The organism is Mangrovicoccus algicola (assembly GCF_014903745.1).
GTDB classification, from domain to species: Bacteria; Pseudomonadota; Alphaproteobacteria; order Rhodobacterales; family Rhodobacteraceae; genus Mangrovicoccus; species Mangrovicoccus algicola.
The window spans coordinates 1-57029 of sequence record NZ_JACVXA010000005.1 but is presented as its reverse complement, the minus strand read 5'-3'; the positions used below and the strand labels follow the sequence as shown (position 1 = coordinate 57029).

The window sequence follows — 57029 nt, the reverse complement described above, 5'->3', positions numbered from 1 at the left end:
GTTCCAGCCGGAGGTGCGCTTTGCCGATCTGCGTCTGGCAGTGATCGATGAACAGCATCGCTTCGGCGTGGCCCAGAGGCAGGAACTGGCGCGCAAGGGCCCGGCCACCGACGTGCTGGTGATGACCGCCACGCCGATCCCGCGCTCGCTGGCGCTGGCGCAATACGGCGATCTGGACCTGTCGGTGCTGGACGAGAAGCCGCCCGGCCGGCTGCCCGTGCGCACCGCCGTGATGCCGATGGACCGGCTGGACGAGGTGGTCGCCCACCTGGCGCGGGCCATCGGCGAGGGACGCCAGGCCTATTGGGTCTGCCCGCTGGTGGAGGAAACCGAGACCGTCGATCTGACCGCGGCGGAGGCGCGCGCGCGGCACCTGCAGGCGGCGCTGGGGGCGCAGATGGTGGGGCTGGTCCATGGGCAGATGCCGGGCGCCGCCAAGGACGCGGTGATGGCGCGCTTCGCTGCCGGCGACCTGCTGGTGCTGGTGGCGACCACGGTGATCGAGGTCGGCGTCGATGTGCCCAATGCCTCGATCATGGTGATCGAGCGGGCCGACAGTTTCGGGCTGGCCCAGCTGCATCAGCTGCGCGGACGGGTCGGGCGCGGGGCGGCGGCCTCCACCTGCCTGCTGCTCTACCAGCCGCCGCTCTCGCCTTCGGCGGAACGGCGGCTGACCCTGATGCGCGAAACCGAGGACGGGTTCCGGCTGGCGGAAGAGGACATGGCGATGCGCGGCGTGGGGGATGTCATCGGGCGCGCGCAGTCCGGGCTCCCGCGGTTCCGCATTGCCGATCTGGAACACCAGGCCGGGCTGATGATGCTGGCGCAGCGCGAGGCGCGTGCGGCGCTCGATACCGAATTCGCGCCGCTGACCGATCGCGGCCGGGCGTTGCGTCATCTGCTATGGCTGATGCAGCGGGACGAGGCGCTGCGTCTTCTCGATGTGGGATGACCCCCAGGGCAGAATCTAGCCGGGTCTATCGCGATTTTCGAAACAATCACCGGTCAATCCGGGGCAGTGCTGTCGATAAGTGCCGATACGGCACCAATCGCCAGTTTTATACCCCACTGTCGCATGTTCTCATTATTGGTTCCTTAAAGGTTCTTAAAAAGTTCTTTACACACGGCGAGAATCGGAACAAAGATACAACATCCGATCAGCCAAGGAGGCCTGCCAATGCCGACCGTGATTGAAAAGCTCAAGACCCGCGCCACCGCAGCATTCTATGCGGACCTCGCTGGAATGGCCGCGCTGTCCGTCATCCTTCTCGGCTGCCTGCATCTGCCGAATTTCCTGTGATCCGGGCGCTTCAGCCTGACTGACCGACTGTTTACCTCTGCCTGCGAAATATCCTGACCGGTTCCTGCCTGTTCCGGTGATCCGTCCGATCGTCCCCCAACGGTCCGGCGCAAGGGTTTCGCCTGCCTGCCGCCATGTCCCGAGGGGCATGGCGGCTTTTTTCAGAAATTCACGCCCATCCGGAACCCGCCCCAAGGGGCGCCATCGACGGTGATCGGCGCCGAGATGTCCTTCATCATGCGGTATTCCCCGCCGCCCATGTCCCGCCGATAGACCTGAAGCAGGAACGGATCGCGATTCTGGCCCGCCTTGAGCCCGACCCGGTCGTCGAAAATGCGCCGGTTTCGGCAGTTGGCGGCATTCCAGGCCGGATCTCCCGGACGCTGGGGGTTGGAGAACTTGCGGTTATGCGTCGGCAGATAGCCATGGCGCGTGACGGCGGCGCAGAACACGATCTTGGGATCGGCTTTCAGCACCTCCTCCAGGATAGGCGGCAGAAGCGCATCGGTCAGTTCCAGGAAGGGAGCGGTGAATTGCGGAGGATCGCTGCCCGGGACGGGCCGGTAGGTGAAATCGAACAAGGCGCCGCGGCTGATCCGCCCGGTGGCGACGGCCTCCGCGAAAATCCGCGATATCTCCGCCGCGCGGGACTGGGCCAGCGCAATCAGCGCGCCATCCGTCGACCCGCCGCCCATCGCGACGCTTTGCTGGACCATCGTCTCGCTCTTGTCGATCAGACCGTGCACCCGGTCGCGCGCCTGCTCGATCCCGCCGCGCATGTCCTCCATTGCCGCCTCCACGCGGGAGAAGCAGTCGCCGAAGGCGCTGCCGGCCCGGGTGACGTCACGGGCGCGGGCTTCCACTCCGGCCGCATCGTCGCGGGTGGCGCGCACGTTTCCGGCAATGGCCGCCAGCGCCTCGTCGGTGCGCCGCGCCCCCTCCAGCACGCCGCCGGCCTCCTTGCCGATGCTGGCGGCCTCGCCGCGCAGCGCCTCGATCCAGCCGGTCAGCGCCGTCAGGCTGGTCAGGATGGCCTCCGCCGCATCGGCGGTGCGGCGGGAGAGTTCGTTGACCGCCTCCGCGACCACGGCAAAGCCGCGCCCCGCATCCCCGGCGCGGGCGGCCTCGATCTTGGCGTTGATCGCCAGGATATTGACCTGTCCCGCGATCGAGGTGACGGCGCCGTTGTTCTTGCGCACTTCCTTCAGCGTGTCGCTGACCTCGCCCATGCGGGTATCCAGCGCCTGGACCCATTCCGCGACCGCCTGGCTCCGGCTGCCGCTTTCGCGCAGCGCGGCGACGGAGTCCTCCACGCTGGACAGGCCGCGTTCGGCCGCCGCGCGGATCGCCCCCAGCGCCTCGGTCGCGGCGCTGTTGGCCTCGAGGATGCGATCGGCGGCGGCACGTCCCTCCGCCAGGACCGGGCCCTGGGCGGCGGCGCGGGCATGGATCAGGTCGATGAAGCCGGAGACCTCCACGACCTCGTAGCCCAGGGCAGTCGCGCAGCGCGACAGCCGGTCCAGCACCGCGTGATCCGGCGGACCCCGTTCCGTCCCGTCCTGTTCCGTCATGTCGCGCATCCTGACCCTCCGGCATCAGGGCTAGCGCCAACAGGTTGAGGATGGCTTAAGTCAGGTCGCCGCGGCGCTGGCGCGGCCTTCCATGGCGGCCAGCGTGGCATCCAGGCATAGCAGGATCGAGGCGTGGCGGTTGCGGAATTCCGCGGCCGGGCGCAGGGTTTCCAGCTCCTCGAAGGGGGCGGCGGGGGGCGGGCCGTCCTCGGTCAGCATCGCCTTGAGCTCGGCGCGGGCCCGCAGGATCTCGGCATGGTCGCGCCCGATCGCATGCGCCCCCACGACCGAGGCGGCCGCCTGACCCAGCGCGCAGGCCTTCACGTCCTGGGCAAAGCCGGTGATGCGTCCGGTCCCGTCCAGATGCAGGTCCACCGTCACGGTGGAGCCGCAGAGCGGCGCGCGCACCGCGGCGCTGGCCGTGGGCGCCTCCAGGCGTCCGGCATGGGGGATGCTGGCCGCCAGCCGCAGGATGCGCTGGGAATACAGCTTGACCAGATCGGTGTCGGACATGGCTTTTCCTTTGCTCTGCCAGAGGGTAGATAGCGGTCCGACCCGTGGATGCAAAGGAAAACTGATGCGTTTCGACCCGGACAGCCTGACCTATGACGCGCATGGACTGATCCCGGTGATCGCCCAGGAAGAGGCCACCGGAGAGGTCCTGATGATGGCCTGGATGACTGCCGAGGCCGTGCGGAAGACACTTGAAGATCGCCGCGTAACCTATTGGTCCAGGTCGCGTCAGTCCTTCTGGGTCAAGGGCGAGACCTCGGGCCACGTGCAGGAGCTGGTCGATCTGCGGGTCGATTGCGACCGCGATTGCCTGCTGGCGGTGGTGCGTCAGACCGGCCCGGCCTGCCATACCAACCGCAAAAGCTGTTTCTACACGTCCGTCGCCACCGGCGAAGAGGTGGAGATCATGAAACCGATGGCGTGAAGCCGATCATCCGGCGCAGGTCCGCCGGAGCGAGCCCCTCGGCGCGATAGGCGGCGAGGGCGCGGGCGTCATCACGCTTGGCCAGCCGCTTGCCCGCCGGGTCCCGGATCAGGCGATGGTGATGGTAGGAGGGTGAGGAAAGCCCCAAAAGGCCTTGAAGAACAACATGAATGCTTGTCGCATCGGCGAGGTCGGCCCCCCGTGTCACCAGCGTGATGCCCTGGTCATGGTCGTCGACCACCACCGACAGGTGATAGGACGTGCCCATCTCGCGGCGGCTCAGCACCACGTCGCCCACACCCTGCAGGAGTTCCGCGCGGGTCCAATCGGTCCGGATGTCCTTTTGCAAGGGCCCGGTTTCGTTGAATCTAATCAGCTGCGCACCCAACCGCTCCAGCGCCAGGCCCATGTCCAGCCGCAACGCCGCGTCGCGTGGCATCGGCCCGGTCCGGTCATGGCGGTGACGGCAGGTGCCGGGATAGACCAGCCCGTCGGGCCCGAGCATCGGCGCGCCTTCCTGCGGTGCGGAGGCGGCGGACTGGATGTCGCGACGATTGCAGGTGCAGGGATAGAGAAGCCCATCCTTCCAGAGGGTTGCAAGGCGTTCTTCATACACCCCCAGCCGCTCGGACTGGCGCATCGCGGGGTCGGGCCAGTCGAGGCCCAGCCAGTGCAGGTCGTCCTTCAGCTGCGCTTCCCAATGCGGTCGGGCCCGGCTCCGGTCGATATCCTCGATCCTCAGCAGGAACTGACCGCCCGCCGCCCGCGCCAGATCGGCCGCGACCAGCGCGGCATAGCCATGGCCCAGATGCAGCGGCCCCGTGGGCGACGGCGCGAACCGCGTCCTAGTCGTCACGCGTGAAGCGGCCCATGCGTTTTTCCGCGCCCGCCTGGTAGATCAGGATCCAGGCCAGCGCGATGAACATCGGATGGGTCAGCCCGCCCGAGAAGATGATCGCCGGGATCCAGATCACGAAGACGACGATCGACAGGAAGATGCGCCCGATCAGCAGGATCGAGAGCGGCGGCAGGAAGAGGGCGAGAACGTAGTTCATGGCTCACATATCTGGGGCGCGGGGCGGCGAGTGCAAGGCCCCGCCGCCCATGCGTCATGCCGGTGCCGTCGCGGCGTCCAGCCAGTCCGACCAGGCCGCCTTGGCGCGGTCGGTATAGGCCTTGTAGCGGTCCTTGCGTCCGCGGCGCCCGCCTTTCGCGTCGATCGGCGGGAACAGCCCGAAATTGACGTTCATCGGCTGGAAGGTCTTCGCATCCGCGCCGCCGGTGATATGCGTCACGAGCGCGCCGGTAGCGGTGACATCGGGCGGCGCGGGCAGGGTGCGGCCCCGCATCTCGCAGGCGGCCAGCCGCCCCGCCAGAAGGCCCATCCCGGCGCTTTCGACATAGCCCTCGACCCCGGTGATCTGCCCGGCAAAGCGGATATTGGGCCGCGAGCGCAGCCGCATCTGGTCGTCCAGCAGCGTCGGCGAATTGAGGAAGGTGTTGCGGTGGATGCCGCCCAGCCGGGCGAAGCGCGCGTCCTCCAGCCCGGGGATCAGGCGGAACACCTCGGTCTGGGCGCCGTATTTCATCTTGGTCTGGAAACCGACGATGTTGAACAGCGTGCCCAGCTTGTTGTCGCGGCGCAGCTGCACCACGGCATGGGCCTTGATCTCGGGCTGGTGCGGATTGGTCAGGCCCACGGGCTTCATCGGGCCGTGGCGCAGCGTCTCGCGGCCGCGTTCGGCCATCACCTCTATCGGCAGGCAGCCGTCGAAATACTTGGCCGTCTCGCCCTCGCGGAACTCGGTCTTGTCGGCGGCCAGGATCGCGTCGATGAAGGCGTCGTACTGGGCCTTGTCCATCGGGCAGTTGAGATAGGCGGTGCGTTCCTCCTCGGTCTCGCCCTTGTCATAGCGGCTCTGGAACCAGGCCTTGGACAGGTCGATGGAGTCGAAATGCACGATCGGCGCGATGGCGTCGAAGAAGGCCAGCGCCTCGGCCCCGGTCTCGGCGCGGATCGACTCGGCCAGCGCGCCGGAGGTCAGCGGGCCGGTGGCGATGATCCACTGGCCGTCGCGCGGCAGTTCGGTGATCTCGCCTTCGGCGATCTCGACCAGGGGGTGGCTGCGCAGCCGCTGGGTCACGGCGGCCGCGAAGGCCTCGCGATCCACGGCCAGCGCGCCGCCCGCGGGCAGGCGGTGCCGGTCGGCCATTTCCATGATCAGCCCGCCCGCCTGGCGCATTTCCCAATGCAGCAGCCCGACGGCGTTCTGTTCGCTGTCATCCGAGCGGAAGGAGTTGGAGCAGACCATCTCGGCCAGGTCGCCGGTCTGATGCGCGAAAGTGCCCACATGCGGGCGCATCTCGTGGATGGTGACGGGCACGCCCATCGAGACCGCCTGCCAGGCCGCCTCGGATCCGGCCATGCCGCCGCCGATGATGTTCAACCGTTCTGTCATGGCGCGGCTGATAGCGCCTTTCGCGGCCGGTTTGAAGCGGTCTCGGCAGCAGCCTGCCGCCGGGTCCGAATGCCGCAAGCCCCGGCGCTGGACCCGGGGGGCGGGCGGGGCCAAGACTGGGGCAGGCGATCCGGAAGGAGCGATCATGGTACAGGTGTGTTTTCACGGCCCTCTCGCGGCGCCGGGCGTTCTGGCGGCGCTGGCGGGCGGGGCGCGGCTGGCGGCGGGGCATATCCGGGGCGCGGTGCTGAGCGGCGGCGAGATCATGGTGCCGGGGATCGCGCCCGGGCCGGGCGAGCTGCCGGTGGTGACGGGCGATCTGGACGGGGCGGATCTGGCGGCGCTGCGCTACGTGGCGACGGTCCTGGGGCTGGTCGAGACGGAGCGGCAGGTGGAGGGCCCCGCCGGGGTGTCGGCGACGCTCTGCCTGGAGCCGGAGGCGCCGGGCGCCGCGCCCTGGCAGGATGCGGAGCACCTGGGCTGGGGCGCGATCCTGGGCTTCGTCGTGGCGGAAATCCTCGGCTATCGCGGCAGCCTTTCTGCGGCGGAGGCGGCAGGGCGGCTGCCGGTGATGCTGATGCGGGCGGCCTCGCGCGCCGAGGCGGCGGCGGCGGCGCCGAAGCCGCTGCTCTCCGGGCTGGGCCTGCCGGATGTGACGATGCACGAGCGGCGGCGCGCCTATTCCAGCTATTTCGCGGTGGACGAGATGGTCTATTCCCATGCCCGTTTCGATGGCGGGCACAGCGAGCCGGTGCTGCGGGCGGTCTTCATTGCCTCGGATGCGGTGACGGTTCTGCCCTATGACCCGGTGCGCGACCGGGTGCTGCTGGTCGAACAGGTGCGCGCCGCGCCGATCGCCCGCGGCGATGCCACCGCCTGGATCCTGGAGCCGGTGGCCGGGCGGATCGAGCCGGGCGACAGCCCCGAGACCACCGCGCGCAAGGAGGCGCGCGAGGAGGCCGGGCTGGATCTGGGGGCGCTGCATTTCATCGGCGATTACTACCCGTCCACGGGGTGTTTCTCGGAATACCTGTATTCCTATATCGGCATCGCCGATCTGCCCGACGCGGCGGCGACCCTGGCGGGGGTGGCGGCGGAGGGCGAGGATATCCGCGGCCATGTCATGCCCCGCGCCGAGCTGATGCGGCGGCTGATGGCCAACGAGATCCCCGATGCGCCGCTTCTGGTCTCGGCCTTCTGGCTGGAACTCAATCTGGAGCGGCTGCGCGGCTCCGGTTGAACCTCTGCCCGGCGGGGCGTACATAGGCCGGGCTTCGACGAAAGGGTGCATCATGGCGATCTACAAGGACCTCGCGTCTGCCATCGGCAACACGCCGCTGATCCGGCTCAACAAGGTCAGCGAGGAAACCGGCTGCGAGATCCTCGGCAAGGCGGAATTCCTCAATCCCGGCCAGTCGGTGAAGGACCGCGCCGCGCTGTGGATCATCCGCGACGCGATCGCCCGCGGCGCGCTGAAGCCCGGCGGCACCATCGTCGAGGGGACCGCGGGCAATACCGGGATCGGCCTGGCGCTGGTGGGCAGTTCCATGGGGTTCAAGACGGTCATCGTCATCCCCGAGACCCAGAGCCAGGAGAAGAAGGACATGATCCGCCTGGCCGGGGCGGAGCTGGTGCAGGTGCCTGCCGCGCCCTATCGCAACCCCAACAACTACATCCGCTATTCGCAGCGCCTGGCGGCGGCTCTGGCGCAGAGCGAACCCAATGGCGCGATCTGGGCGAACCAGTTCGACAATACCGCCAACCGCCAGGCGCATGTCGAGTCCACCGGCCCCGAGATCTGGGACCAGACCGGCGGCAAGGTGGACGGGTTCATCTGCGCGGTGGGCTCGGGCGGGACGCTGGCCGGGGTGGCCGCGGCGCTTCAGCCCAAGGGGGTCAAGATCGGCCTGGCCGATCCCGATGGCGCGGCGCTGCACAGTTTCTACACCACGGGCGAGCTGAAATCCGGCGGCGATTCCATCACCGAGGGGATCGGCCAGGGCCGCATCACCGCCAACCTCGAGGGCTTCACGCCCGACATGAGCTTCAACATCCCCGACGCCGAGGCCTTCCCCTACGTGTTCGACCTGGCGGCCGAGGAGGGGCTGGTGATGGGCGGCTCCACCGCGATCAACATCGCGGGCGCCGTGCGCATGGCGCGCGAGATGGGCCCGGGCCACCGGATCGTGACGATCCTGTGCGACTACGGTTCGCGCTATCAGTCGAAGCTGTTCAATCCCGGCTTCCTGCGGGCCAAGGGCCTGCCGGTTCCGGGCTGGCTGGAAGGGTCGGGCCGGGTGCTTCCCGAAGTCTTCGCCGACGCATGAGCGGGGCGGGGCTCCGCCGCATCCTGCCCGCAGCCGGTCGCGCGGGCATGGCGGCGGCGGCCGCCCTGCTCGTGGCATGCCTGCTGCTGGCCGCGCCGCTGCGCGCCCAGAGCAGCGAGGATTACGACGCGTGGGAACGGCTGGCGGCGCGGGTCGAACAGACCCTGGCCGTCGATGCCGCCCCCGACAGCGCGCTGACCGCGCTGCGCGACCAGGTGGTCAGCTGGCGCGACAAGTTCCTTGCCGACAACACGCTGAACAGCCGCCGCCTGGAAACCATCGACCGGCGCCTGTCGATGCTGCCCGAACCGCCCGCGGAGGGCGAGACGGAGCCCGAGGCCGTCACCGCCGAGCGCGCCTCGCTGACCGAGCAGCGCAGCGTGGTGGAGGAACCCTCGGTCAAGGCGCAGCTGGCCTTCGCCCATGCCGACGGGCTGGTGCGCGAGATCGACGAGGAGCTGCGCCAGCGCCAGGCCTCGGAGCTGATGCAGCGCCGGCCGACCCCGCTGAACCCGCTGAACTGGACGGATACGCTGCGCGAGGTCGGCGCGAGCCTCGCCTCCGTCCCGCGCGAGATGCTGGGGCTCTACAGTTCGGCCGAGGCGCGCCGCGAGCGGCTGGAGGGTCTGCCCTCGGCGCTGGCCCTCGCGGCGGCGGGGCTGGTGCTGATGTGGCGGTCGGGGCGCTGGACGCGGGGCATCCTGCATTTCGGCCAGTTCCTCGGCAACCGCTTCGCCCGGCTCGGCGCGCAGCTGACGGGCGTCACGCTGCAATTGCTGCTGCCGGTGGCCGGGCTGGTGCTGGTGCTGACCGCGATCAGCCGCTCGGGGCTTCTGGGCGATACCGGCTCGGGCCTGCTGGAGGGCGTCTCGACCTTCGCGATGACGCTGATCCTGGGGACCTGGCTGGTGCTGCGCATCTATCCGCGCAGCCCCCAGGAGGGCCTGCAGGATGGCGCGGATCTCCTGCCCGAACGGCTCTCGGCCACGGCGCGGCGGGTCTCCACCGGCCTGGTCCTGGTCCTGGCGCTCTTTGCGGGGATCACCCGCGCGGCCGAGAACCTGGGCTATTCCGAGGCGGCGCAGGACTATCTCGGCTTCATCTTCGTGGTCATGGCCTCGGCCGCGCTGTTCAATATCGGCAGGCTCTACCGGGCGCGCAACGTGCTGTCGCACGGCGCGCGCACCGACCCCGCCGCAGCCGATCCCGGGGAGGACGGGCATTTCGGCCGCAGGGTGATCGCGGCGCTGGCCGGGCTGGCGCGGGTCATCGCGATCGCCGGACCGCTGGCCGGGGCGGCGGGCTATCTGCGCGCTGCCGATGCACTGGTTTTCCCGGCCTGTTCCACCTTCTTCCTGCTGGCCGGCCTGGGCCGGGCGCAGCGGCTGGTCGCGCAGGTCTTCGTCGTGCTCAACCACGGCGATACGCGGGCCGCCAACGGGCTGGGCGCGACCCTGGCGGGGGGCGTGCTCTATGTGCTGGCCGTGCCGCTCATGGCGCTGCTATGGGGCGCGCGCGCCGCCGATCTGGGCGAAGTCTGGACCTCGCTGCGCACCGGCATGACGCTGGGCGGGGTGCAGATTTCCCCCGACCTGGTCCTGGTGGTGGTGCTGGTCTTCGCGGCGGGCTTCGTGCTGACGCGGTTCACCCAGGGGGTCCTGTCCCAGGCGATCCTGCCCAAGACGCGGCTGGATCTGGGCGCGCAGCGGGCGATCACCTCGGGGGCGGGCTATGTCGGGTTCTTCCTGGCGGGGCTGGCCGCCTTCACCTCGGCGGGGCTGGACCTGTCCAGCATCGCCATCGTGGCCGGGGCGCTGTCGGTGGGCATCGGCTTCGGCCTGCAGACCATCGTGTCGAATTTCGTCTCGGGGATCATCCTGCTGATCGAGCGCCCCGTCTCGGAGGGCGACTGGATCGAGGTCGGCGGGCAGATGGGCTATGTCAAGGCGATCGCGGTGCGCGCCACCCGCATCGAGACCTTCGACCGGACCGACGTGATCGTGCCCAATTCCGATCTCGTCTCGGGGGTGGTCACCAACTGGACCCGCGGCAACCTGATCGGCCGGGCCATCGTGCCGGTGGGCGTCGCCTATGGCAGCGACACGCGCCAGGTGGAACGCATCCTGCAGGAGATCGCCGAGGCGCATCCGCTGGTGGCGATGTCGCCGCCGCCGCAGGTTCTGTTCATGGGGCTGGGCGGCTCGTCGCTGGATTTCGAGATCCGGGTGATCCTGCGCGACATCAATTTCCTGCTGAACGTGAAATCCGACATCAATCACGAGATTGTCCGGCGGTTCCTGGAGGAGGGGATCCAGATCCCCTTCCCGCAGCAGGATGTCTGGCTGCACGAGGCCTCGGGCCCGCGCAGCCACCCTGTCATGCGTCCCGAGACCGGCACCGCCTCCGAGGCGCCCGGCGCCGCGCGGCCGGGTCCGGGGCGGGGGGGCGCGATGCTCTCCAGTGCCGACATGGACGGCGCCGGAGAGGCCGACGGGCGCTGAGCGCGCCCGCGGCCGGGACCGTCAGGCGCCCATCTCGCCCAGGATCCGCGCCCAGCTGCGCGCCCCGCGGCGGAAGCTTTCGAGATCGTATTTCTCGTTGGGGGAATGGATCTGGTCGTCATCGCGGCCGAAGCCGATCAGCGCGGTATCCATCCCCAGATGGGTCTTGAAATAGCCCGCGACCGGGATCGAGCCGCCGGATCCGACAAAGGCCGCCTCGACGCCCCATTCCTCGGTCAGGGCCTGGCGGCTCTTCTCGAAGGCGGGATGCGAGGTCTGCATGACGCTGGCGGGCGAATTGCCGTGGCCCTTGAAGGCGATGCTGCAATCGGCGGGGACCATGGCGGAGACGTAGTCGCGGAAGCTCTCGCGCAGCTTGTGCGGATCCTGCGTGCCCACCAGGCGGAAGCTGATCTTGGCATGGGCCTGCGCGGGCAGGACGGTCTTGAACCCCGCCCCGGTATAGCCCGCCCAGATGCCGTTGACCTCGCAGGTCGGGCGGCTCCACAGCATTTCCAGCCCCGAGCGCCCGGTCTCGCCCGCGGGATCGGCAAGGCCCACGCCGCCGAGGAAGCCCGCGGCGTCGAAGCCGAGCCCGTCCCATTGCGCCCGGAGCTCCGGCGAGATCTCGGGCACGCCGTCATAGAAACCGGGAACCGTCACGCGGCCCTCGTCGTCATGCAGCGCGGCGACGATCCGGGCCAGCACCCGCGCGGGGTTCATCGCCAGGCCGCCGAACATGCCCGAATGCAGGTCCTTCGAGGGGCCGGTGACGGTGATCTCCTCGCCCAGGAGCCCGCGCAGCTGGGTGGTGATCGCGGGCACGCGGCTGTCATACAGCGTCGTGTCGCAGATCAGCGCGATATCGGCGGTCAGTTCGGCGGCGTTTTCCTTCATATAGGGCACCAGCGAGGGCGAGCCGCTTTCCTCCTCGCCCTCGAGGAAGATCGTGACCTTGCAGGGCAGGCTGCCGGTTTCGGCGATCCAGGCGCGGCAGGCCTCGATGAAGGTCATCAGCTGGCCCTTGTCGTCGGAGGTGCCGCGGCCGCGGATCACCTTCCCGGCCGGGCTGTCCTCGATCTGCGGATCGAACGGGTCGCGATCCCACAGCTCCAGCGGATCGACCGGCTGAACGTCGTAATGGCCGTAGAACAGCACATGCGGCCCCGGCCCGTCATGATGCGCCACCACCATCGGATGGCCCGGGGTCGGGCGGGTCGAGGCGTCGAAGCCCATCGCCGCCAGATCCGCCACCAGCCAGTCCGCCGCGCGGGCGCAATCGGCCCGATAGGCCGGGTCGGTGGAGATCGAGGGAATGCGCAGCAGATCGAAGAGCCGCGCGAGCGCGGCATCCAGATCGGTGTCGATGCGGGCGAGAACGGGGGCAACTGACATCATGCGACTCCTGTCTTGTCGTCGCCCCGGACCCTAGCGTCCCTGCGCCCGGGCGCAAGCCGGGCGCAGGGGCAGGGATCAGACCCCGTCGAGCTGGTTGCGCAGCTGCGAGGGGAAGAGCTGCAGCAGCAGCGTCTCGGTCCGCGCATCGCCGTCATGCGTGACATAGAGCCGGACATCCACCGGCGTCTCGTCCTCGGGCGGCAGGGACGAGAAGTCGAGGTCGAACATCGCCCGCCAGTAATCGGTGGAGACCACGGGGAAGACGTCGGCATTGCCGGTTTCCCCGCGCGAGACCGAGACCTCCAGCGTCACGCCGTCGCCGCGGCCCAGCCCCTCGAGCCCCATGCCGTCGAAATCGCAGACGATCTTGGCCACGCCCTCGGGGCGCGGCTGGCCGGGCACGCCGCCCTTGCCGATGCGGATGGCACCGAAGCGGCCGGTCGATTGCGGCACCGGGCTGTCCTCCAGCCAGGAGAGGGTATAGCCGAAATTGTATTCGGTCCCGGCCGTGGCATCGCCGCCCGGGGTCCACATGGCGACGATATTGTCGTGGATCTCGTCATTGGTGGGGATCTCCACCAGCGTCACCGCGCCGTCCCCCCAGTCGTCGGTCGGCGCGACCCAGACCGAGGCGCGTTTCTCGTAGAACACGCCGTCATCCTGGTAGCGCTCGAAATCGCGCTCGCGCTGCATCAGGCCGAAGCCCTGCACCGAGGGCGAGGAGAAGGCATTGGCCATGGTGCGCGGCGGGTTGTTCAGCGGCCGCCACAGGCGTTCGCCGGTGCCCGAGAGGATCTCCAGCCCGTCGCTGTCATGGATCTCGGGGCGCCAGTCGGTGGCGAGCCTTTCGTTCATCTTGCCGTACCAGAACATCGAGGTCAGCGGCGCCAGCCCCATGCGCCCGACATCGCCGCGCAGGAAGACGGCGGCCTCCACGTCCTGGATGATCCCGTCCTCCTGGCGGCTGGCGATGCGGTAGGCGCCGGTGGCGCGCGGGCTTTCCATCAGCGCATAGGCGGTCAGCGCGCCCGCCTCGCCGGGTTCCAGCCAGAACCGGGTGAAGCGGGGGAATTCCTCGGGCCCGTCGGGCATGGCGGTGTCCATCGCGAGGCCGCGCACCGAGAGGCCGAACTGTCCCGAATAGCCCGAGGTCCGCCAATAGGCGGCGCCGAGGAAGGCCATCCAGTCGGATTTCATGTCCGGGTTCATCACGCGGAACCCGGCGAAGCCGTCGGTGCGGGTCAGCTCGCGCGCCGGATTGCCCTGGGGGATGTCGAAGAGATCGAGGGAGAAGGGCACCTCGCGCGCCATCCCGTCCTCGACCGCGTAGATATGCACGGGCTGCGGGAAGTAGCGGCCGGGAAAGAAGAACTGCACCGGCGAGCGGTCGCCCTGGTCCTTCCACAGCGTGTCCTCGCGGCGATAGCTGATCTGGTTATGGGCGTCGTAGTCGATCCTGTCGACGATGTCGGGATCGGCCACGGCCATCGGCTGGAACGGGTGCCCGGCCAGGTCGCGCGCCATCTCGCGCAGGCGCTCGAAGGAGAAGGGTTCGGCTTCTCCGGTGGCCTGGGCCGGCGTCTGGGCGCTGGCAAGGCGCGGCAGCAGGAAGAAGGCGCCGGCGCCGAGCGCCTTGAGGATGTCGCGTCTGGTCTGGTCTTGGTCCATCGTCGTCTCGACTCGCTAGGTGGCCCGCAGAAAAGGCCCGGTCATTCAGACCGGGCCGGGGCGTGATGTCAAAGACCTAGTAAGGGCTTGATCAGGATCAAAGCGGCAGGCGGATCTTTGCCGCTAGGCGGGGCTGGACCGGCGAAGGTCTGCGCATACATCCTGTGGCGATCAGCGATCATGACAGAGCCGATCAGGGAAAATGTCGGGACGGGCGGATTGCATTCGTGCCGCTTTTCCGGGCAAGTAGAGAACGGGACTGACCCAGGACCGCAACCAGGCGCCCGACCGCGGGAGCCCAGACACGAAAAGGGCAAGACCGCCTTGGATTACTCCGCCAGCCTCGACGCGGCGCTTTCGCGTCTTCACCAGGAAGGCCGCTACCGCACCTTCATCGACATCGCCCGCGAGAAGGGGAACTTCCCCCACGCCGTCTGGCACCGCCCCGACGGCACGTCCAAGCCGGTGACGGTCTGGTGCGGCAACGACTATCTGGGGATGGGGCAGCATCCGGAGGTCCTGGCGGCCATGCACGAGGCGCTGGACGCGACCGGTGCGGGATCGGGCGGCACGCGCAACATCTCGGGCACCACGGTCTGGCACAAGAAGCTGGAGGCGGAACTGGCCGACCTTCATGCCAAGGAGGCGGCGCTGGTCTTCACCTCGGCCTATATCGCCAATGACGCGACGCTCTCGACGCTGCCGAAGCTGTTCCCGGGGCTGCATATCGTCTCGGACGAGCTGAACCACGCCTCGATGATCGAGGGCATCCGCCACGGCAACTGCCCCAAGCACATCTTCCGCCATAACGACCTGGCCCATCTGCGCGAGATCCTCGAGGCGATCCCGGCGGAGGCGCCCAAGCTGATCGCCTTCGAATCCGTCTATTCGATGGATGGCGATTTCGGTCCGATCGACGCGATCTGCGACCTGGCCGAGGAATTCGGCGCGCTGACCTATATCGACGAGGTCCATGCGGTCGGCATGTACGGGCCGCGCGGCGGCGGCGTCACCGAGGCGCAGGGCAATATCGGCCGCATCGACATCGTCAACGGCACGCTGGGCAAGGCCTTCGGCGTGCATGGCGGCTATATCGCGGCCTCGGCGAAGATGTGCGACGCGATCCGCTCCTATGCGCCGGGCTTCATCTTCACCACCTCGCTGCCGCCGGTCGTGGCGGCAGGGGCGGCGGCCTCCATCGCGGTGCTGAAATCCGACCCCTCCATCCGCGACCGCCACCAGGCGGTGGCGCGGGTGCTGAAGGCGCGGCTGAAGGGCATGGGCCTGCCGGTGATCGACAATGGCAGCCATATCGTGCCGCTGATCGTCGGCGATCCCGTGAAATGCAAGATGATCTCGGACAGGCTGCTGGAGGATCACGGCATCTATGTCCAGCCGATCAACTTCCCGACCGTGCCGCGCGGCACCGAGCGGCTGCGCTTCACCCCGTCGCCCGTGCACGGGCCGCGCGAGCTGGACGCGCTGATCCGGGCGCTGGACGACCTGTGGTCGCAATGCGCCCTGTCGCGCGGGCAGCTTTCCGCCTGAAGCCGCCGGAGCTGCCTGCATCGCACAGCTGCCGTTGCGGGCAGGTCCGTAAAAGGCTTCGTTTTTCGTCCCGCCCGGGTGCCAGATGCGTTGAATTGTGCTAACTCTCCCTTATAACGCACCCGCTATACGAATCGTGGGGCATCTGGGGACACGAGCGGCAACATGGGCTGGATCCTATGACAAGGCGCGAACCCGCGCCGGCTGACGGAACATATCTGGAGACGCCGAAAGGCTTCGACGATTACGAGCTGGTGCTCGGCGACATCCTCCGGGGCGAACGCGCCACCATGGGAAAGTCGCTTCTGGACGTGCAGCGCGACATCAAGGTCAAGGCCGGGTATATCGCGGCGATCGAGGAGGGCGACCTGAGCGCCTTCGAGACGCCGGGATTCATCGGCGGCTATGTCCGATCCTATGGGCGCTATCTGGGGCTGGACCCGGAACTGGTCTACCAGGCGTTCTGCGAACAGACCGGCTATTCCCATGTCGAGGGGCTGGATGCGCGGGTCTATGCCACGGCCCGCTCTGCCCAGCCGAACGGGCGCCCGCGTCCGCGGCCGGTCGTGCACAAGGGCGGCGATGCCGTGCTGGCGCGCAACCCGCTCTACCGGGCGCCGCGCGCCGCCGTTTTCGCCGAGATCCGGCCCGGGGCCGTCGCCTCCACCGCGGCGCTGCTGGTGCTGCTGGGCGGGCTGGGCTACGGCGCCTGGTCGGTGCTGCAATCGATCCAGCGGGTGACGCTGGCGCCGGTGGAAACCCCGGTCGTCGCGCTTGATATCGGGCCTGCCGCCGCCGGGACGGAAAGCACCGATCCCGGCGCCGTCAGCCGCGCCACGGGCGAGGCGCTGATGAACCTCTACCGGCCGCAGGCGCTGGATGCGCCGGTGATGGTCGCCCGCGACGGGCCGATCGCCACGCTGGATCCGCGCGGGCAGGGCGCCTATGCCGGCATCTCCGGCGCGGCGCATCCCGCCCGCCAGCTGGCCGCTGCGGGGATCGCCCCGCCGGGCGGTCCGGGCGCGCTGGATGCCGTGCAGGGGCTTCCCGGCAGCCAGCTTGCCGAGGTGCAGGGACCGCCCGCGGCGGCCGCGCCCGCGGCGGCGGATGTCGCCGTGCTGGCCCCGCAGGCGCCGGGGATCGTGCTTTTCGCCAATGATCCCGTCTGGGTCCGGGTCAGCGCCGCCGACGGCACCAAGCTGCTGGAGAAGACGCTGGCGGCGGGGGAACGCTATGTCCTGCCGCAGACCGAGACCGCGCCCAGCCTGCGCGCAGGCAATTCCGGCGCGCTGTTCTTCGCGGTCAACGGCGCCACGCTGGGCCCGGCCGGCCCGGCGGGATCCGTCACCAAGAATGTCGAACTGTCCGCCGCTGCCCTGTCCGACCGCTATCAGGCGGTGGACATGACCGCCGCGGATCCCGAACTGCGCCGACTTGCCGAACTCGTGATGCGCCCGGAGACCCCCCAGCCCGAGTGAGCCGCATTGCGGAGCCGCGGTGCCCGGCGTATGGTCCGGCCAAGTCGAGTACCACGCGGAGCACCCTTCCCCCATGTCGCTCAACCATGTCCGTCCCTGGAAGAACATCTACCGCCGGACCTCCCGCCAGATCATGGTGGGCAATGTCCCGGTCGGCGGGGATGCGCCCATCGCGGTCCAGACCATGACCAATACCGACACGGCCGACGTGGCCGCGACGGTGGCGCAGGTCCAGGCCGCGGCCGAGGCCGGGGCGGATATCGTCCGGGTCTCCGCCCCCGATGCGGCGGCCACGACCGCGCTGCGCGAGATCGTGCGCGAAAGCCCAGTGCCGATCGTCGCCGACATCCATTTCCACTACAAGCGCGCCATCGAGGCGGCCGAGGCGGGGGCTGCCTGCCTGCGGATCAACCCCGGCAATATCGGCGACGAGAAGCGCGTGAAGGAAGTCATCCGGGCCGCCAAGGACCATGGGTGTTCGATCCGCATCGGCGTCAATGCCGGCAGCCTCGAACGGCACCTGCTGGAACAGTATGGCGAACCCTGCCCGGATGCGATGGTGGCCTCGGCGCTGGAACATATCCGCATCCTCGAGGATAATGACTTCCGCGAGTACAAGGTCTCGGTGAAGGCCTCGGACGTGTTCCTGACCGCGGCCGCCTATCAGGCGCTGGCCGATGCGACGGACTGCCCGCTGCATCTGGGCGTGACCGAGGCGGGCGGGCTGGTCTCGGGCACGATCAAGTCGGCCATCGGGCTGGGCAACCTGCTGTGGATGGGCATCGGCGACACGATCCGGGTGTCGCTCTCGGCCGATCCGGTCGAGGAGGTCAAGGTCGGCTACGAGATCCTCAAATCGCTGGGCCTGCGCCATCGCGGCGTCAACATCATCTCCTGCCCCAGCTGCGCGCGCCAGGGCTTCGACGTCATCAAGACCGTCGAGGCGCTGGAAAAGCGGCTGGAACATGTCAAGACGCCGATGAGCCTGTCGATCATCGGCTGCGTGGTCAATGGCCCCGGCGAGGCGCTGATGACCGATGTCGGCTTCACCGGCGGCGGGGCGGGGGCGGGCATGGTCTATCTGGCCGGCAAGCAGAGCCACAAGATGACCAATGACCAGATGATCGACCATATCGTCGAGCAGGTGGAGAAGAAGGCCGCCGAGATCGAGGCAGCCGAAGCCGCCTCCGCCGAGGCGGCCGAATAGCCGTGGCGCGCAGCGGGAATTCGATGCCGCGCAGGGGCGGGGGCTGAGCCATGCCGGCACGCAGGTACAGGCTTGGCCGCGCGGCGGTCTGGCTGCTTTCCGTCCTGGGCTGGCTGCTGCTGGCCGGGGGGCTGGTGCTCATCGGGCTGGGCGTGTTCCAGATGATCGTGCTGGGCACGCGCGACCTGTGGCTTCTGGCGCCCTATCTGGGCGGCGGCTTCGCGGTGGCGATGAACGGGCTGTTCATGGTCGCGGGGGCCCAGGGAATGCTGGCGCTGTTCGACATCGCCCTGTCGGGCCGGGCGCTGGTTCTGAATGTCCCGTCCCAGCCCGGCAGCGCCGCGGCGGGGCGCGCGCAGCCCGTCCCGGCACCGCCGGAGCCTGCCCGCGACCCCCGCGGCCGGGCCCAGCCGATGCTGCGCCGGCCGGCGCAGCCCCCCGAGCCGGAAGAGCCCTGAGACGGCCGCGGCGCCGTCTCAGAGCCTCAGCCGGTTCACCAGGTCGAAGCGGCGGCCGAAGCGGATCTCGCCCTCCGCGCTGAAATGGTCGCCATCGGTCCAGTAGATCGCGCCGCAATCCATCAGGTCGCCCGGCAGGGTCAGGTCCATCAGCTCCAGTTGCGAGACATATTCGATCCGCGTCCCGGCGACCGCCTCCCGGATCGCGGCATCCAGCATGCGGATCGGGTCCAGCATGCCCGGCCGCAGCCGGAACGGATAGTCGCAGCCCTTCGCCAGGATGAAGCGGTCGGGGATGTAATGGACCGGCCGCGGCCCGAACCAGATGATCCGCGCCGTGCCGGGCAGGGCGGCAAGGTAATCCCGCGGCTCGCCGATGCGCGCCGCCACCGGGCGGGTGGCGGGGACCGGCTCGTCCACGGCCAGGGCGGTGAAGATGTCCCGGGTGGAGGCGCCGAAACGCTCCGAGCGGAGCAGCGGATAGGCGGCCTGTTCGAAGATGATCGCGCCCAGGGCATCGGGACTGTCGCGCAGGAAGGCCGCCAGCGCATCGTAGGGACAGCCCGGCTTGCCGTCATGGAACCGGCAGCTTCCGCGGGCCAGGCCCACGAGAAAGGGCCTGTCGCTGCTGGCGAGGAGCGCGCGGTAGAGATCGGAGCCGTGGCTGTCGCCCAGAACGGCGATGCCGGGTCCGTGCCGCGCGGCACAGTCCCGCAGCCGCGGCACGATATCCGCAAGCGGCGTGCGGGCGTCCTCGTCGGGATAGAGGTTGAAGCGGCAGGGCCCGGGGAACGGGTCTTCCGCGCGCTGGTCGCGCTGCGACAGCAGCCGGTGCGTGGCGACCACGGCCTGCGGGCGCGTGGCTTCCCACAGGCGGGGCCATCCGGCGCTGGCGATGCCCGAGATGCCGGCCGCCGCCGCGAGGAGCAGCACCGCCGCGGAGGCCCCGAGGATCGGCGTGCGCCCGGGCAGCCATCTGGCGGGGCGGCCGCGGAACGGCTGTTCGACGAAGGCCCAGGTCGCCGCCGCCAGAACCAGCGTCAGCACGACGAGGCCCGCGCGCAGCCAGGGTCCCGGCGGATCGTAGCTGGCCGCACGGGCCAGGACCAGCAGCGGCTGGTGCCACAGATAGGCGCTGTAGGAGACCAGGCCGACAAGCACGAAGGGCCGCCAGGTCAGGATGCGGAACACCCACTGCCCGGGGGCCGCATAGCGCAGCACCAGCACCGTGCCGAGCACCGGCACCAGCGTGAAATGCGACGGGAAGGGTGTCTCCTCGGTGAAGGTCATCGCGGAGAGCAGGATCAGCCCGAACCCGATCGAGGCGGGCAGGGCGCGTCCGCCGCGCGGCGCCGCATGCAGGTGCAGGGCCAGAAGGCTTCCGGCCAGCAATTCCCAGGCACGGCTTGGCAGCAGGAAGAAGGTCGCGCCCGGGTAATCGGCGATCCCGGCGAGGCAGAGCAGCAAGGACGCAAGGACGGCCCCCCACAGCACCCTGCGCGCCAGGGGGAGGCCCCGGCGCCACAGAAGCGCCAGCACCGGCGGGAAGATCAGGTAGAACTGTTCCTCCACCGCCAGGCTCCAGACATGCAGCAGCGGCAGGTCCTCGGCGCCGGGGGCGAAATACCCGCTATTCAGCCAGAAATGGACATTGGCATAGAAAAGCGCCGAGGCCAGCAGGCTGGCGGCATAGCCCTGCAGCTGTTCGGGCGGAAGGATCGCCAATGCGCCCAGCGTCGTGGCGCCGAGAACCAGCGCCAGCGCCGGGATCAGGCGCCGCGCGCGGCGTTCATAGAACCCCGCGAGGCTGTAGCGGCCGCGCTCCAGATCCTCCGCCAGCAGCGAGGTGATGAGGAACCCCGACAGCACGAAGAACACGTCGACGCCGACATAGCCCCCCGGGAACGGGCCCAGACCGGCATGGTAGAGGATGACCGGAAGGACGGCGAAGGCCCTCAGTCCGTCGATCTCGGGGCGGTGGCGCATGGAGGATCATCCTGCAAAGCTGTTCAGGATGGGGTAGTCATGTGCCGTGCCCCGGTCAAGCCAGCCGCCGCCGGGGATGCCGCGGCTCAGCCCTCGGCGCGCTCCTGCTCGGCGACCTGGCGCATCGCGTCCAGCGGCAGGTAGCCGCGCAGGATCTCGTCGCCCATGATGAAGGTCGGCGTCCCCGAGATCGAGAGCTGCTGGGCCAGCGCATGGTTGGCCTCCAGCGTCGCGGTGACCTGCGGATCCTCCATCCGCGCCATGACGGCATCGACATCGATCCCGGCATCGCGGCCGACCCGTTCCAGCGCGTCCGCGGTGACATTGCCGCGCAGCGTCATCAACGCGTCATGGACCTGTTCATAGGCCGCGTCCCCGGCCTCCAGCTTGACCGCCACGGCAAAGCGCGCCGCCAGCACGGACTCCTCGCCCAGGATCGGGAATTCCTTGACGACGAAGCGGATGTTGCCGTCGCTCTCGACCAGCTCGCTGACCTCGTCATAGGCCTTCTTGCAGTAGCCGCAGCGGTAATCCATGAACTCGACCAGCACCAGGTCGCCCTCGGGATTGCCGCCGACCCAGCTGGCCTCATCCTCGAACAGCGCCTCGGCATGGGCGGCGACCAGGTCCTTGTCGGCAGTGGCCTGGGCCTCGGCCTGGCGGTTCTCCAGCACGCCGATCGCCTCCATCAGCACCTCGGGATTGTCCAGGAGATAGGCGCGGATCTCCTCGCGGAACTGGGCGCGTTCGGCGTCGCTCATGGCGCCGATATCGAAGGCATGGGCGGGCATGGCCATTGCGGCGGCAAGGCTGCACCCTGCCATGAGGCTGCGGAGAGAGGTCATGAGGGTCCTACCTTCTGGTCCTGCGGTTTTTGGTCTCGCGCTCGGCGGCGTCGATGATGTCCTGGGCCCGCGCCCATCCCGGCGCGCCCACCGGCAGACCGGCCACCGCGCGCCGCGCATGGATCAGCGCGTCCTCGTACTCGCCTAATAGCGCGTAACGCTCGGCGGTGTGAAGGGAGGCCATCGCCGGTTCGCCGGTGCGCGCATAGGCCATCGCCAGATCGCGCAGCATGCCGGGATCGCGCGCGTCGCGGCTGCGCGCCGATTGCAGCACGGCCAGCGCCTCGGCATCCGTGGCCTTCGTCCCCTGGGCCAGCAGGACCTTGCCCAGCCCGGCCAGGACCTGCGGTTCCTTCGGGGCCAGTTTGGCGGCGCGGCGATAGGCGGGCAGGGCGACGTCCATGCGGTTGGATTCCAGCGCGATCCAGCCTTTCAGCTCGTGCAGGTAGGCATCTTCGGGGCGCGCGGCCAGAACCGGGTCCAGTTCCGCCCAGGCGGCCTGGGCGCGGCCCATCTTGTACTGGGCCAGCGACCGCGCGATCCGCCCGGCATCCGAAAGGTCCGAGGCGGGATAGCGGCGGAATGTGTAGTCGGGGTCGCGCAGATAGGCGCCCAGCTTGGCCTGCAGCCGCGCGAACCAGTAATCCACCATGGCCTGGTCGGCGGTGCGCGGGCCCAGGACCTCGGCATAGCTGCGGATCGCGCGCAGGCGGTCGCGCGACAGCGGGTGGCTGCGCAGATAGGCGTCCTGGCGCGAGGGCGACATATCCTCCTGCCCGGCGAACAGGGTCATCACCTCGGCCATGGCCGAGGGGTCGATCCCGGCGCGGGCGAGGAACCGCATGCCCGAACGGTCCGCGGCGCTCTCCTCCTCGCGGGTATGGCCCAGGAAGACGCCGCGCGCCGATCCGGCCGTGCCATAGGCCAGGCCCGCCCCGGCGACGGGGCTGCCGCTGAGGATCCCCGCGGTGACGCCAAGCGCAAGGCCCAGCCCGGAATAGAGCCCCGCGCTTTCGGCATTCAGGCTGCGCCGCGTGATGTGGCCATTGGTGATATGGGCCAGTTCATGGGCGATCACCGCCTGGAGCTGCGCGGGCGTGGACAGGCGCAGGATCAGCCCGGCATGGACATAGACCGCGCGGCCATCGACCACGAAGGCATTCAGCGACATGTCGTTGACGATCATCACCCTCACGGAGCCGCCCCACAGGTCGGCCGAGGTCATCACCGGCAGCGCGATCGTGTCCAGCGCGTATTCCAGCCCGGCATCGCGGATCAGCGACCTGGCCTGCGCCCCGGAGGCCAGGCACAGGACGACCATGACAGCGGCAAGCCGCCGGAGCAGGGAAGCCGTCCCGAGTTTCGCCATTGACCCTGTCGCGTCCTCTTGCAACTTGTGCCCGAGCCTAAGGAGGATTGCATGCCCACCGCAAGCCGTGCCGAAATAGATGCCTTCATCGTGATGGATGTGATGGAGGCCGCAAGCAGGGCCGAAGCGGCCGGACGGCACATCATCCACATGGAAGTCGGCCAGCCCTCGACCCCGGCGCCGCCTGCCGCGCGCGCCGCGGTGGCGCAGGCGCTGGAGTCGCAGTCGCTGGGCTATACCGTCGCGCTGGGCCTGCCCGCGCTGCGCGAGGGCATCGCCGCGCTGTATCGCCGCTGGTACGGGATCGAGCTGGACCCGGCCCGCGTGGTGGTCACGGCCGGGTCCTCCGGCGCCTTCGTGCTGGCCTTTACCGCGCTTTTCGACGCGGGGGCGCGGGTGGGCGTGACCGAACCGGGCTATCCCTCCTACCGCCAGATCCTCAAGGCGCTGGATTGCGTGCCGGTGGGGATGCCGACCCGCGACGCGGCGCGCCATGTGCTGGAACCTGTCGATGTGCCCGCGGGGCTGGACGGGATCATGGTGGCCTCGCCCGCCAATCCCACCGGCACGATGCTGGACCGCGACCAGCTGGGCGCGCTGATCGCGCAGGCCAGGGCCGCGGGCACGGCCTTCATCTCGGACGAGATCTATCACGGGCTGCATTACGGCGACCGCGCGGTCTGCGCGCTGGAAATCGACGATGACGCCTGGGTGATCAATTCCTTCTCGAAATACTTCTCGATGACCGGCTGGCGCGTCGGCTGGATGGTGGTGCCCGAACGCGACCTGCGGACGGTGGAGCGGCTGGCGCAGAACCTGTTCATCTGCCCGCCCCATGCCAGCCAGGTCGCCGCGCTGGCGGCGCTGTCGGATATCGAGGAACTGGAACGGCTGCGCGAGGGCTATGCCGCGACGCGCGCGCTGCTCCTGGAGCGGCTGCCGCGGATGGGGCTGACGCGCTTCGCCTCGCCGGACGGGGCCTTCTACGTCTATGTCGACACGGCCCATCTGGGCGATGACAGCCGCGCGCTGGCCGCCGAGATCCTCGACCGGGCGGGGGTGGCGGTGACGCCGGGGCTGGATTTCGACCCGGCGCGCGGTCATCGCACCATCCGGCTGAGCTATGCGCGCGACCGGGCGCATGTGGCCGAGGGGCTGGACCGGCTGGAGGCGTTCCTCAAGGCGCGGGACGCCCGGGCATGAGCGGGGGCATGAAAAGGGGCATGAGGCGGGCGGTTGCCGCGCTGGTCCTGGCGCTTGTCCCGGGCCTGGCGGCGGCCCTGCCCAACGAGGCGCCGGTGCTGGATCTGGCGCAATCGAAGATCCGCGGCGACTGGTTCGGGGCGGGGGTCAGCCTGGACCTGGCCCTGTCCGAGGCCGTTCCCTATGCCGTCGGCGTCCTGGCCGATCCGCCGCGCCTGGTCGTGCGCTTCCAGTCGGTGCTGGAAACCAGCGGCCAGCCCCGGCGGGGGCCCGAACCGGTGCTGGTGCCCAACGGGCTGAGCACCGAGCTTCAGCTGCCGCTGGACGGACCGGCGCTGCTGGCCTCGGCCTCGATCGACTGGCAGGATGACGGATCCGCGCGGCTGAGGCTGCGTCTGGACGGCGCCGGGCGCGACGGGTTCGCCACGGCGGCAGCCCGCTGGAAGCCGGCGCCCGCGATGACCGTGCCGGAGCGTCCGGCCCCGGGCTACCGGCTGCACGTGATGCTGGATCCCGGCCATGGCGGACAGGATCCGGGGGCCGATTACGACGGCATCCGCGAGGCGGACGTGGTGCTGTCGCTGGCCCGCGAGCTGCGCCGCGACCTGGAGGCGGACGGGTTCGAGGTCAGCCTCACCCGGGAGGATGACAGTTTCGTGCCGCTGTCCGAACGCGTGGCGCGCACCGTCGCGGCGGGGGCGGACCTGTTCGTGTCGCTGCATGCGGATGCGGTGCTGATCGGCCATGCCACCGGCGCCTCGGTGCACAGCCTGTCGCCCGAATCGGGGGGATCGGGAGACAGGTTCCTTCTGAACCGGCTGGGCGGCGCCGCCCTGGCCAGCACCGACGGCGATGTCGATGACGCGACGATGAAGGTGCTGATGGAGCTGGCGCGCGAACAGTCGCTGGAGGCCGGGGAGGCGCTGGCCGCAGATCTGGTCCAGGCGATGGGCGATGCCGGCATGCCGCTTTACAAGACGCCCAGGAAACTGTCGAATTTCGTCGTGTTGCGTGCCGCCGACGTGCCCTCGGTGCTGGTGGAGCTGGGATACCTGTCGGAACCGCAGGACCGGGCGCGGCTGGTCGATCCGCAGTTCCGCGCCGACATGGCGGCGGCCCTGGCCGAGGGCATCACCCGCTGGGCCGAGACCGGGGCCGGGCAGGGCCCGCAATAGCCGCGCGGGCCGGCGAAACCCCGCGTTTCCTCCCTATTGTGATTTTGACCCTCCCGGCGCTTGTGCGTATAAGGCCGCGACCATGGACAAGGATGTGACGGGTGCTGCGCGCCATCTTCAGCTTTTTCGGAGCGATCTTCAGCTTTCTCACCATCGGCGCGGTCCTGGGCTGCCTGATCGTCGGCGCGGTCATCTGGATGTATGGCCGTGACCTGCCCAATCACGAGCAGCTGGCGCAATACGCGCCGCCGACCATCAGCCGGGTCTATTCCTCCGAAGGCGCGCTGATCGACGAATTCGCCGAGGAACGGCGGCTCTTCGCCCCCTCCAGCGAGATCCCCGACCTGGTGAAGGAAGCCTTCATCTCGGCCGAGGACAAGAATTTCTACCATCACCGCGGCTATGACCCGATGGGCATGGTCAAGGCGGCGGTGGATGCCGCCCAGGGCGCGCGGCTGCGCGGCGCCTCGACCATCACCCAGCAGGTGATGAAGAACTTCCTGCTCAGCTCGGACCGCTCCGCCGAGCGCAAGATCAAGGAACTGATCCTGGCCGCGCGTCTGGAACAGACCATGTCCAAGGACAAGATCCTGGAACTGTACCTGAACGAGATCTATCTCGGCCAGAACAGCTATGGCGTGGCCGCCGCGGCGCAGACCTATTTCAACAAGAAGCTCAGCGACCTGACCCCGGGCGAGGTGGCCTATCTGGCGGCGCTGCCGCAGCGGCCCTCCACGCTGCATCCGGTGCGCGACTACGACGACGCGGTCGGGCGGCGCAACTACGTGCTGCGCGAGATGGAGGATAACGGGTATCTCACCGATGCGGTCGCCCAGGCCGCCATCGCCGAGCCGCTGCGCACCGTTCAGCGCGGCGACATCCCCGGCTTCCGCCAGTCGCTGCCGCCGCGCGGCTACTTCACCGACGAGGTGCGCCGCCAGCTCAGCCGCGATTTCGGCGAGACCCAGTTCTTCACCGGCGGCCTGTCGGTGCGTTCCACCCTCGATCCGCTGATGCAGGCGGCGGCGGAACAGTCGCTGCGCGACGGGCTGGAGAAATACGATCGCGGCTTCGGCATCTGGCGCGGCACCGGCGCGACCATTCCCGCCGAGACGCTGGAAGACGAGGCCGCGTGGCGCAAGGCGCTTTACGAGGTGGCCAACGAGAAGGCCCCGCGCGATATCGGCGGCTGGATCCCGGCGGTCGTGCTGTCGGTGGCGGGCGGCGAGGCGCAGATCGGCATCGAGAACCTGCCGCGCGACCCCGAAACCCAGAAGATCACCGCCGAGGACGTCAAATGGATCCGCAAGGCCAGCGTGCCGGGCGATATCCTGAGCGCGGGCGACGTGGTGCTGGTGCGGCGGATCGAGAATTCCGATGGCAGCCTGGACCGCTGGTCGCTGCGCCAGGTGCCGCTGCTGCAGGGGGCGTTCATGGCGATGGACGTCAATACCGGCCGCGTGCTGGCGATGCAGGGCGGGTTCTCCTACCAGGATTCGGTGTTCAACCGCGCCACCCAGGCGACGCGGCAGCCGGGCTCGTCCTTCAAGCCCTTCGTCTATGCCGCGGCGCTGGATTCGGGCTATACCCCCGCGACCATCGTGGTCGATGCGCCGATCGAGTTTCCCAATGGCGACGGCTCCATGTGGCGCCCGCAGAACGCGTCGAACAAGTATTACGGCCCCACGCCGCTGCGCACCGGGATCGAGCGGTCGCGCAACGTCATGACCGTGCGGCTGGCCAATGCGGTCGGCATGCCGGTGGTGGCGCAATATGCCGAACGCTTCGGCGTCTACGACCACATGGCGACCCACCTTGCCAACGCGCTGGGATCGGAGGAGACGACGCTGTTCCGCATGGTCTCGGCCTATGCGATGTTCGCCAATGGCGGCGAGCGGGTGCAGCCCAGCCTGGTCGACCGCGTGCAGGACCGCTTCGGGCGCACCACCTATCGCCATGACGACCGCGACTGCGTCGATTGCGACATCGCCTATGTGCCGCCGGGCACGGCGCCGCGCATCGCCAGCCACCGCGAACAGATCATGGACCCGATCACCGCCTATCAGCTGACATCGATGATGCGCGGCGTGGTCGAACGCGGGACCGCCTCCAACTATGTCAACCTTCCGGTGCCGATCGCGGGCAAGACCGGCACGACCAACGACGCGCGCGATGTCTGGTTCGTCGGCTTCTCCTCCAACATCGTGGCCGGCTGTTTCATGGGCTATGACAACCCCCGCGAGATCCCGCACGGATCCGGCGGCGGCATGTGCGGCCCGGTCTTCAACGACTTCATGAAAGAGGCGGTCAAGAAATTCGGCGGCGGTCCGTTCCGCGTGCCGCCGGGCGGCCATTTCATCAATATCGACCGCGTCACCGGCGCGCGTCTTTCGGCGGACGCCTCGGGACCGGGCGTGGTGGCGGAATATTTCCGCGACGGGATCGAGCCGATCTTCGGCTTGGCCGCGGCCATCGATGGCGGTTTCGCCATGGGCGAGGGGATGCCGATGTATTCGCGCGACGAGGCCCTGTCCACGGGCACGGACGAGGTCCTGACCTCGACGGGCGAACGCAAGTCGATCCCCAAGGCGGCCAATTTCGGGACCATCTCGGCGGGCGGGCTGTACTGATCCCGTCCGCGGCCGCGCCTCCGGGGGCGGCCGGTGCGCCCGATGCGCGGCGCGAGGCGGGCAACGGGCCTGGACCTTGTCCCGGTCCCGGCGGTCGCGGATCACCCCGTGACCGCCATTGCCGGACCTCCCGTCCACGGCGATATTGCGTCCGCCGCCGAGCCTGACCCGGAACGGCGCGCGGGCCCGTAGCCGTATCGACGGGGGGCAGGCCAAGGGCGATATCCGGTGCCGACGGGGCCGGGTTCCCCGCCGCCGAGCTCCTTTTCCGGGCGCGTCGGGGTTGCCGGGGCCGGAGATGGGCGGCTCTGGTTGCGTCCGGCGCGGGGCGGGGATATACCCCGATCCTGCTGAAACTGGCCGGATCCGTCATGCGCGCTGAAATACAGAACCTCGTTGCCGAAATCGAAAAATCGCTGAAGCTCTTGGCGCAGCGGATGGATATCGAAACCGCGCCGCACCGGCTGGAAGAGTTCAATGCCATGACCGAGAATCCGGATCTGTGGAACGATCCGGACAAGGCGCAGAAGCTGATGCGCGATCGCCAGATGCTGGTGGACCAGCTGGGCAATTACGAAAGCCTCAAGCAGGACCTGGCCGATAATGTCGAGCTGATCGAGCTGGGCGAGATGGAGGATGACCGGGAGGTCGTCACCGAGGCCGAGGAGGCGATCCGCCGCGTCCGCGACAGCGCCGCCCAGAAAGAGCTGGAGGCGCTGCTGAACGGCGAGGCCGACGGCAACGACACCTTCCTGGAGATCAATGCCGGCGCCGGCGGCACCGAGGCCTGCGACTGGGCCCAGATGCTGCAGCGCATGTATGTCCGCTGGGCCGAGGCGCATGGCTACGAGGTGGAACTGCAATCCGAGGAAGCCGGCTCCGAGGCGGGGATCAAGTCCGTCGCCTACAAGATTTCCGGTCCCAATGCCTATGGCTGGCTGAAATCGGAATCCGGCGTGCACCGCCTGGTGCGGATCTCGCCCTTCGGCAAGGGGACGCGCGAAACCTCCTTCGCCTCGGTCTGGGTCTACCCGGTCGTCGACGACAATATCGAGATCGAGGTGAACCCCTCGGATATCCGCATCGACACCTACCGGTCCTCGGGCGCGGGCGGGCAGCACGTCAACACCACCGACTCGGCGGTGCGGATCACCCACCACCCGACCGGCATCGTCGTGACCTCTTCGGAAAAGTCGCAGCACCAGAACCGCGACATCGCCATGAAGGCGCTGAAATCGCGGCTCTACCAGATGGAGCTGGACCGCCGGAACGCGGCGATCAACGAGGCGCATGAGAACAAGGGATCGGCCGGCTGGGGCAACCAGATCCGCAGCTACGTCCTGCAGCCCTACCAGATGGTCAAGGACCTGCGCACCAATGTCGAGACCTCGGACACGCAGGGCGTGCTGGACGGCGATCTCGACAGGTTCATGGCCGCCACGCTGGCGCTGGACGTGGCGGGCAAGAGCCGCTCGGAAGCCCGCGGCGAGTGACGCCCCGGCAGCGGGACGGGCTCAGCCCGTCCTTGCCGCCCGTGCCGCGCGCGCCTCCAGGATCGCATCGCGCGCGGCCAGCCAGTCCAGATCCGTCTCCTTCAGGTGCCCGGACAGCGCGGTGATGCGTGCCACGGCCTCCTCCTCGCCAAGCCGGTCGAACTGCGCCGCGACCAGCGGCAGCAGCGCGATGGCCAGCGCCCCATGGGCCGCAGGGCCGCCGCGCTGATCATGCGCGGCGCGGTCGGGCGCCAGGTGGAAATGCCGGTGCCGCAGGATGAACCGGTCATCCAGCGCGGCCAGGAAGGGCGCCAGCTGGGGCTGGTGCCGCAGGTTCGGGCGCAGATGCTCGGTCGTGATCGCGTAGGGGATGCGGGCATGTTCCATCAGCCCCTGTGCCATGAGGATGTTGCGGGCCATCGCGATCCGCCCCAGGTCGGGATTGTAGAGATCGCGGAAGCCCGCCAGCGGCGCGGGAAGCCCCTGGCGGCCGCGCCGCGGCACGGTGGCCAGATCATAGCTTTCGAAGCCTTCCGCGCCGAAATATTCCATCCGCTGCGGCGCGGGAAAGCCCAGCAGCACCAGGTCGGGCGCCAGAAGCGGCACATGGGTCAGCAGCATGCGCGTGACGTAATCGCCCGAGGCGCGCCCGACCGACAGGTTGAGGACATTGACCTCCTCGCGCGGCAGCTCCAGCGCCGTGGCCAGGTGGTCGCCCAGCCGCGCGCCATAGGTCAGGTGCTGGTGGATGCCGGTGCCGAAGGCGCGGCAGGCGCCGATCACGCAGATGCGCAGGCGGGCATCGGGGCGGTATTCCTCGCCGCGGAAACCGGCGCTGTTGAACCGGTAGGATATCAGCCCCGTGTCGTCATCATCGTAGAAACGGGTATGGGCGAAGGGCCGGTGGCCGCTATGCGGCAGGTCGCAGGGAAGGACAGGTCCTTCCTCCGGGGGCTCCGGCGGCATGGTCATGGCCACCGGCCGGGGCGGGGGGAAACGGGCCGCGCGACGGCCCGTTCACGGAAAGGCGGACGCTGCAACGGACATTCTCCCTGAACCTGCCGTCATTGGTACGAAGGAATGCCCGCTCCCATCAAGCCCCTGCGCAGGGTCAGGCGGTCAGCACGCCCTCGGGGCTGAGCCGGGTGCGCCCGCCCAGATAGGGATGCAGCGCGGCAGGCAGGTCGACGCCGCCATCCGCGGTCTGGCCGTTTTCCAGCACCGCGATCAGCGCGCGGCCCACCGCCAGGCCCGACCCGTTCAGCGTATGGACGAATTCCGGCTTGCCGCCGCCCTCGGGGCGGAAGCGGGCATTCATGCGCCGCGCCTGGAAATCGCCGCAATTCGACACGGAGCTGATCTCGCGATAGGTGTCCTGCCCGGGCAGCCAGACCTCGATGTCATGGGTCCGGACCGCGCCGAAGCCGATATCTCCCGAACACAGGATGACCGTGCGGAAGGGCAGGCCCAGCTTCTCCAGGATGCCCTCGGCGCAGGCGGTCATGCGCTCCTGCTCGGCCTCGCTCTGGTCGGGGCGCACCACCGAGACCATTTCCACCTTCTCGAACTGGTGCTGGCGCAGCATGCCCGCCGTATCGCGCCCGGCGCTGCCTGCCTCGGACCGGAAGCACTGGGTATGGGCGACCATGCGGCGGGGCAGGGCGGCCTCGTCGAGGATCAGGTCGTTGACGGTGTTGGTCAGCGTCACCTCGGCGGTCGGCACCAGCCAGAACCCTTCTCGGGTCCGATAGCTGTCCTCGCCGAATTTCGGCAGCTGCCCGGTGCCGTAAAGCATTTCCTCGCGCACCAGCACGGGGGTCCAGGTTTCCTGCAGCCCGTTCTCGTCGACATGGGTATCCAGCATGAACTGCGCCAGCGCCCGGTGGATGCGGGCCACCGCGCCCTTCAGCACGACGAAGCGCGCGCCCGACAGCTTGGCCGCCGTCTCGAAATCCATGCCCGCCATGACGCCGGGGATCTGGTAATGCTCCTTCGGGGCGAAGGCGAATTCGCGCGGCGTGCCGTTGCGGCGCAGTTCCACATTGTCGGCCTCGTCCGCGCCCTCGGGCACCGCGTCGGACATGATGTTGGGCAGCGTCATCAGCAGGTCGCGCAGCGCCTCGTCGCGGGCCTTGGCCTCGGCCTCCAGCGCGGCGATCTCCTCCTTCTTGGCGGCCACGAGGGCGCGCAGCCGCTCGAATTCCGCCTCGTTGCCCTGCGCCTTGGCGCGGCCGACCTCCTTGGACGCCGCGTTGCGTTCGGCCAGCGCGGCCTCGGCGGCGGCGATCTTGGCGCGGCGCTCGGAATCGAGGGCCAGCACCTCGTCCGACACGCCCGAAAGCCCCCGCCGCGCCATGGCGGCGTCGAAAGCTGCGGGATTGTCGCGGATCATGCGGATGTCGTGCATTCTGGCCTCCGGGCATCGTTTGCCGGTCTCCTAGCCCATCGCCGGGCCCGGGCCAAGCGGATGATGGATCCTTCCCGGGACACCCCGCCTCGGCTGCGATCCGGCATCGGGCGCGTGCCGCCCGGCCCGGCCCGTCCGATCCCGCCGCGCAGGTCGCCGCCACGGCATGGAAACGGGCCGCTGCGCCGCCGGGACCGGATCGCCGAGGGCTCATCCGGGCATGAGGCGGAACGGGCCTGCCTTGATCCGGCAGGAGGACGGGGCGCGATGCTCCGGTCGATCCCGGGCGGGCGCCAGGGGGCGCCGGGGGATCTGGCCGCTGGAGCTTGCCTTGGCGGCGGGGGGGGGGGCGGCGGCGGCAATGCCTCGCGCCTTGCGTATTTCGCAGCCCTGCCTTGCCATTCCCTCCGGTGGTGCATAGGTTCCGCCCGACCTTGAACCTGCCCGAGGAGGGACCCCAAGAATGTTCGCGACACCTGCCTTTGCCCAAGCCGCCGGAGCCGGCGGGCCGATGGCCGCCATCCAGGGCTTCGTGCCGCTGATCCTGATCTTCGCCATCATGTATTTCCTGCTGATCCGTCCCCAGCAGAAGAAGGTCAAGGAGCACAAGGCGATGATCGAGGCGGTGCGCCGCGGCGACCAGGTCGTCACCCAGGGCGGCGTGATCGGCAAGGTCACCAAGGTCAAGGAAGACGGCGAGGTCGAGGTGGAGATCGCCCCCGAGGTCCGCGTCCGCGTGGTCAAGTCCACCATCGCCCAGGTGGTGTCCAAGACCGAGCCGGCAGCCTCCTGATGCTGGACGTTCCGGTCTGGAAACGGGTCCTCGTCACGGGCCTGTGCGTGGCGGGGCTGCTATTTGCAGCCCCGAACCTGTTCTACTCCCGCGTGGAGAGCCATAACGATGCGCTCCAGGCCGTCGAACGGACCGGGACGACAACCCCCGAACTGCAGGCGGCCGCGGATGGGTGGCCGTCCTTCCTGCCTTCGGGGCTGGTGAATCTGGGCCTCGACCTCAGGGGCGGGGCGCATCTTCTGGCCGAGGTGCATACGCAGGATGTCTATGCCGACCGCATGGACAACCTGTGGCCCGAGATCCGCGACGCGCTGCGCGCCGAACGCGGCACCATCGGCACCATCCGCCGCCAGGACAGCGCGCCCGACGAGCTGCGCATCCGGGTGGGCAATCCCGACAACATCCAGGCGGCCGTCCGGGCCGTGGCCGACCTGTCCTCGCCCATCGTGTCGCTGACCGGGGTGGGGGCGCGCGACTTCGAGGCCAGCGCCGAGGGGGCCGAGGTGGTCGTGCGCCTCAGCGAGGCAGAGCGCGCCGCCACCGACGACCGCACCATGCGCCAGTCGCTGGAGATCATCCGCCGCCGCGTCGACGAGGCGGGGACGCGCGAACCCACGATCCAGCGCCAGGGCGAGGACCGCATCCTGATCCAGGTGCCGGGCATCGGATCGGCGCAGGAACTGAAGAACCTGATCGGCACCACCGCGCGGCTGACCTTCAACGAGGTCGCGGGGCGCACCGCCAGCGAGAACCAGCCGGTCGATCCCGGCCAGGAACTGGTCCCGGCGATGAACGAGCCCGGCACCTTCTACGCCATCGAGACGACCGCTGTCGTTTCGGGCGAGGATCTGACCGATGCGCAGCCCTCCTTCGACCAGAACGGCCGCCCGGCGGTCAGTTTCCGGTTCAATCCCGGCGGCGCGCGGCGCTTCGGCGATTTCACTGCCGGGCATATCGGCGAACCCTTCGCCATCGTTCTGGATGGCGAGGTCGTCTCGGCCCCGGTGATCCAGAGCCATATCGCCGGCGGTTCGGGCATCATCACCGGCAATTTCGATGTCGAGGAGTCCACCCAGCTTGCCGTGCTCTTGCGCGCAGGCGCCCTGCCGGCCGAGATGACCTTCCTCGAGGAACGCACGATCGGCCCGGAACTGGGCGCGGATTCGATCCGGGCGGGCGCGCTGGCCTGCGCCGTGGCCTTCGTCGCGGTGCTGATCTTCATGTTCGCGGCCTACGGGCTGTTCGGGCTTTTCGCCAATATCGCGCTGATCATCAATATCGGGCTGATCTTCGGGGCGCTGTCGCTGATCGGCGCCACGCTGACCCTGCCGGGGATCGCGGGGATCGTGCTGACCATCGGCATGGCGGTCGATGCCAACGTCCTGATCTTCGAGCGGATCAAGGAAGAGCTGAAGACCGCGCGGGGTCCGGCGCGGGCGATCGAGCTGGGCTACGAGAAGGCCTTCAGCGCCATCGCCGATGCCAACATCACCACGCTGATCACCGCGGGCATCCTGTATTTCATGGGCTCCGGCCCGGTGAAGGGCTTTGCCATCACCCTGGGCATCGGCATCATCACCTCGGTCTTCGCGGCGATCTACGTGACGCGGCTGATCGTGGTGGCCTGGTTCTCCCGGGCCCGTCCGAAGACGCTGGAGGTCTGACATGAAGCGGCTGAGACTTGTTCCCGAAACCACCGATTGGGACTTCTTCCGCCTGACGAAGGTCTTCTTCGCGGCCTCGGGCCTGGCGATGGTCGCTTCGGTCGTGCTGTTCTTCGCCATGGGGCTGAATTTCGGCATCGACTTCCGCGGCGGCACCACGATCCGCACCGAAAGCGCGCAGCCCGTCGATGTCGGGGCCTATCGCGACGCGATGGCGCCGCTGGGGCTGGGCGACGTGGCGATCAGCGAGGTCTTCGATCCGACCTTCGACGAGGATCAGCATGTCGCGCAGATCCGCATTGAGGCGCAGGGCGATGGCGACGCCTCCGTCGCCCAGCAGGTCATCGCCGATGTCGAGGCGGCGCTGCAATCGGTCGATCCCACGATCACCTTCCCGCAGGTGGAAAGCGTCGGTCCCAAGGTCTCGGGCGAGCTTGTCACCGAAGCGGTGATCGCCGTGACGCTCGCCATCGCGGCGGTGCTGGTCTATATCTGGCTGCGCTTCGAATGGCAGTTCGCGGCAGGTGCTGTGCTGAGCCTCGTCCATGACGTGACGCTGACCATCGGCATCTTCGCGCTTCTGCAGATCAAGTTCGACCTGGCGATCATCGCGGCGCTGCTGACCATCGTGGGCTATTCGCTGAACGACACGGTGGTGGTGTTCGACCGGGTGCGCGAGAACCTGCAGCGCTACAAGAAGCGGCCGCTGAAGGAGGTTCTGAACCTCTCCATCAACGAGACGCTCAGCCGCACGACGATGACCTCCTTCACCACGCTGATCGCGCTTTTCGCGCTTTTCGCGCTGGGGGGGGACGTGATCCGCGGCTTCGTCTTCGCGATGATCTGGGGGATCGTGGTGGGCACCTATTCCTCGATCTACGTGGCCTCGGCGATCCTGTTGCGCCTCGGCGTGAAGCGCGACTGGTCCAGGAAGAACGACGGCAAGGGCGGCACGCAATTCGCCAATATCGACGCCTGAGATCCGCGCAGCCCCGTCGGCTGCGCAAGGGGGCCGTCCTTCGGGGCGGCCCCTTTTTCATGCGCCGGGCGCGACCGGACGGCGCGGCGGGGGAGGACCGGCAATTCGGATTTGACAGATTTATGACACTGGGGGCAGGCTCGGTCCGGGCCCCGGCGCAGACATCCGAGGGCCGCGTCTGATCAAAGGATTTCGCCATGTCCCCGTGCTATCGCCGCTCCGTCTCCGCCGCGGCCCTTGCCGCCTTCCTTGCCCTGCCTCTCGCGGCCCAGGCGCAGGAGGCCGTCCCGCAGAACGACCTGATGAACGCCACCGTCTGGATGGAGACCTCGGTCGAGTACAAGGCCACGGTGATGCAGCTGTTCAAGCTGGCGCAGACGCAGCTGGATGCCGCGCTGGCCGACAGCGAATGGACCGCCGTCCCCGACAAGCAGGGCGAGGGCTATGCCGACCTGCCGGTCGCGATCGTCGCCGATCTCGACGAGACGCTGATGGATAACGGCAATTACCAGGCCTCGCTGGTCAAGCGCGGCACCTCCTACAGCTCGTCGGAATGGACCGATTACGTCAACAGCCAGACCTCGGGCGCGCTGCCCGGCGCGCTGGATTTCCTGAACTATGCCGACAGCCAGGGGGTGAAGATCTTCTACGTCTCCAACCGCAAGAACGTGGAGAAGGAGGGCACGATCGGAAATCTCGAGGCGCTGGGATTCCCGATGGGCGGCAATGTCGACACGGTCCTGCTGCGCGGCGACAAGGAGGAATGGGGCTCTGCCAAGGAGAACCGCATCGCCTTCGTGGCCGAGAATTACCGCGTCGCGCTGCTGATGGGCGACAATTTCGGCGATTTCTCGGATGCCGCGGATGGCAGCCTGGAGGAACGCGATGCCGCGCTGGAGGAAGCGGCGGAGCATTTCGGCAAGGACTGGATCATCTTCCCGAACCCCGAATACGGGTCCTGGGAATCGGCGACTTTCGGCGGCGACTGGTCGCTGTCGCCTGATGAGCGCCGCCAGATGAAGATCGACGCGATGGAGGCCTGGACCCCGGCCGAGTAACGGTGCCGGGCGGCCTCTCCGGCACTGCGGAGGGGCCGCCGAAGGACTGTGTTGCGGTGGCGGCGGCGGGCCCCTAAGGGTCGGAAAACCCCGGAGGACCCATGGATACCAGGACCGTCATCACCGCCTATTTCGAGGCTTTCAACGCAGGCGATGCCGCCGCCATGCTGGAACTGCTGGCCGAGGATGTGGAACATCACGTCAACCAGGGCGGCATCCGCCGCGGCAAGGCGGCGTTTGCCGAGTTCTGCGCCCATATGGAGCGCTGCTATTCGGAAAACCTCACCGATCTGGTGATCTTCGCCGAGGGCGATCGCGCGGCGGCGGAATTCACCGTCAACGGCACCTACAAGGCCGATGACGAGGGGCTGCCGCCCGCGCATGGCCAGACCTATCGCCTGCCCGCAGGGTCGTTCTTCGCGCTGAAGGACGGCAGGATCGCGCGGGTGACGACCTATTACAATCTGGAAGACTGGATCGCCCAGGTGTCCTGAGCCTGCGGGCGCGGGAGGGGCGGACCCTCCCGCGCCGCTGTCACAGCGCGTAGATCGCGGCGAATTTCTCTTCGAGATAGGCCAGGAGCGGTTCCGCCCCGGGCTCCGTGCCGCAGGCGCGGGCGATGGTGTCGCGCGGCTCGAAACGGCTGCCATGGCGCTGCAGGTTGCGCGCCAGCCAGTCCAGCGCCGCCGACAGGTCGCCTTCCTCCATCTGCGCATCCAGGTCGGGGATGTCGCGGCGCAGCGCCTGATGCAGGCAGCCTGCATAGACATTGCCAAGCGCATAGGTCGGGAAATAGCCGAATAGCCCGACCGACCAGTGCACGTCCTGCAGCACGCCATTCGACGGCTTGTCGACCGCGACGCCGAAATCGGCGGCGAAACGGTCATTCCAGGCGCCGGGCAGGTCGGCCACGGCCAGATCCCCGGCGATCAGGGCGCGTTCCAGGTCGAAGCGCAGCATGACATGCAGGTTGTAATGCACCTCGTCGGCCTCGGTGCGGATGAACCCCGAATGCACCCGGTTGACGGCGGCGAAGAACTCCTCGGGCCCGCCGATGCGCAGGTCGCCGAAGCTTTCCTGCATCCGGTGGAACAGCCAGGTGGTGAAGGCGCGCGAGCGGCCGAGCTGGTTCTCGTAGATGCGGCTCTGGCTTTCATGCACGCCCATCGAGGCGCCCGCGCCCAGCGGCGTCAGAAGATAGGCGGGATCGACCTTCTGCTCATAGGTGGCGTGGCCGACCTCGTGGATGGTCGAGTAGAAGCAGTTGAACGGATCGGCCGGATCGGTGCGGGTGGTGATGCGCACATCCGTCCCCGAGCCCGAGGAGAAGGGATGCACCGCCTTGTCGATGCGCCCGCGGGTGAAGTCATAGCCGAAGGCCGCCGCCAGCTTCTCCGACAGCGCCATCTGCGCCGCCTCGTCGAACTCGCCCGACAGCTTCGGGGCGGTCGCGGCGCTGTCCAGGATGCGGGCGCGCAGATCGACGAGCGGCGGGCGCAGCGCGTCGAAAAGCGTCGCGATCTCGGCCGCGGTGGTGCCGGGTTCGTAATCCTGCAGCAGCGCGTCATAGGCATCGCCGCCCGCGGCCAGCGCCGCGCCTTCCTCCTGTTTCAGCGCGACGATCTGCGCCAGGCGCGGGGCGAACCCCGCCCAGTCCTCGCCGCGCCGTGCCGCCGCCCATTCGCCCTGGGCCACGGAGGTGACGCGCGCCAGTTCCACCGCCAGCCGCGCGGGCACCTTGGTGGCGCGCGCGTGGCTGCGTCGGATCAGCCGCAGCTGCGCCGCGCCCACCTCGTCGGGGGCCTCGGCCGCGTCCAGCCAGCCGCCGATGCGGGGATCGCCGCGGCGGGCATGCAGCACCGATTCCAGCGCCGCCATCTCCTCGCCGCGCATTTCGGCCGCGCCTGCGGGCATCATCGTTTCCTGGTCCCAGCCGGTGCGACCCGCGACGGAGGCCAGCGCCTCGGTCTCGCGGGTGAAGGCCATCAGCTCGTCATATGCGCTCATCTCAGCCTCTCACCGACTGTGCCACGGGATACTGGGCGAGGAACCGCGCCCGGATGATGGCGATCCACAGCAGGATCGCGGTGAACTGGTGGGCGATGGCCAGCGGCAGCGGCGCGGCATGCAGCACCGTCATGATGCCCAGCACCATCTGCCACAGCAGCAGCCCCGCGGCGATGGAGAAGGCCGCGCGGGTCGCGCCATTGCCCGAGCGGCGCGAGCGCCGCCAGACCACCAGCCCGAAGATCACCAGAAGATAGCCCGAGACGCGGTGGAAGAACTGCACCGTGCCCGGGTTCTCGAAGAAATTGGTCCAGAACGGGTCGAGCCCCCACATGTCCAGCGGGAAGATCCCCCCCGCCATCAGCGGCCAGTCGGTGAAGGTGCGGCCCGCATCGATCCCCGCCACCAGCGCGCCCAGCAGGATCTGCAGCATGGCGAAATGCATCAGCCCGGTGGCCATGGAGAACAGCTTGGGCTCCTTGCCGCGGCGGGCCTGCATCAGCGCATGGGCCGGGCGCGACAGCAGCAGCATCGTCCAGGCGATCAGCCCCAGGATGGCGAAGGCGATCCCCAGATGCACCGCCAGCCGGTAGCTGGCGACCGAGACCATGGTGCCGACCAGCCCCGAGGAGACCATCCACCAGCCGATCGCGCCCTGCAGCCCGCCCAGGACGCCCAGGATCGCGGCGCGTCTGGCGATGCCCGGGGGCATGCGTTTCGTGGCCAGGAAAAAGACGAAGCCCGCCGCCCAGACCAGCCCCATGACGCGGCCCAGCTGCCGGTGGCCCCATTCCCACCAGTAGATCGACTTGAATTCGCCCAGCGTCATGCCGGCATTCATGTGTTCGTATTGCGGGCTTGCCTGGTACTTGGCGAACTCGCTGTCCCAGCCTTCGGCGCTCATCGGCGGCAGCGCGCCGGTCACGGGTTTCCACTCGGTGATCGACAGGCCGCTATCGGTCAGCCGGGTCAGTCCGCCGACGGTGATCATCGCCACGACCAGAAGGCCGAGGATCAGCAGCCAGATCCGCACCGCGCCGCGGCCCCGGTCCTGGCCGCGATCGATCAGTCCGGGGGTGGGCGTGGCCTTCGCGGCCGGGCCCTCGGCGCCGACCTCTTCGAATATGCTTCGCTTGCTCATGGGGTGCTCCCTCACATGGTCGCGGGTTTCCTAGGACACGCGACCGGGGCGGGCAAGCGCCGCGCCCGCGGGGCGGGACGTTTCGGACGGGCCGGGACTAGCCGCGCTCCTTCCAGCGCACCATCTGGCGCAGCATCCCGTGGAAGATCTGCACGTCCGAGCGGGTCAGCGGCATCCGCGACCACAGGTTGCGCAGCACGATCTTCATGCCCTCGGCCTTTTCCGGCGGATAGAAGAACCCGGCCTCTTCCATGCGGCGGTCGTAATGTTCGGCCAGCTTCTCGATCTCGGTGGCGCTGGCCATGTCGGCCCCGGCCAGCTCCAGCCGCGCGGGCGCGACCTCATGGACCTGGCGGCGCCATTCATAGGCGGTCAGCAGCACGCATTGCGCCAGGTTGAGCGAGGCGAAATCGGGGTTCACCGGCACGTTGATGATCGCATTGGCCCGCGCGATGTCGTCGTTTTCCAGCCCGGCGCGTTCCGGCCCGAAGAGGACGGCCGTACGCTGGCCCTGGCGGGCCAGGCTCGCGGCATGGGCCATCGCCGCCTCGGGGGTGAAGACGGGCTTGGTCAGGCCGCGGGCCCGCGCGGTGGTGGCGAAGACATAGGCGCAATCCTCCAGAGCGGCGGGCGTGTCCTGCGCGTGCACGGCCTCGTCCAGCAGCCGTCCCGCGCCCGAGGCCATGGCCACCGCCTTGGGGTTGGGCCAGCCGTCGCGGGGGGCGACGACGCGCATCCGGTCGAGGCCGAAATTCCACATCGCCCGGGCGGCGCCCCCGATATTCTCGCCCATCTGCGGGCGGACGAGGACGAAGACGGGGGCGAGTTCGGGCGGGATTGCGGCGGTCTGGCTCATGGCGCGCGCATAGCGCAGCGCCGCGCGCGGGGCAATGGCCGAGGCGGGGCCGAGGCGGGCGGGGCGGGGGGCGAGGCGGGGGGGGCTTGCCATGGCAGGGCCGCGCCACTAGGAGGTCGGCTCAGCCCCAGAAACGGAAATGCCCGATGTCAGACGCCGCAGAGCCCAAGGACCGCACGCAGCTTTACCTGATCACCCCGCCGGGGATCGATCTGGAGACCTTCCCCGACCGGCTGGCCGCGGTGCTGGACGCGGTCGAGATCTCGTGCCTGCGGCTGCGGCTGGGCAGCCAGGACGCGGATGCGGTGGCACGCGCCGCCGATGCGGTGCGGCTGATCGCGCATGAGCGCGACGTGCCCTTCGTGGTGGAGAAGCACCTGGCGCTGGCCGAGCGGCTGGGGCTGGACGGGGTCCATCTGGAAGGCACGCGCAATGTCCGCAAGGCGCGCGAGACCCTGGGCGAGGAGGCCATCGTCGGCACGTTCTGCGGCACCTCGCGCCATGACGGGATGACCGCGGGCGAGGCCGGGGCGGATTACGTCAGCTTCGGTCCCGTCGCCGATGACGGGCTGGGCGGGGAGGTGGCCGAGCTGGAGCTGTTCTCCTGGTGGTCGGACATGATCGAGCTGCCCGTGGTGGCCGAGGGCGCGCTGATCGGGCGGGGCGACGACCCGCTGGCCAAGCTGCGCGAGCTGGCGCCGATCGCCGATTTCCTGGGCCTCGGAGAGGATCTGTGGGCGGCTGGGGATCCCGTCGCGCTGATCCGGCAGATCGACGCGATCCTGGGCTGAGACGCGCCGCCGCCGGGGGCCGTCAGGTCAGGCCCTCGGTATCGATATGGATATGCGCGCCGCAATGCTTGCAATGCACGGCATCGGCATCGTGCAGTTCCAGCCCGCAGCGGCGGCATTCCACCCGCACCTTGGTGGGGCGGAACATCACCTGCGCCAGCCGCAGGAACAGCGTCACCCCGAAGATCATCACCGCCACGGCCAGCATCCGCCCCGTCGTGCCCTGCAGCGTGATGTCGCCGAACCCGGTGGTGGTCAGCGTCGTGACGGTGAAATACAGCGCATCCGCATAGTTGTTGATCTGCGGATTGATCGCCTGCTGGCTGGCATAGATCATCCCCGTCACGATGAAGAGGAAGACCAGCAGGTTGACCGTGGCCAGGATCACCTCCTCCTGGCGGCGGAAATAGGGGGAATCCTGGCGCAGCCGTGCCAGCAGCTGGTAGGAATGCAGCAGCCGCAGCGTGCGCATGGCGCGCAGGAATCCCAGCCCCTCGCCGGTGATCGGGGCGAGGAACGAAAAGATCGCCGCCATGTCCGCCCAGGTCGAGGGCCGGGTGAAGAAGCGCCAGCGATCGGCCTCCAGCCAGACGCGGATCAGGAAATCGCTGATGATGAAGAGGCCCAAGACCAGGTCCGTGATCTCGATCCATTGCGCGCGCGGCAGGAAGGAGGTGACGACGATGAACAGGATCGTCGCCAGGTCGAAGGCTACGAGCCCGTAGCGGAACCTGTGCGCCTCGCGGCTGTCCCCGTGATACAATTCGCGCAGCCCCGCCACGGTCGCCCCCTCTTGCCGGTTCCGTTCAAGACCTAGCGGGACCTTCGCGCATGGCCAACCCCCGGGGCGATCCGCCGTCCGCCCGTTGACGCCGGGGCGCCGGAGGCGCATTGCGCTGCCGGTGGCTGAGGGAATGGATGACATGCAGGCAGGTGGCGGGACCGGCGGGGCGGCGGCAGGACCGGAAGGCAATCTGGCGGGCAGCCTCTGGATGATCGCGGCGATGGCGGCCTTCGCCCTGGAAGACGCGCTGATCAAGGGGGCCGCGGCGGCCCTGCCGCCCTGGCAGGTGCTGATGCTGTTCGGGCTGGGCGGGGCGGCGGTCTTCGCGATGGCGGCCCGGCTGCGCGGCGAGGCGCTGCTTTCGGCCGCGGCCGGGTCGCGCGCGATGCGGCTGCGCGCGGTCTTCGAGGTGACGGGGCGGCTGTTCTACATGCTGGCCCTGGCGCTGACGCCGCTTTCCTCGGCAACGGTGATCCTGCAGGCGACGCCGCTGCTGGTCGTCGGGGCGGCGGCGCTGGTTCTGGGCGAGCGGGTCGGCTGGCGCCGCTGGAGCGCGATCTTGATCGGGCTGGCGGGGGTGCTCCTGATCCTGCGCCCGGGAACGGAGGGGTTCTCGGCGCTGTCGCTGCTGGCCGTGATCGGCACGCTGGGCTTTGCCGGGCGCGATCTGGCCAGCCGCGTCGCGCCGCCGTCGCTGGGTCCGGCGGTTCTGGGATTCTACGGGTTCCTGGCGGTGATCGTCGCAGGCGCCGCGCTGGCCGTCATCGACGGCACGGCGCCGGTCCGTCCGGGATCCGGCGCCGCGCTGTCGCTGGCCGGGGCCGTGGCGGCCGGAACGCTGGCCTATGGCTGCCTCATGGTGGCGATGCGCACCGGCGATGTCTCGGCCGTCACGCCGTTCCGCTACACGCGGCTGATCTTCGGCATCGCCCTGGGCATCGTGATCTTCGGCGAAAGGCCCGACGCCGCGATGATCGCGGGCGCCGGGCTGATCGTGCTGTCGGGCCTGTTCATCCTCTGGCGGGGCCGCCGGGCCTGACGGCGTGCCTTCCGGCTGCGGCGGCCCGGCCCCCGGGCGCGGTCGCCGCCGGTTCCAGGGTCAGGCCGCCTTGCGCTTGTGCCGCCCCTCGCGGATTTCCTCGATGATCTTTGCGCAGAACGCGTCCAGATCGCCGGGGTTGCGCGAGGTCACGACCGCGCGGTCGCAGACCACGGGTTCGTCCCGCCAGAGGCCGCCCGCATTCTCGACATCCCTGCGGATCGAATGGAAGGAGGTCACTTCGCGGTCGCGGATGACATCCGCCTCTACCAGGAGCCACGGGGCATGGCAGATCGCGGCCAGCGTTTTGCCGGTGTCGAAGAACGCCTTCACGAAGCTGACGGCATCTTTGTCCGCGCGCAGCACATCGGGGTTGATCTGCCCGCCGGGCAGCACCAGCGCGTCGAAATCCTCGGGCGAGACATCCGCAAGCTGACGGTCGACGGCGATGCTTTCGCCCCAGTCATCCTTGTCCCAGCTGCGGATCTCGGACTTGCCGGGCGAAACGATGACGACATTCGCCCCGGCCTCGCCCAGCTGGCGGCGCGGTTCGAAAAGTTCCGATTTCTCGAAGCCGTCAGTGGCGAGAATGGCGATGGTCGCAGACGTGATATCAGTCATGTCGTGTCTCCTTTCCGGTGATGCGGGGTCTGCCCGCGGGGTCATGCCCTGCCAACACGCGGCCTGCGGCGCGGTTCCTGTCGGCTGCCTCTCGCAGCGCTCAAGAAATGCGGAGCGGCCCGGCGCGCTCCGGCGGCAGTGCGGCGGCCGCCCGGGCAGGCCGTTTCCCTTCAGGCGTCATTAACCAGCATTCGAATATGAGTTCCCGGCGACAGAAATAAAAAGTTTTCGCTTGGTTTACGAATAAACTGTCAAAACAGAATGTGACAATGTATTGTCCCGGGTCAGGGGGATTATGCCCCTGTACCGGGAGCGATCCCAGACGTTTTAGAAGGAATTTTGTAATGAAAATCGGAGGAGTACTCCGGAGTCTTGCCGTTATTGGCACCCTGATCGGCTCCGGTTCGGCAACGCAGGCATCGGTGATGTTCGTCAGTTCCGACTGTGACGGCGTCATCGGGATCTCGGATGTGTGCAACCTGGCGGATTTCGGCACCTACACGATCGATATCCTCTATACCGACACGGTCGATACCAGCGGCGGCTCGGTGGGCTTGCATGCCTTCACCGCCCTTGCCCAGGACGGGACCGAGATCACATCGCTCAGCTTCGCCTTTTCCAGCGCCATTACCAAGACGACGATCTTCGACTTGGTGATCGCCGGTCAGACCTCGCTGGCGATCGGATACACGCTGGATACGGCGCTGGCGGATGGGGACCTGATCGGCACGCTGACCTATACGACCGGCACTGTCGGGATCGATCCCGATGACGACAAGGCCGACCTGAAACTGGCGGGTTCGGTCCTGGCCGGCACCACGGTCTATGATCCGGTGCTGGGCGCGGTCTGGCGGGCCCGTGTCGACGTGCAGAAGACCATCGTGTCCGATCCGCCGCCGGTGCCGCTTCCGGCTTCGGCGATGCTGCTTGTCGGGGGGATCGGCGCGCTGGCGGGCCTGCGCAGGCGGCGCCGCGCCGGCTGATGACGGCGCCCGCGGGCGCCGCGGCGGCAGGCTTGCCGCCGGCCATTGCCGGGGTCCCGTCGCAGGGGTCCCGGTCCTGCATCGTCTCCTGCATCGGCGGGCTTGCCGCCCGCCGATGATCTGCCCATATCCGGAAGGCCGCAGAACCGGAGGAACCGATGGGCTATGTGAAGACCGCGCTGCTGATGGCCGCGATGACGGCGCTGTTCATGGGGATCGGCTATCTCCTGGGCGGCGGGGGCGGCGCGCTGGTGGCGCTGGTCGTGGCGGGGGGCATGAATGTTTTCAGCTGGTGGAATTCCGACAAGATGGTGCTGCGCATGCACAATGCGCATTTCCTGGCGCCGGGCGACCGCTACGGGCTCAACGAGATGGTCGCGGGCCTGGCCCGGCAGGGCGGGCTGCCCAGCCCGGCAGTCTACCTGATCGAGGAGGCCCAGCCCAATGCCTTCGCCACCGGGCGCAGCCCGGACAACGCGGCGGTGGCGGTCACGTCGGGCCTGCTGGCGCGGCTCAGCCGCGAGGAGGTCGCGGGGGTCGTGGCCCATGAACTGGCGCATATCCGCAACCGCGATACCGCGATCATGACCGTGACGGCCACCTTCGCCGGGGCGATCTCGATGCTGGCCAATTTCGCGCTGTTCTTCGGCGGCAGCCGGGAAAGGGCGGGGATCGTCGGCACCATCGCGCTGATGATCCTGGCACCGCTTGCGGCGACGCTGGTGCAGATGGCGATCTCGCGGTCGCGCGAATACGAGGCCGACCGCATCGGCGCGGAAATCTGCGGCAATCCCGAATGGCTGGCCTCGGCGCTGGAAGGGCTTCAGCGCAGCGCACCGCGCATCAACAATGCCGCGGCAGAGCGCAACCCGGCCACCGCGCACATGTTCATCATCAACCCGCTGCACGGCGGGAAGATGGACAATCTCTTCGCCACGCATCCGGCGACCGAGAACCGCGTGGCGGCGCTGCGGGCGATGGGGGGCGGCGCCGCAGGGCGCCCGGCCCGGCGGCCTTCGGTGCCCCCGGCCGGGCCGCGCAGCGGTCCCTGGGGCTGAGCCTCAGGCGCGCGGGCTGCCTGCGATGTCGCCGCGTTCGAAGGGAAGGGTCTCCAGATGGCGCAACCGGGTCGCGATCATCGCGGCCTGGATCAGCGTGGAGGCGCCGTAGCAGGCGCAGATGGCGCGCTCCGCCTCTTCGGGGGACAGCCCCTGCCGGGTCGCGGCCTCTTCGGCGGGAATGCCTTGGGAGATGGCCCGCAGCACCTGCAGCAGCGCCAGGGGCGGCCGCCGGTCGGCACGGTATTCCTCCGAGGCGACCTCCGCGAAGGCCCGGGCCAGCGCCTCGGCCAGGAATTCGAAATCCGAAAGCTCCGGCTCCAGTCCCGCGCGGAACGTCGTGTCGTCGAGCGTGGAGGAAAGCGTGACGGCCACCCGCAGATCCTTCCAGATGCGGCAGGGCAGCGTGTATCCGGAGGCCCCGACGCCCAGCCGCGACGCGGCGGCAAAGAAATCCTCCACCTCCGGGTGATCGCGTTCCAGCATGTCCCAGTAGAATCCCGCCATGCTGCTGCGAGCCCGCGCAAGGACCGGGTCGATGGCGGAATAGCCGCGTTCGACATAGCGCGTGATCCAGGGTTCGGGATAGCTGGTCACGACCCGCGGATCGATCAGCATCGAGGGCGTGTCGGTGATGACATGCACCGTGGCGTGGCTCGCGCCGAAGCGACAGGCCAGCGCCTGCAGGACGGGAGCGATGGCGGTGGGGTCGCGGATCTCCGCGATCTCCCGCGCCAGGGCTTCGGCATCCTCGTGGCGCAGCACCCGGAGGCGTTCCAGCTGGCCTGACTTGACCAGCCGCAGGATGTCTTCGGCCAGCACATCCTCGCCGACGCTGCGAAGCGATCCGATGGAGTTCACGAGGGATGTGTAGACCCAGTTGGCCATCATGCCCCGAGGATAGACCGGGCCGCCCGCCCGGGCCAAGAGATTTCGCTCGCGGAAACGAATTGGCAGGGAATTCCGGTGCTTTCTGAATTTGTTTTCAATTTGTTCCAAATTCACGGGAGCCAGATATTCCATGACAAGAATCCTCGACCATCATGCCTTTTCCGCCCGTCCCGCCCTGTCCCGCCGCATCTTCGGCGACCGCGCGGCGCAATTCGTCACCCGCCATGGCTGGCCGCTGGACCTCAGCGGAGAGGGGCAGGAAACGGACCAGTTCGACGCGCCGGGGACGGAATATCTGATCGCCGAAGAGGCGGGGGTGCCGCTGGCCTCGCTGCGGCTGCGCCGGGCGCGTCTGGGCAGCCTGACCGAAGCGGCTTTCCCCGCGCTGTGGGACCGCCACGCGGACCGTCTTGCCGGGCTGTCGGAGGTGACGCGGTTCTGCGCGGCGCCGGGGGCGGACGCGCCCGCGCGCCGGGCCGCAGTGGCGGAGCTGCTTCTGGGCCTGTGCCGCCATGGCGGAGCAAGCGGGCAGGCATTGGTCTTCGGCATCGTCTATCCGGGGGTCGCCCGGGCCATCCGCCACGCGGGATGGGACCACCACCGCCTCGACCGGTTCGAGACCGACGGGCGCGAGACCTGGCTCTGCCTGTGGGCGTGCACGGCCGAGACGGAATGGCGGCTTGGAGAAGGGGCCGCCCGCCTGGCAGAGCGGGCGGCGGTTGCGCGGCAGCAGGCTGCGCGCGCGGCCTGACCGTCAGAAACTGTCGTTCTGCCAGGCTTTGACCAGGTTGCCGAAACGGGTGAAACGACCCTCGAAGCTCAGCTCCACGGTGCCGATCGGCCCGTGGCGCTGCTTGCCCAGGATCACCTCGGCCTTGCCATGGCAGCGCTCCATCGTCTCCTGCCACTTGGCCATGGCCTCGAGATTGTCGTCGGAGGGCTTTTCGCGTTCCTTGTAGTATTCCTCGCGGTAAACGAACATCACCACATCGGCATCCTGCTCGATCGAGCCGGATTCGCGCAGGTCCGAAAGCTGCGGACGCTTGTCCTCGCGGCTTTCGACGGCCCGGCTCAGCTGCGACAGCGCGACGACGGGGATGTTCAGCTCTTTGGCGATGGCCTTGAGGCCCTGCGTGATCTCGGAGACTTCGTTGACGCGGCTGTCCTTGGCGGAGGCGGGGCGCACCAGCTGCAGATAGTCCACGATCAGCGCATCCAGCCCATGCGTCCGCTTCAGCCGCCGCGCCCGGGCGGCAAGCTGCGAGATCGGCAGGGCGGGCGTGTCGTCGATATAGAGCGGGCAGGATTCCAGCGTCTTCGCCGCCTCGACGAAGCGGCGGAACTCGGCCTCGGTCATGTCGCCGCGGCGGATCTGTTCCGACGGCACCTCGGAGGCTTCGGACAGGACCCGCGCGGCCAGCTGTTCGGACGACATCTCCAGCGAGTAGAAGCCCACGACGCCGCCATTCACCGCGCCTTCGGTCCCGTCGGGCAGGGTGCCCTTCTTGTAGGCCTTGGCGATGTTGAAGGCGATGTTGGTGGCCAGCGAGGTCTTGCCCATGGACGGACGCCCGGCGAGGATCAGAAGGTCCGACCGGTGCAGCCCGCCCAGCTTCTTATCGAGGTCGTCGAGCCCGGTGGAGATGCCCGCCAGGCCGCCATCGCGCTGATAGGCGGCATTGGCGACATTCACCGCCTCGGTCACGGCGCGCAGGAAGGAGGTGAAGCCCTTCGAGGCCTGGCCCTGTTCGCCCATCGCATAGAGCGCCTGCTCGGCCTGGACGATCTGATCCTTGGGCTCGCTATCGGCCTCGACGCGGCGCGCGCGTTCCGAGATGTCGCGGCCCAGCTGCATCAGCTGGCGGCGCATGTACATGTCATGGATCAGCTGCGCGTAATCGGCCGCCGCGAAGGTGGAGATCGCCGCCCCCGCCAGCCGCGCCAGATAGGCCGGCCCGCCCAGTTCCGCCAGCCCCGGATCGTCCTCGAGGAACGCCCCCAGCGTCACCGGGCTGACCAGCGCGTTCTTGGCAAAGCGGCTGGCCGCGATCTCGAAGATCCGCCCGTGGACGGGGTCGTAGAAATGGTCCGATTTCAGGATCGACGCCACGCGGTCGAAGACCCGGTCATTGGTCAGGATCGCGCCCAGAAGCTGCTGTTCGGCCTCGATGGAATGCGGTAGCGCGTCGCTGACTTCCTCGGCGCTTTGCGCACCGATCTGTCCCATGTCGTTCATGGTTCCTGCCTCACTGTCACCCGTACCGGGCGGGATAGTCCCTTGCCCCTGTTGGGTGCAAGGCGGATATCCTGTGGATAACCTTGTATAACTGCTCGCGTCCAGATTAGGGGTCTGGCCGGATTCTGTCCACAAGGGATTGTGGGCGGTTTCAGGCCTTCCCTTGCGTAACCATGAGGCGGGACAGGCCGTGGAAATGATAGGTGGGCGCGAAAGCGGGCGGTTCCGCAAGGCGCAGGCCCGGCAGGCGCGCGAAGAGCACCCTCAGCGCGATCTGCATCTCCAGCCGCGCCAGCGGCGCGCCGAGGCAGAAATGGACCCCCGCGCCGAAGGAGGTCAGGGCCTTGGCATTGCGCCCCGGACGGAAGGCGGCGGGCGCGTCGAAGACCGCCGGGTCGCGATTGGCGGCCCCCAGCAGGCAGGCGACCTGCCGGCCCTTGGCGAAGGCGTGGCCCGCGACCTCGGTGTCGCGCTGGGTGTAGCGGGTGAAGAGATGCAGCGGCGGATCGAGGCGAAGCGCCTCCTCGGCGGTCGCGGCCACCTGTCCGGCGGAGGCCAGGGCCGCGGGATCGGGGGTGGCCAGCAGCAGGCGCACGGCATTCCCGATCGCATGGACCGTCGCCTCGTGCCCGGCATTCAGCAGAAGGACGCATGTGCCCAGCACCTCGTCCGCGCTCAGCCGACCGGCCTCTGCCTCGGCCTTCAGCGCCTGGGCCAGGTCGCCATCGGCCCGGCCCTCCTTCGTCGCGAGGGAGGCGGTGAGATGTGCCGCGAACTCGGCCGAGGCCCGTTCCGCCGCCGCGCGCTCCGCCCCCTGCGGGGCCTGCGTGTAGAGGCGCACCATCGCATGGGACCACTCCAGCAGCTTCGGCGCCAGCGCGACCGGTTCGCCCAGCATCTGCGCGATCACCGTCACGGGGATGGGCGTGCAATAGGCGGAGAGAAGGTCGAAGGGTCCCCGGGGGAAGGCATCGATCAGCTCGTGGCACAGCGCCTCGATCTGCGGGGCCATCGCCTGCACGCGGGCATTGGTGAAGGCCGTGACCACCGAGCGGCGCAGCACCGGGTGGCGCGGGGCCTCGTTGGACAGCATCGAGGCCTCCTCCAGGCGGCGGAAGGCAGGCAGGTCGTCCCAGGGCGTGGGGGCCTCGTGGCCCGCCGGGGGAAGCCGGGCGAAGTCGCGGCCGCGCAGGATCGCCTGGACCGCCTCGTGGGAGACGGCGGCCGCCATGCCGTAATCCTCCCACATCACGATGTCGCCTTCCCTGCGCATCGCCTCATAGGCGGGATAGGGATCCTGGACGAAGGCGGGGTCGGCGGGCGACTGGCGAAAGCTGTGCATGTGCTTCGATACGCAGGCCGCGGAGCCTTGCCAAGCACCGCGCCCCGCAGGCGGGGTCTTGGAAGGACGGGGGGCGGGTCCTATGCTGCGCGGATGACGCCGATCCGCCGCCGCCTCCTGCCTGCGCTCCTGGTGCTCTGCGGCGCATCTGCCGCAGGGCTTGCCGCCTGGCATATCGGCTGGCCCGCCACGTTGCGCCTGGTGGCGGCGCGGGCCGAAACCGACCTGACGCTGACCTCCGAGCGCCTGATCGCGCAATTGCAGAGCTATCGCGAACTGGCGGTCCTGCTGGCGGACCATCCCGAGGTGGAGGCGCTGCTGCGTCCGGGCTTCGCGGTGCTGGATCCCACGCTGCAGGAGGTGACGCGCCGCGAGGCGGAGACGCTGCTGCAGGAGATCGCCGACAAGACCGGGGCGCTGCGCATCGGGGTCTACCGGTCGAACGGGCAGGGCATGGCGCAGAGCGACCTGGACAGGGGCGCGCGCCTGCCGCTGCTGTGGCAGGAGGCGGCGGAACGCGCCTTCCAGGGGGCGCTGGGGCTGGTGACGGGGGTGGATCCCGATAGCGGACGGCGCAGCTTTGCCTTCGCCGCGCCGGTCTTCACGCGTCGCAGCGCCGCGCCCAGCGGCGTGCTGGTCGTTGCCGCGGACCTTGAGGCGATCGAGGCGGAATGGCGTGCGGACCCGGTGGCGGTGTTCTTCCGCGATGCGCAGGGACGGGTGATGCTGTCCAATCGCAGCGAACTGGTGCTGGCGACGATGGGCGCGCGGGGCGGTGCCTTTCCCGATTACAGCGCCCGCAAGGTCGCGGGGCATGACCTGTGGCGCCTGCCGCCGGGGGGACGATACCTGCCGGGCATGGCGCTGCATGTCGGGCGCGACCTGCCGCAGATCGGGATGCGCGCCGATGTTCTGGTCGATCTTGCCACCGCGCGGCGCATCGCGCTGACCCAGACCGGGCTGGCCGTGCTGGCGGCCCTGTCCGCGGGGGCGCTGGGCCTGTGGCTGATGGCCCGGCGCGACGCGCTGCGCAACCGGCTGCGGGCGGAGGCGGCGGCCAAGGAGGCGCTGGAGGCGCGGGTGCGCGACCGCACGCGCGACCTGTCCCAGGCCAATGACAGGCTGCGCCACGAGGTGGCGGAACGGCGCGAGGCGGAGGCGCGGCTGAAGGCGGCGCAGGACCGTCTGGTGCAGGCGCGCAAGCTTTCTGCGCTGGGCGAGATGTCGGCGGGGATCAGCCACGAGCTGAACCAGCCGCTGATGGCGATCCAGTCCTTTTCCGAGAATGCGCGGCTGCTGCTGGAGCGGGGGCGCACGGATGTGGTCGCACAGAACCTGGGGCGCATCTCGGAACTTGGCGAGCGCATGGGGCGGATCATCCGCAACCTGCGGGCCTTCGCCCGGCAGGAGAGCGCCCCGGTGCGGCCGGTCGATCCGGTCCGCGTCGTCGAAGCCGTCCTCGATATGGCAGGGTCCCGCCTGCAAGACACGGGCATGCATCTGGACTGGCAGCCGCCGGAGGGGCCGGTGCGGGTGATGGCCGGGGAGGTGCGGCTCCAGCAGGTGCTGACCAATCTGGTGCAGAACGCGCTGGACGCCATGGAGCCGGGGGGCGGCACGCTGAGCATCGCGATCGAGCCCGCCGCGGGCGAGGTGCGCATCCGCGTCGCCGATCGCGGACCGGGCCTGGCGCATCCCGACCGGATCTTCGATCCCTTCTACACCACCAAGGCGGTGGGTCCGGCCGAGGGGATGGGGCTGGGCCTGTCCATTTCCTACGGGCTGGTGCAGAGTTTCGGCGGCAATATCGAGGGACGCAACCGGACGGGCGGCGGCGCGGTCTTCACCGTGACCCTGCCTGTCCCGCCGGATGAGGCACAGCCATGACCACCGAGGTACTTCTGGTCGAGGACGACCCGATCCTGCGCGAGGCCCTTGCCCAGACGCTGGACCTTGCGGGGTACCGTGTTCATGCGGCGGGCAGTTTCGTGGCCTCCAAGGATCTGATCTCGGCAGGGTTCCCCGGCATCATCGTCACCGATATCCGCATGCCGGGGCGCGACGGCTTCCATTTGCTGGATTACGCGCGGGGGCAGGACGGCGAATTGCCGGTGATCCTGCTGACCGGCGAGGGGGACATCCCCATGGCGGTGCGCGCCATGCAGGAGGGGGCCTTCGATTTCCTTGAGAAGCCCTGCGACCCCAAGACCCTGCTGGCCGCGGTGGAGCGCGCGGCGCGGATGCGCGGGCTCGTCATGGAGAACCGCGCGCTGAAGCGCCGCCTGACCCGGGGCGATCATGCCGCGCGGATGATCCCCGGCAAGAGCCTTGTCGCGCAGGCCTATCGCGACCGTCTGCGGGCGGTGGCCGCGGCCGGGCAGCCGGTGCTGGTGACCGGCCCGGACGGGGCGAACACGCCGAAGGTGGCGGATGTCATCCGCCGGCTGGCCGGGCGCGAGGGACAGGGTTTCGAAAGGCGGGTCTCCTACGGGCTCGGCCCCTCCGATCTGGCCGCGGCCTTCGGGGCGGTGGAGACGGGCACGCTGTTCCTGGACGAGATCGCGTCGCTCCCGGCCGATACGCAATTCGCATTGCTGGAGCGGCTGGAAGCGGGCAGCCCGGCGCTGGTGATCGCGGGAAGCTATCGCGACCTGGCCGCCGTGCCGGGGTTCAACACCGATCTGCGCCTGCAGCTGGATGCGGTCCGGGTGGACATACCGGCCCTGCGCGACCGGGTGGAGGATATCCCGGACCTGTTCCTGTACTATGTCGCCGATATCGCGGAGCGTTCGCGCGTGCCCGTCCCGGCCGTTCCCGACGGCTATCTGGCGGATCTGATGGCCCGTGACTGGCCGGGCAATGCCCGCGCGCTGATGAACGAGGCCACGCAATTCGTGCTGGGGCTGGAAGATCCCGGCGCCGAGGAGGGTCTGAGCCTCGCGGAACACATGGCGCAGGTGGAAAAGACCTTGCTGGTGCGGGCCCTGCAGCGCAGCGGCGGCCAGGCCAGCCGCGCGGCTGCCGACCTGCGCCTGCCGCGCAAGACGTTCTACGACAAGCTGGCCCGTCACGGGCTGCGTCCCGAATCCTTTCGCTGAGGCCGTCGATTCGGGCGGCGCGCGCCGGTCTGCCTGTGCGGATTTCCGCACAACGGGCGGGGGCGCCGTGTGGTTTTCCGCACATGGGCTGATCCCATGCGTTCAGCGCATGGCGGATATGCACATTAACCCTTCATGAATTCAAAGGGTTGCGCAGTTGCCGCGGCGCAGCTGGGCGGTTGCTTGCCGGGCGGGGCAGGGCATTGCCTAAAAAGACACGCCCCCAGGGGGCCGTGACACAGACCGAGGGAGGACTTCTCGTGAAATTCCTGACCACCGTGGCCGTTCTGGCCCTTTCCACCTCTGCGGCGCTTGCCAATTGCGACCCGGGCGAGACCGTCATCAAGTTCAGCCATGTCACCAATACCGACAAGCATCCCAAGGGGATTGCCGCCGCGCTGCTGCAGAGCCGCGTCAACGAGGAGATGAATGGCACGGCCTGCATGGAGGTCTATCCCAACTCCACGCTCTACAATGACGACCAGGTGCTGGAGGCGATGCTGCAGGGCGATGTCCAGCTTGCGGCGCCCTCGTTGTCCAAGTTCGAGAAGTTCACCAAGAAATTCCGCATTTTCGACCTGCCGTTCATGTTCGTGAACATGGAGGCCGTGGACGCGTTCCAGAATTCCGATGCCGGGCAGGAGATGCTGTCCTCGATGGAGCGCCGCGGTCTGGTCGGGCTGGGCTTCTGGCATAACGGGCTGAAGCAATTCTCGGCCAACAAGCCGCTGGAAATGCCCGGGGATGCCGCGGGCCTGAAATTCCGCGTCCAGCCTTCCGACGTGCTGGTGGCGCAGATGCAGGCGCTGGATGCCTCGCCGCAGCCCATGGCCTTCTCCGAGGTCTATGGCGCGCTGCAGACCGGGGTCGTGGACGGGCAGGAAAACACCTGGTCCAACATCTACGGCCAGAAATTCTTCGAGGTGCAGGACGGCATCACCGAGACCAATCACGGCGTGCTCGACTACATGGTCGTGACCTCGGCCGACTGGTGGGACAGCCTGCCCGATGACGTGCGCGGCCAGCTGGGCACCATCATCACCGAGGTCACGCAGGAGCGCAACGCGGCCATCGCCGAGGTCGATGCCGAGAACCGCCAGGCGATCCTGGATGCGGGCGGGGTGATCCGCGAACTGACCCCCGAGCAGCGCGGCGCCTGGGTCGAGGCGATGAAGCCGGTCTGGGCCCAGTTCGAGGAAGATGTCGGCGCCGAGAACATCGAGGCGGCCCAGAAGATCAACGACAGCATGTAATTCGCGCCGGACGACGGGGGCCGGGCATTGTCCGGCCCCTTTTTCGTCCGCGCCTTTCGGGGAGAGGCCCATGAGCGGGCAGAGACATCAACCGCAGACCCTGTTCGGCCAGTCTGTCGCCCGTGCCGAGGAGGTCGTGATCGCGGCGCTTCTGGGGGCGATGGTGCTGCTGACCTTCGTCAACGTGGTGCTGCGCTACGTGTTCAACCATTCCATCATCTGGGGGCTGGAGGTGGTGCTGGTGCTCTTTGCCTGGCTCGTCCTCTTCGGCATAAGCCATGCCTTCCGCGTCACCGCGCATCTGGGCGTGGATGCGATCGTCAACATCGTGCCGCCGCGGGCCAAGAGGGCGCTGGGCGTGATCTCGGCGCTGTGCTGCATCGCCTATGCCTTCCTCCTGCTGAAGGGGGCGTGGGATTACTGGGCGCCCTTCGCGGGGCTGGATGCCACGACGGGGCGCTGGTTTCCCACGGGATTCGCGTCCAGCCGCGACCAAGCCTGGTACGAGACCGACCAGATCCCGATGCTGGACTGGCTGCGCTGGATGGAGCCGGTGTTCAACGCGGGCGAAAGCTACGAGAAACTGCCGCGGATGATCCCCTACCTGATCCTGCCCGTGGGCTGCCTGCTGCTGCTGCTGCGGGTGATCGAGGCCTTCCTCGGCGTGCTTGCGGGCCGCAATGACAGCCTGATCGTCAGCCACGAGGCGGAGGATCAGATCGACGACCTTTCCGCCACCCATCACAAGGACTGACGCGCCGATGGAAATCGTTCTTCTCTTCGTCGTGATCGTGGCGCTGCTGCTGATCGGCGTGCCGATCGCGGTCTCGCTCGGGCTCAGCTCGATCCTGTTCCTGCTGGTGAATTCGGAAAGCTCGCTGGCCTCGGTCTCGCAATCGCTCTACCAGGCGATGGCCGGGCATTACACGCTGCTGGCGATCCCGTTCTTCATCCTGGCTTCCTCCTTCATGTCCACCGGCGGGGTGGCGCGGCGGATCATCCGCTTTGCCATCGCCTGCGTCGGGCATCTGCCCGGCGGTCTGGCCATTGCCGGGGTCTTCGCCTGCATGATCTTCGCCGCGCTGTCGGGGTCCTCGCCCGCGACCGTGGTCGCCATCGGCTCGATCGTCATCGCGGCGATGCGCAAGGTGGGCTATTCGCGCGACTTCGCGGCGGGCGTCATCTGCAACGCGGGCACGCTGGGCATCCTGATCCCGCCCTCCATCGTCATGGTCGTCTATGCCTCGGCCACCGATGTCTCGGTCGGGCGGATGTTCCTGGCGGGCGTGATCCCGGGGCTGATGGCGGGAGGCATGCTGATGGTCACGATCTATGTCATGGCCCGGCTGCGCAACCTGCCCAAGGGCGACTGGCTGGGCTGGGACGAGATCGGCGCCTCCTTCCGCGATGCGTTCTGGGGGCTGATGCTGATCGTCATCATCATGGTGGGGATCTATGGCATTCCCGGCGTGACCGGCGCGATCTTCACCCCCACGGAGGCGGCGGCGGCGGCCTCGGTCTATGCCTTCCTGGTTGCCTGCTTCGTCTATCGCGACATGGGCCCGCTTTCGGGCGGCGAGACGGGGCGCAACCTGACGCTGCTGGAGCGGCCGCATGCGCTGGTCACCGCCTTCTTCCACCGCGACACGCTGCGCACGCTCTATGATGCGGGCAAGCTGACCGTGACGCTGATGTTCATCATCGCCAACGCGCTGATCCTCAAGCATGTGCTGACCGACGAGCAGGTGCCGCAGCATATCGCCGAGGCGATGCTGGGCGCGGGGCTGGGGCCGGTGACCTTCCTCATCATGGTCAATGTCATCCTGCTGGTCGGCGGGCAGTTCATGGAGCCTTCGGGTCTGCTGGTGATCGTCGCGCCGCTGGTCTTCCCGATCGCCATCGAACTGGGGATCGACCCGATCCATCTGGGCATCATCATGGTGGTGAACATGGAGATCGGCATGATCACGCCGCCGGTCGGGCTGAACCTCTTCGTCACCTCGGGCGTGGCGGGGATGCCGATGATGGCGGTGGTGCGCGCCGCGCTGCCCTTCCTGGCGGTGCTCTTCGTCTTCCTGATCCTGGTCACCTATGTCCCGGCGCTGTCGACCTGGCTGCCGACGACGATGATGGGGCCGGAGATCATCACCCGGTAAGCGAAGCACGGCAGGCGCAGGCGGCAGGTCCGAGAGGACGGGCAGGCCGTCTGCGCCATCCGCTCCGCCAAGGAGCGGCCTCGCCCGGGAACGGGCAGGCGCAAGGCAGGGCGAATGCGGGCAGGGCGGGCCGCCGGAGATTCTCCGGCGGTCCGCTGCGTTCGGCGACATGGCTCAGCGGCTGCTGGACGCGGAGCTGGTGCTGTTATTGTCGTTGCTGGCCACGGCGACGGCCACGCCGATCGCGGCGGCGGCGGCCACGCCAACGGCCAGGGCCCCCGCGGTGATGCCGCCCGCCAGGGCGCCGCCGGCGGCACCT

General features: G+C 68.8%; 49 protein-coding genes (1 of these 49 running past the window's edge). 29 read left to right on the top strand and 20 right to left on the bottom strand.

All coding sequences use genetic code 11. From position 1 onward, the window contains the following. Window positions 1-952 carry the end of an ATP-dependent DNA helicase RecG gene (recG, locus tag ICN82_RS02455; RefSeq protein ID WP_193179255.1) on the top strand. Its footprint begins 1136 nt before the window's first position, so the window shows 952 of its 2088 coding nt (coding positions 1137-2088); its start codon lies beyond the left edge, outside the window; the stop codon is at window positions 950-952. 225 nt (window positions 953-1177) lie between these two features. Next, window positions 1178-1300 (top strand): hypothetical protein, encoded by a 123-nt coding sequence (locus tag ICN82_RS21445; protein ID WP_269142370.1) that lies wholly within the window; start codon window positions 1178-1180, stop codon window positions 1298-1300. 161 nt (window positions 1301-1461) lie between these two features. On the opposite strand, the gene ICN82_RS02450 is transcribed toward ICN82_RS21445, so the two are convergent. Continuing rightward, complete coding sequence (locus ICN82_RS02450; protein WP_193179254.1) at window positions 1462-2880, bottom strand: methyl-accepting chemotaxis protein; 1419 nt, start codon at window positions 2878-2880, stop codon at window positions 1462-1464. A 51-nt stretch (window positions 2881-2931) separates the two neighbouring features. After that, window positions 2932-3384, bottom strand: coding sequence for an iron-sulfur cluster assembly scaffold protein (locus ICN82_RS02445; protein ID WP_193179253.1), 453 nt, complete (start codon window positions 3382-3384; stop codon window positions 2932-2934). A 64-nt stretch (window positions 3385-3448) separates the two neighbouring features. Between ICN82_RS02445 and hisI the strand changes: the two genes are divergently transcribed. Continuing rightward, entirely contained in the window at window positions 3449-3808 is a 360-nt protein-coding gene (hisI, locus tag ICN82_RS02440; protein ID WP_193179252.1) for a phosphoribosyl-AMP cyclohydrolase, read from the top strand. Here hisI and gluQRS read toward each other — a convergent pair. The 3 genes from gluQRS to trmFO are packed head-to-tail and all read right to left on the bottom strand — an operon-like array spanning window position 3789 to window position 6414. Continuing rightward, window positions 3789-4664: a tRNA glutamyl-Q(34) synthetase GluQRS gene (gene gluQRS / locus ICN82_RS02435; protein ID WP_193179251.1), complete on the bottom strand. Its 876-nt coding sequence runs from the start codon at window positions 4662-4664 to the stop codon at window positions 3789-3791. The two genes, hisI and gluQRS, sit on opposite strands and share 20 nt — an antisense overlap. Then, window positions 4654-4863, bottom strand: a complete 210-nt coding sequence (locus tag ICN82_RS02430; protein WP_193179250.1) for a hypothetical protein — start codon at window positions 4861-4863, stop codon at window positions 4654-4656. The genes gluQRS and ICN82_RS02430 overlap by 11 nt, the downstream gene beginning before the upstream one ends. 54 nt (window positions 4864-4917) lie before the next feature. Further along, window positions 4918-6414, bottom strand: a complete 1497-nt coding sequence (trmFO, locus tag ICN82_RS02425; protein ID WP_193179249.1) for a methylenetetrahydrofolate--tRNA-(uracil(54)-C(5))-methyltransferase (FADH(2)-oxidizing) TrmFO — start codon at window positions 6412-6414, stop codon at window positions 4918-4920. Between trmFO and ICN82_RS02420 the strand changes: the two genes are divergently transcribed. From ICN82_RS02420 to ICN82_RS02410, 3 genes are read left to right on the top strand one after another with little or no spacing between them, the layout of a single operon-like run. Next, window positions 6413-7507, top strand: coding sequence for an NUDIX domain-containing protein (locus tag ICN82_RS02420; protein ID WP_193179248.1), 1095 nt, complete (start codon window positions 6413-6415; stop codon window positions 7505-7507). The genes trmFO and ICN82_RS02420 overlap by 2 nt on opposite strands. Window positions 7508-7559: 52 nt before the next feature. Then, the gene (locus tag ICN82_RS02415) at window positions 7560-8594 is read left to right on the top strand and encodes a cysteine synthase A (protein ID WP_193179247.1); all 1035 of its coding nucleotides are present in this window, start codon (window positions 7560-7562) and stop codon (window positions 8592-8594) included. A 47-nt stretch (window positions 8595-8641) separates the two neighbouring features. Further along, complete coding sequence (locus ICN82_RS02410) at window positions 8642-11095, top strand: DUF3772 domain-containing protein (protein WP_193179246.1); 2454 nt, start codon at window positions 8642-8644, stop codon at window positions 11093-11095. 21 nt (window positions 11096-11116) lie between these two features. Here ICN82_RS02410 and ICN82_RS02405 read toward each other — a convergent pair whose 3' ends face one another. Together ICN82_RS02405 and ICN82_RS02400 are read right to left on the bottom strand one after the other, a co-directional pair. Then, complete coding sequence (locus tag ICN82_RS02405; RefSeq protein WP_193179245.1) at window positions 11117-12490, bottom strand: M20/M25/M40 family metallo-hydrolase; 1374 nt, start codon at window positions 12488-12490, stop codon at window positions 11117-11119. A gap of 78 nt (window positions 12491-12568) precedes the next feature. After that, window positions 12569-14161, bottom strand: coding sequence for a glucan biosynthesis protein (locus ICN82_RS02400; RefSeq protein WP_193179244.1), 1593 nt, complete (start codon window positions 14159-14161; stop codon window positions 12569-12571). Between the two features lie 324 nt (window positions 14162-14485). Between ICN82_RS02400 and hemA the strand changes: the two genes are divergently transcribed. From hemA to ICN82_RS02380, 4 genes are all read left to right on the top strand, one after another. Then, window positions 14486-15709, top strand: a complete 1224-nt coding sequence (gene hemA / locus ICN82_RS02395) for a 5-aminolevulinate synthase (protein ID WP_193179243.1) — start codon at window positions 14486-14488, stop codon at window positions 15707-15709. Window positions 15710-15888: 179 nt separating this feature from the next. After that, window positions 15889-17187, top strand: a complete 1299-nt coding sequence (locus tag ICN82_RS02390; RefSeq protein ID WP_193179242.1) for a helix-turn-helix domain-containing protein — start codon at window positions 15889-15891, stop codon at window positions 17185-17187. A 73-nt stretch (window positions 17188-17260) separates the two neighbouring features. After that, window positions 17261-18394, top strand: a complete 1134-nt coding sequence (ispG, locus tag ICN82_RS02385) for a flavodoxin-dependent (E)-4-hydroxy-3-methylbut-2-enyl-diphosphate synthase (protein ID WP_193179241.1) — start codon at window positions 17261-17263, stop codon at window positions 18392-18394. A gap of 50 nt (window positions 18395-18444) precedes the next feature. Further along, entirely contained in the window at window positions 18445-18852 is a 408-nt protein-coding gene (locus ICN82_RS02380; protein WP_193179240.1) for a hypothetical protein, read from the top strand. An 18-nt stretch (window positions 18853-18870) separates the two neighbouring features. Here ICN82_RS02380 and ICN82_RS02375 read toward each other — a convergent pair whose 3' ends face one another. The 3 genes from ICN82_RS02375 to ICN82_RS02365 form a co-directional block, all read right to left on the bottom strand. Next, window positions 18871-20838, bottom strand: coding sequence for an acyltransferase family protein (locus ICN82_RS02375; protein ID WP_193179239.1), 1968 nt, complete (start codon window positions 20836-20838; stop codon window positions 18871-18873). Window positions 20839-20924: 86 nt separating this feature from the next. Further along, the gene (locus ICN82_RS02370; protein ID WP_193179238.1) at window positions 20925-21683 is read right to left on the bottom strand and encodes a DsbA family protein; all 759 of its coding nucleotides are present in this window, start codon (window positions 21681-21683) and stop codon (window positions 20925-20927) included. Between the two features lie 7 nt (window positions 21684-21690). Further along, a complete protein-coding gene (locus ICN82_RS02365; protein ID WP_193179237.1) occupies window positions 21691-23052 on the bottom strand; it encodes a M48 family metalloprotease in 1362 nt (453 codons plus the stop codon). A 51-nt stretch (window positions 23053-23103) separates the two neighbouring features. Here ICN82_RS02365 and ICN82_RS02360 point away from each other — a divergent pair, with 51 nt between their 5' ends. The 4 genes from ICN82_RS02360 to prfB all read left to right on the top strand — a co-directional run bounded on the left by ICN82_RS02360 (window position 23104) and on the right by prfB (window position 29553). Then, a complete protein-coding gene (locus ICN82_RS02360) occupies window positions 23104-24255 on the top strand; it encodes a pyridoxal phosphate-dependent aminotransferase (RefSeq protein WP_193179236.1) in 1152 nt (383 codons plus the stop codon). A 20-nt stretch (window positions 24256-24275) separates the two neighbouring features. Continuing rightward, window positions 24276-25430: an N-acetylmuramoyl-L-alanine amidase family protein gene (locus tag ICN82_RS02355; protein ID WP_193179235.1), complete on the top strand. Its 1155-nt coding sequence runs from the start codon at window positions 24276-24278 to the stop codon at window positions 25428-25430. Window positions 25431-25531: 101 nt separating this feature from the next. Continuing rightward, window positions 25532-28060 carry a penicillin-binding protein 1A gene (locus ICN82_RS02350; RefSeq protein ID WP_193179234.1) on the top strand — a complete coding sequence of 843 codons (2529 nt, stop codon included), beginning with the start codon at window positions 25532-25534 and terminating at the stop codon, window positions 28058-28060. A gap of 371 nt (window positions 28061-28431) precedes the next feature. Further along, window positions 28432-29553, top strand: coding sequence for a peptide chain release factor 2 (gene prfB, locus ICN82_RS02345; RefSeq protein WP_193179233.1), 1122 nt, complete (start codon window positions 28432-28434; stop codon window positions 29551-29553). A 21-nt stretch (window positions 29554-29574) separates the two neighbouring features. Here prfB and ICN82_RS02340 read toward each other — a convergent pair whose 3' ends face one another. Next, window positions 29575-30525, bottom strand: a complete 951-nt coding sequence (locus ICN82_RS02340; RefSeq protein ID WP_193179232.1) for a hypothetical protein — start codon at window positions 30523-30525, stop codon at window positions 29575-29577. A 139-nt stretch (window positions 30526-30664) separates the two neighbouring features. Further along, entirely contained in the window at window positions 30665-31960 is a 1296-nt protein-coding gene (gene serS / locus ICN82_RS02335) for a serine--tRNA ligase (RefSeq protein ID WP_193179231.1), read from the bottom strand. 463 nt (window positions 31961-32423) lie between these two features. Between serS and yajC the strand changes: the two genes are divergently transcribed. The 5 genes from yajC to ICN82_RS02310 all read left to right on the top strand — a co-directional run bounded on the left by yajC (window position 32424) and on the right by ICN82_RS02310 (window position 36948). Next, window positions 32424-32753, top strand: a complete 330-nt coding sequence (yajC, locus tag ICN82_RS02330) for a preprotein translocase subunit YajC (protein ID WP_193179230.1) — start codon at window positions 32424-32426, stop codon at window positions 32751-32753. Next, window positions 32753-34417 carry a protein translocase subunit SecD gene (gene secD, locus ICN82_RS02325; RefSeq protein WP_193179229.1) on the top strand — a complete coding sequence of 555 codons (1665 nt, stop codon included), beginning with the start codon at window positions 32753-32755 and terminating at the stop codon, window positions 34415-34417. The genes yajC and secD overlap by 1 nt, the downstream gene beginning before the upstream one ends. Window position 34418: 1 nt before the next feature. Further along, a complete protein-coding gene (gene secF, locus ICN82_RS02320) occupies window positions 34419-35396 on the top strand; it encodes a protein translocase subunit SecF (RefSeq protein WP_193179228.1) in 978 nt (325 codons plus the stop codon). A gap of 197 nt (window positions 35397-35593) precedes the next feature. Next, the gene (locus tag ICN82_RS02315; RefSeq protein ID WP_193179227.1) at window positions 35594-36454 is read left to right on the top strand and encodes a 5'-nucleotidase, lipoprotein e(P4) family; all 861 of its coding nucleotides are present in this window, start codon (window positions 35594-35596) and stop codon (window positions 36452-36454) included. Window positions 36455-36555: 101 nt separating this feature from the next. Next, complete coding sequence (locus ICN82_RS02310) at window positions 36556-36948, top strand: ketosteroid isomerase-related protein (RefSeq protein ID WP_193179226.1); 393 nt, start codon at window positions 36556-36558, stop codon at window positions 36946-36948. Between the two features lie 40 nt (window positions 36949-36988). Here the strand turns inward: ICN82_RS02310 and ICN82_RS02305 are convergent, their stop codons facing one another. From ICN82_RS02305 to ICN82_RS02295, 3 genes are all read right to left on the bottom strand, one after another. Then, on the bottom strand, window positions 36989-38461 hold the full coding sequence (locus tag ICN82_RS02305) for a carboxypeptidase M32 (protein WP_193179225.1): 1473 nt from the start codon (window positions 38459-38461) through the stop codon (window positions 36989-36991). 1 nt (window position 38462) lies between these two features. Further along, window positions 38463-39602 (bottom strand): heme A synthase, encoded by a 1140-nt coding sequence (ctaA, locus tag ICN82_RS02300; protein ID WP_193179224.1) that lies wholly within the window; start codon window positions 39600-39602, stop codon window positions 38463-38465. Window positions 39603-39699: 97 nt separating this feature from the next. After that, entirely contained in the window at window positions 39700-40458 is a 759-nt protein-coding gene (locus ICN82_RS02295) for an RNA methyltransferase (RefSeq protein ID WP_193179336.1), read from the bottom strand. A 146-nt stretch (window positions 40459-40604) separates the two neighbouring features. Here ICN82_RS02295 and ICN82_RS02290 point away from each other — a divergent pair, with 146 nt between their 5' ends. Next, entirely contained in the window at window positions 40605-41249 is a 645-nt protein-coding gene (locus ICN82_RS02290) for a thiamine phosphate synthase (protein WP_193179223.1), read from the top strand. A 22-nt stretch (window positions 41250-41271) separates the two neighbouring features. On the opposite strand, the gene ICN82_RS02285 is transcribed toward ICN82_RS02290, so the two are convergent. Beyond that, window positions 41272-42030, bottom strand: coding sequence for an ion channel (locus ICN82_RS02285; protein ID WP_330998949.1), 759 nt, complete (start codon window positions 42028-42030; stop codon window positions 41272-41274). Window positions 42031-42163: 133 nt separating this feature from the next. Here ICN82_RS02285 and ICN82_RS02280 point away from each other — a divergent pair, with 133 nt between their 5' ends. After that, entirely contained in the window at window positions 42164-43072 is a 909-nt protein-coding gene (locus tag ICN82_RS02280; protein WP_407943739.1) for a DMT family transporter, read from the top strand. Between the two features lie 60 nt (window positions 43073-43132). On the opposite strand, the gene ICN82_RS02275 is transcribed toward ICN82_RS02280, so the two are convergent. Beyond that, window positions 43133-43693, bottom strand: coding sequence for a type 1 glutamine amidotransferase domain-containing protein (locus ICN82_RS02275; protein WP_193179221.1), 561 nt, complete (start codon window positions 43691-43693; stop codon window positions 43133-43135). Window positions 43694-44118: 425 nt separating this feature from the next. Between ICN82_RS02275 and ICN82_RS02270 the strand changes: the two genes are divergently transcribed. Together ICN82_RS02270 and htpX are read left to right on the top strand one after the other, a co-directional pair. Then, window positions 44119-44676, top strand: coding sequence for a VPLPA-CTERM sorting domain-containing protein (locus tag ICN82_RS02270; RefSeq protein ID WP_193179220.1), 558 nt, complete (start codon window positions 44119-44121; stop codon window positions 44674-44676). Window positions 44677-44834: 158 nt separating this feature from the next. Continuing rightward, window positions 44835-45734: a zinc metalloprotease HtpX gene (gene htpX, locus ICN82_RS02265; RefSeq protein ID WP_193179219.1), complete on the top strand. Its 900-nt coding sequence runs from the start codon at window positions 44835-44837 to the stop codon at window positions 45732-45734. 3 nt (window positions 45735-45737) lie between these two features. Here htpX and ICN82_RS02260 read toward each other — a convergent pair whose 3' ends face one another. Then, the gene (locus tag ICN82_RS02260; protein WP_193179218.1) at window positions 45738-46625 is read right to left on the bottom strand and encodes an autoinducer binding domain-containing protein; all 888 of its coding nucleotides are present in this window, start codon (window positions 46623-46625) and stop codon (window positions 45738-45740) included. Between the two features lie 130 nt (window positions 46626-46755). Here ICN82_RS02260 and ICN82_RS02255 point away from each other — a divergent pair, with 130 nt between their 5' ends. After that, window positions 46756-47376, top strand: a complete 621-nt coding sequence (locus ICN82_RS02255) for an acyl-homoserine-lactone synthase (RefSeq protein ID WP_193179217.1) — start codon at window positions 46756-46758, stop codon at window positions 47374-47376. Window positions 47377-47379: 3 nt separating this feature from the next. Here the strand turns inward: ICN82_RS02255 and ICN82_RS02250 are convergent, their stop codons facing one another. Both ICN82_RS02250 and ICN82_RS02245 read right to left on the bottom strand, forming a co-directional pair. Beyond that, on the bottom strand, window positions 47380-48861 hold the full coding sequence (locus ICN82_RS02250; protein WP_193179216.1) for a replicative DNA helicase: 1482 nt from the start codon (window positions 48859-48861) through the stop codon (window positions 47380-47382). Window positions 48862-49012: 151 nt separating this feature from the next. Further along, window positions 49013-50203, bottom strand: coding sequence for a cytochrome P450 (locus tag ICN82_RS02245; RefSeq protein ID WP_193179215.1), 1191 nt, complete (start codon window positions 50201-50203; stop codon window positions 49013-49015). A 93-nt stretch (window positions 50204-50296) separates the two neighbouring features. On the opposite strand from ICN82_RS02245, the gene ICN82_RS02240 reads away from it, so the two are divergent. The 5 genes from ICN82_RS02240 to ICN82_RS02220 all read left to right on the top strand — a co-directional run bounded on the left by ICN82_RS02240 (window position 50297) and on the right by ICN82_RS02220 (window position 56710). Continuing rightward, window positions 50297-52090, top strand: coding sequence for a sensor histidine kinase (locus ICN82_RS02240; RefSeq protein ID WP_193179214.1), 1794 nt, complete (start codon window positions 50297-50299; stop codon window positions 52088-52090). Further along, on the top strand, window positions 52087-53301 hold the full coding sequence (locus ICN82_RS02235; RefSeq protein ID WP_193179213.1) for a sigma-54-dependent transcriptional regulator: 1215 nt from the start codon (window positions 52087-52089) through the stop codon (window positions 53299-53301). Before ICN82_RS02240 ends, ICN82_RS02235 begins: the two co-directional genes overlap by 4 nt. Before the next feature lie 260 nt (window positions 53302-53561). After that, complete coding sequence (locus ICN82_RS02230) at window positions 53562-54554, top strand: TRAP transporter substrate-binding protein (RefSeq protein ID WP_193179212.1); 993 nt, start codon at window positions 53562-53564, stop codon at window positions 54552-54554. 70 nt (window positions 54555-54624) lie between these two features. Further along, entirely contained in the window at window positions 54625-55308 is a 684-nt protein-coding gene (locus ICN82_RS02225) for a TRAP transporter small permease (RefSeq protein ID WP_193179211.1), read from the top strand. Window positions 55309-55315: 7 nt separating this feature from the next. Beyond that, entirely contained in the window at window positions 55316-56710 is a 1395-nt protein-coding gene (locus ICN82_RS02220) for a TRAP transporter large permease (protein ID WP_193179210.1), read from the top strand. Window positions 56711-57029 lie beyond the last annotated feature (319 nt).

Bases quoted from the DNA above. Each gene is read 5' to 3' on its own strand.
- ICN82_RS02380 (WP_193179240.1), top strand. From the start codon at position 18,445: ATGCCGGCACGCAGGTACAGGCTTGGCCGCGCGGCGGTCTGGCTGCTT.
- ICN82_RS02445 (WP_193179253.1), bottom strand. From the start codon at position 3,384: ATGTCCGACACCGATCTGGTCAAGCTGTATTCCCAGCGCATCCTGCGG.
- ICN82_RS02250 (WP_193179216.1), bottom strand. From the start codon at position 48,861: ATGAACGACATGGGACAGATCGGTGCGCAAAGCGCCGAGGAAGTCAGC.
- ICN82_RS02305 (WP_193179225.1), bottom strand. From the start codon at position 38,461: ATGAGCGCATATGACGAGCTGATGGCCTTCACCCGCGAGACCGAGGCG.
- trmFO (WP_193179249.1), bottom strand. From the start codon at position 6,414: ATGATCGCTCCTTCCGGATCGCCTGCCCCAGTCTTGGCCCCGCCCGCC.
- ICN82_RS02415 (WP_193179247.1), top strand. From the start codon at position 7,560: ATGGCGATCTACAAGGACCTCGCGTCTGCCATCGGCAACACGCCGCTG.
- ctaA (WP_193179224.1), bottom strand. From the start codon at position 39,602: ATGAGCAAGCGAAGCATATTCGAAGAGGTCGGCGCCGAGGGCCCGGCC.
- ICN82_RS02420 (WP_193179248.1), top strand. From the start codon at position 6,413: ATGGTACAGGTGTGTTTTCACGGCCCTCTCGCGGCGCCGGGCGTTCTG.
- hisI (WP_193179252.1), top strand. From the start codon at position 3,449: ATGCGTTTCGACCCGGACAGCCTGACCTATGACGCGCATGGACTGATC.
- secF (WP_193179228.1), top strand. From the start codon at position 34,419: ATGAAGCGGCTGAGACTTGTTCCCGAAACCACCGATTGGGACTTCTTC.
- ICN82_RS02235 (WP_193179213.1), top strand. From the start codon at position 52,087: ATGACCACCGAGGTACTTCTGGTCGAGGACGACCCGATCCTGCGCGAG.
- ICN82_RS02280 (WP_407943739.1), top strand. From the start codon at position 42,164: ATGGATGACATGCAGGCAGGTGGCGGGACCGGCGGGGCGGCGGCAGGA.
- ICN82_RS02315 (WP_193179227.1), top strand. From the start codon at position 35,594: ATGTCCCCGTGCTATCGCCGCTCCGTCTCCGCCGCGGCCCTTGCCGCC.
- ICN82_RS02290 (WP_193179223.1), top strand. From the start codon at position 40,605: ATGTCAGACGCCGCAGAGCCCAAGGACCGCACGCAGCTTTACCTGATC.
- ICN82_RS21445 (WP_269142370.1), top strand. From the start codon at position 1,178: ATGCCGACCGTGATTGAAAAGCTCAAGACCCGCGCCACCGCAGCATTC.
- ICN82_RS02405 (WP_193179245.1), bottom strand. From the start codon at position 12,490: ATGTCAGTTGCCCCCGTTCTCGCCCGCATCGACACCGATCTGGATGCC.
- ICN82_RS02430 (WP_193179250.1), bottom strand. From the start codon at position 4,863: ATGAACTACGTTCTCGCCCTCTTCCTGCCGCCGCTCTCGATCCTGCTG.
- ICN82_RS02360 (WP_193179236.1), top strand. From the start codon at position 23,104: ATGCCCACCGCAAGCCGTGCCGAAATAGATGCCTTCATCGTGATGGAT.
- ICN82_RS02260 (WP_193179218.1), bottom strand. From the start codon at position 46,625: ATGATGGCCAACTGGGTCTACACATCCCTCGTGAACTCCATCGGATCG.
- ICN82_RS02390 (WP_193179242.1), top strand. From the start codon at position 15,889: ATGACAAGGCGCGAACCCGCGCCGGCTGACGGAACATATCTGGAGACG.
- ICN82_RS02240 (WP_193179214.1), top strand. From the start codon at position 50,297: ATGACGCCGATCCGCCGCCGCCTCCTGCCTGCGCTCCTGGTGCTCTGC.
- ICN82_RS02410 (WP_193179246.1), top strand. From the start codon at position 8,642: ATGGCGGCGGCGGCCGCCCTGCTCGTGGCATGCCTGCTGCTGGCCGCG.
- yajC (WP_193179230.1), top strand. From the start codon at position 32,424: ATGTTCGCGACACCTGCCTTTGCCCAAGCCGCCGGAGCCGGCGGGCCG.
- prfB (WP_193179233.1), top strand. From the start codon at position 28,432: ATGCGCGCTGAAATACAGAACCTCGTTGCCGAAATCGAAAAATCGCTG.
- ICN82_RS02255 (WP_193179217.1), top strand. From the start codon at position 46,756: ATGACAAGAATCCTCGACCATCATGCCTTTTCCGCCCGTCCCGCCCTG.
- ICN82_RS02450 (WP_193179254.1), bottom strand. From the start codon at position 2,880: ATGCGCGACATGACGGAACAGGACGGGACGGAACGGGGTCCGCCGGAT.
- ICN82_RS02355 (WP_193179235.1), top strand. From the start codon at position 24,276: ATGAGGCGGGCGGTTGCCGCGCTGGTCCTGGCGCTTGTCCCGGGCCTG.
- ICN82_RS02295 (WP_193179336.1), bottom strand. From the start codon at position 40,458: ATGAGCCAGACCGCCGCAATCCCGCCCGAACTCGCCCCCGTCTTCGTC.
- ICN82_RS02400 (WP_193179244.1), bottom strand. From the start codon at position 14,161: ATGGACCAAGACCAGACCAGACGCGACATCCTCAAGGCGCTCGGCGCC.
- ispG (WP_193179241.1), top strand. From the start codon at position 17,261: ATGTCGCTCAACCATGTCCGTCCCTGGAAGAACATCTACCGCCGGACC.
- ICN82_RS02370 (WP_193179238.1), bottom strand. From the start codon at position 21,683: ATGACCTCTCTCCGCAGCCTCATGGCAGGGTGCAGCCTTGCCGCCGCA.
- ICN82_RS02340 (WP_193179232.1), bottom strand. From the start codon at position 30,525: ATGACCATGCCGCCGGAGCCCCCGGAGGAAGGACCTGTCCTTCCCTGC.
- ICN82_RS02220 (WP_193179210.1), top strand. From the start codon at position 55,316: ATGGAAATCGTTCTTCTCTTCGTCGTGATCGTGGCGCTGCTGCTGATC.
- serS (WP_193179231.1), bottom strand. From the start codon at position 31,960: ATGCACGACATCCGCATGATCCGCGACAATCCCGCAGCTTTCGACGCC.
- secD (WP_193179229.1), top strand. From the start codon at position 32,753: ATGCTGGACGTTCCGGTCTGGAAACGGGTCCTCGTCACGGGCCTGTGC.
- ICN82_RS02270 (WP_193179220.1), top strand. From the start codon at position 44,119: ATGTTCGTCAGTTCCGACTGTGACGGCGTCATCGGGATCTCGGATGTG.
- ICN82_RS02275 (WP_193179221.1), bottom strand. From the start codon at position 43,693: ATGACTGATATCACGTCTGCGACCATCGCCATTCTCGCCACTGACGGC.
- ICN82_RS02225 (WP_193179211.1), top strand. From the start codon at position 54,625: ATGAGCGGGCAGAGACATCAACCGCAGACCCTGTTCGGCCAGTCTGTC.
- ICN82_RS02245 (WP_193179215.1), bottom strand. From the start codon at position 50,203: ATGCACAGCTTTCGCCAGTCGCCCGCCGACCCCGCCTTCGTCCAGGAT.
- ICN82_RS02310 (WP_193179226.1), top strand. From the start codon at position 36,556: ATGGATACCAGGACCGTCATCACCGCCTATTTCGAGGCTTTCAACGCA.
- ICN82_RS02375 (WP_193179239.1), bottom strand. From the start codon at position 20,838: ATGCGCCACCGCCCCGAGATCGACGGACTGAGGGCCTTCGCCGTCCTT.
- htpX (WP_193179219.1), top strand. From the start codon at position 44,835: ATGGGCTATGTGAAGACCGCGCTGCTGATGGCCGCGATGACGGCGCTG.
- ICN82_RS02365 (WP_193179237.1), bottom strand. From the start codon at position 23,052: ATGGCGAAACTCGGGACGGCTTCCCTGCTCCGGCGGCTTGCCGCTGTC.